Origin of the sequence: Shewanella septentrionalis (genome assembly GCF_025370265.1) — a bacterium.
Classification (GTDB): Bacteria; Pseudomonadota; Gammaproteobacteria; order Enterobacterales; family Shewanellaceae; genus Shewanella; species Shewanella hafniensis.
Genome location: NZ_JAMTCC010000026.1, coordinates 1 through 57,671 on the forward strand (window position 1 = coordinate 1; position 57,671 = coordinate 57,671).

At 46.7% G+C, this 57,671-nt stretch carries 51 protein-coding genes and 1 pseudogene (1 of these 52 running past the window's edge); 33 read left to right on the forward strand and 19 right to left on the reverse strand.

Going from position 1 to position 57,671, the window contains the following annotated elements; translation table 11 throughout:
- From NE536_RS15060 to NE536_RS15095, 8 genes and pseudogenes are all read left to right on the forward strand, one after another.
- Window positions 1-564: pseudogene (locus tag NE536_RS15060) on the forward strand (IS3-like element ISSba3 family transposase); the annotation flags it as partial.
- 370 nt (window positions 565-934) lie between these two features.
- Window positions 935-1,135, forward strand: a complete 201-nt coding sequence (locus NE536_RS15065; RefSeq protein ID WP_006079439.1) for a DUF1656 domain-containing protein — start codon at window positions 935-937, stop codon at window positions 1,133-1,135.
- Between the two features lie 6 nt (window positions 1,136-1,141).
- Window positions 1,142-2,005, forward strand: coding sequence for an efflux RND transporter periplasmic adaptor subunit (locus tag NE536_RS15070; RefSeq protein ID WP_261273186.1), 864 nt, complete (start codon window positions 1,142-1,144; stop codon window positions 2,003-2,005).
- A gap of 5 nt (window positions 2,006-2,010) precedes the next feature.
- Complete coding sequence (locus NE536_RS15075) at window positions 2,011-4,083, forward strand: FUSC family protein (protein ID WP_261273187.1); 2,073 nt, start codon at window positions 2,011-2,013, stop codon at window positions 4,081-4,083.
- 163 nt (window positions 4,084-4,246) lie between these two features.
- A complete protein-coding gene (locus NE536_RS15080; RefSeq protein WP_261273188.1) occupies window positions 4,247-4,423 on the forward strand; it encodes a hypothetical protein in 177 nt (58 codons plus the stop codon).
- Between the two features lie 3 nt (window positions 4,424-4,426).
- Window positions 4,427-5,923, forward strand: a complete 1,497-nt coding sequence (gene putP / locus NE536_RS15085) for a sodium/proline symporter PutP (RefSeq protein WP_261273189.1) — start codon at window positions 4,427-4,429, stop codon at window positions 5,921-5,923.
- A gap of 11 nt (window positions 5,924-5,934) precedes the next feature.
- Entirely contained in the window at window positions 5,935-7,035 is a 1,101-nt protein-coding gene (gene proB, locus NE536_RS15090; RefSeq protein ID WP_261273190.1) for a glutamate 5-kinase, read from the forward strand.
- Window positions 7,036-7,083: 48 nt separating this feature from the next.
- A complete protein-coding gene (locus NE536_RS15095) occupies window positions 7,084-8,331 on the forward strand; it encodes a glutamate-5-semialdehyde dehydrogenase (RefSeq protein WP_261273191.1) in 1,248 nt (415 codons plus the stop codon).
- Between the two features lie 150 nt (window positions 8,332-8,481).
- Here NE536_RS15095 and NE536_RS15100 read toward each other — a convergent pair whose 3' ends face one another.
- A complete protein-coding gene (locus NE536_RS15100; protein ID WP_012588922.1) occupies window positions 8,482-10,014 on the reverse strand; it encodes a DUF3612 domain-containing protein in 1,533 nt (510 codons plus the stop codon).
- Window positions 10,015-10,266: 252 nt separating this feature from the next.
- Here NE536_RS15100 and NE536_RS15105 point away from each other — a divergent pair, with 252 nt between their 5' ends.
- Both NE536_RS15105 and NE536_RS15110 read left to right on the forward strand, forming a co-directional pair.
- Complete coding sequence (locus NE536_RS15105) at window positions 10,267-10,830, forward strand: aldolase/citrate lyase/malate synthase family protein (RefSeq protein ID WP_261273192.1); 564 nt, start codon at window positions 10,267-10,269, stop codon at window positions 10,828-10,830.
- A gap of 286 nt (window positions 10,831-11,116) precedes the next feature.
- Window positions 11,117-12,067, forward strand: coding sequence for a YeiH family protein (locus NE536_RS15110; RefSeq protein ID WP_261273193.1), 951 nt, complete (start codon window positions 11,117-11,119; stop codon window positions 12,065-12,067).
- Window positions 12,068-12,093: 26 nt separating this feature from the next.
- On the opposite strand, the gene NE536_RS15115 is transcribed toward NE536_RS15110, so the two are convergent.
- Window positions 12,094-12,240, reverse strand: coding sequence for a hypothetical protein (locus NE536_RS15115; RefSeq protein ID WP_086014207.1), 147 nt, complete (start codon window positions 12,238-12,240; stop codon window positions 12,094-12,096).
- A 113-nt stretch (window positions 12,241-12,353) separates the two neighbouring features.
- Window positions 12,354-12,899 carry a helix-turn-helix transcriptional regulator gene (locus tag NE536_RS15120; RefSeq protein ID WP_107402977.1) on the reverse strand — a complete coding sequence of 182 codons (546 nt, stop codon included), beginning with the start codon at window positions 12,897-12,899 and terminating at the stop codon, window positions 12,354-12,356.
- A gap of 145 nt (window positions 12,900-13,044) precedes the next feature.
- On the opposite strand from NE536_RS15120, the gene NE536_RS15125 reads away from it, so the two are divergent.
- Genes NE536_RS15125 through NE536_RS15140 form a run of 4 tightly spaced genes read left to right on the forward strand, consistent with a single transcriptional unit; the run spans window position 13,045 to window position 18,650 of the window.
- Window positions 13,045-14,268 (forward strand): metal transporter, encoded by a 1,224-nt coding sequence (locus NE536_RS15125; protein WP_261273194.1) that lies wholly within the window; start codon window positions 13,045-13,047, stop codon window positions 14,266-14,268.
- Window positions 14,265-15,293, forward strand: coding sequence for an efflux RND transporter periplasmic adaptor subunit (locus NE536_RS15130; RefSeq protein ID WP_261273195.1), 1,029 nt, complete (start codon window positions 14,265-14,267; stop codon window positions 15,291-15,293). The genes NE536_RS15125 and NE536_RS15130 overlap by 4 nt, the downstream gene beginning before the upstream one ends.
- A 1-nt stretch (window position 15,294) precedes the next feature.
- Window positions 15,295-18,348 (forward strand): efflux RND transporter permease subunit, encoded by a 3,054-nt coding sequence (locus NE536_RS15135; RefSeq protein ID WP_261273196.1) that lies wholly within the window; start codon window positions 15,295-15,297, stop codon window positions 18,346-18,348.
- Window positions 18,345-18,650: a DUF3240 family protein gene (locus tag NE536_RS15140; protein ID WP_006079422.1), complete on the forward strand. Its 306-nt coding sequence runs from the start codon at window positions 18,345-18,347 to the stop codon at window positions 18,648-18,650. The genes NE536_RS15135 and NE536_RS15140 overlap by 4 nt, the downstream gene beginning before the upstream one ends.
- A gap of 65 nt (window positions 18,651-18,715) precedes the next feature.
- Here the strand turns inward: NE536_RS15140 and NE536_RS15145 are convergent, their stop codons facing one another.
- From NE536_RS15145 to NE536_RS15155, 3 genes are all read right to left on the reverse strand, one after another.
- Window positions 18,716-19,351, reverse strand: a complete 636-nt coding sequence (locus tag NE536_RS15145; RefSeq protein ID WP_012090633.1) for a paraquat-inducible protein A — start codon at window positions 19,349-19,351, stop codon at window positions 18,716-18,718.
- 112 nt (window positions 19,352-19,463) lie between these two features.
- Window positions 19,464-20,654 (reverse strand): HD-GYP domain-containing protein, encoded by a 1,191-nt coding sequence (locus NE536_RS15150; RefSeq protein WP_259573999.1) that lies wholly within the window; start codon window positions 20,652-20,654, stop codon window positions 19,464-19,466.
- Window positions 20,655-20,960: 306 nt separating this feature from the next.
- Window positions 20,961-22,331 carry an ATP-binding cassette domain-containing protein gene (locus tag NE536_RS15155; protein WP_261273197.1) on the reverse strand — a complete coding sequence of 457 codons (1,371 nt, stop codon included), beginning with the start codon at window positions 22,329-22,331 and terminating at the stop codon, window positions 20,961-20,963.
- A gap of 520 nt (window positions 22,332-22,851) precedes the next feature.
- On the opposite strand from NE536_RS15155, the gene NE536_RS15160 reads away from it, so the two are divergent.
- Window positions 22,852-24,210: an isochorismate synthase gene (locus tag NE536_RS15160; protein ID WP_261273198.1), complete on the forward strand. Its 1,359-nt coding sequence runs from the start codon at window positions 22,852-22,854 to the stop codon at window positions 24,208-24,210.
- A 12-nt stretch (window positions 24,211-24,222) separates the two neighbouring features.
- Here the strand turns inward: NE536_RS15160 and NE536_RS15165 are convergent, their stop codons facing one another.
- Window positions 24,223-24,963 carry a substrate-binding periplasmic protein gene (locus NE536_RS15165; protein ID WP_261273199.1) on the reverse strand — a complete coding sequence of 247 codons (741 nt, stop codon included), beginning with the start codon at window positions 24,961-24,963 and terminating at the stop codon, window positions 24,223-24,225.
- 225 nt (window positions 24,964-25,188) lie between these two features.
- On the opposite strand from NE536_RS15165, the gene NE536_RS15170 reads away from it, so the two are divergent.
- Window positions 25,189-25,848, forward strand: a complete 660-nt coding sequence (locus NE536_RS15170; protein ID WP_006079405.1) for a 7-cyano-7-deazaguanine/7-aminomethyl-7-deazaguanine transporter — start codon at window positions 25,189-25,191, stop codon at window positions 25,846-25,848.
- A gap of 94 nt (window positions 25,849-25,942) precedes the next feature.
- A complete protein-coding gene (locus NE536_RS15175; RefSeq protein WP_261273200.1) occupies window positions 25,943-26,401 on the forward strand; it encodes a GNAT family N-acetyltransferase in 459 nt (152 codons plus the stop codon).
- 339 nt (window positions 26,402-26,740) lie between these two features.
- Here the strand turns inward: NE536_RS15175 and NE536_RS15180 are convergent, their stop codons facing one another.
- Both NE536_RS15180 and NE536_RS15185 read right to left on the reverse strand, forming a co-directional pair.
- Window positions 26,741-28,894, reverse strand: coding sequence for a sensor histidine kinase (locus NE536_RS15180; RefSeq protein ID WP_261273201.1), 2,154 nt, complete (start codon window positions 28,892-28,894; stop codon window positions 26,741-26,743).
- A 1-nt stretch (window position 28,895) separates the two neighbouring features.
- Window positions 28,896-30,278 carry a sigma-54-dependent transcriptional regulator gene (locus NE536_RS15185; protein ID WP_006079400.1) on the reverse strand — a complete coding sequence of 461 codons (1,383 nt, stop codon included), beginning with the start codon at window positions 30,276-30,278 and terminating at the stop codon, window positions 28,896-28,898.
- A gap of 284 nt (window positions 30,279-30,562) precedes the next feature.
- Here NE536_RS15185 and NE536_RS15190 point away from each other — a divergent pair, with 284 nt between their 5' ends.
- The 8 genes from NE536_RS15190 to mutM all read left to right on the forward strand — a co-directional run bounded on the left by NE536_RS15190 (window position 30,563) and on the right by mutM (window position 37,621).
- Window positions 30,563-31,387, forward strand: coding sequence for an ABC transporter substrate-binding protein (locus tag NE536_RS15190; protein ID WP_006079399.1), 825 nt, complete (start codon window positions 30,563-30,565; stop codon window positions 31,385-31,387).
- Window positions 31,384-32,091 carry an ABC transporter permease gene (locus NE536_RS15195; RefSeq protein ID WP_107402989.1) on the forward strand — a complete coding sequence of 236 codons (708 nt, stop codon included), beginning with the start codon at window positions 31,384-31,386 and terminating at the stop codon, window positions 32,089-32,091. The genes NE536_RS15190 and NE536_RS15195 overlap by 4 nt, the downstream gene beginning before the upstream one ends.
- A 3-nt stretch (window positions 32,092-32,094) precedes the next feature.
- Window positions 32,095-32,805, forward strand: a complete 711-nt coding sequence (locus NE536_RS15200; RefSeq protein ID WP_115335872.1) for an ABC transporter ATP-binding protein — start codon at window positions 32,095-32,097, stop codon at window positions 32,803-32,805.
- Window positions 32,789-33,379 carry a molybdenum cofactor guanylyltransferase MobA gene (gene mobA / locus NE536_RS15205; RefSeq protein WP_261273202.1) on the forward strand — a complete coding sequence of 197 codons (591 nt, stop codon included), beginning with the start codon at window positions 32,789-32,791 and terminating at the stop codon, window positions 33,377-33,379. The genes NE536_RS15200 and mobA overlap by 17 nt, the downstream gene beginning before the upstream one ends.
- Before the next feature lie 33 nt (window positions 33,380-33,412).
- A complete protein-coding gene (locus tag NE536_RS15210) occupies window positions 33,413-35,224 on the forward strand; it encodes a bifunctional molybdopterin-guanine dinucleotide biosynthesis adaptor protein MobB/molybdopterin molybdotransferase MoeA (protein ID WP_261273203.1) in 1,812 nt (603 codons plus the stop codon).
- 16 nt (window positions 35,225-35,240) lie between these two features.
- A complete protein-coding gene (gene moaA / locus NE536_RS15215) occupies window positions 35,241-36,224 on the forward strand; it encodes a GTP 3',8-cyclase MoaA (RefSeq protein ID WP_261273204.1) in 984 nt (327 codons plus the stop codon).
- Window positions 36,225-36,314: 90 nt separating this feature from the next.
- Window positions 36,315-36,770, forward strand: a complete 456-nt coding sequence (locus NE536_RS15220; protein ID WP_106648854.1) for a hypothetical protein — start codon at window positions 36,315-36,317, stop codon at window positions 36,768-36,770.
- Between the two features lie 35 nt (window positions 36,771-36,805).
- The gene (gene mutM / locus NE536_RS15225) at window positions 36,806-37,621 is read left to right on the forward strand and encodes a bifunctional DNA-formamidopyrimidine glycosylase/DNA-(apurinic or apyrimidinic site) lyase (RefSeq protein ID WP_011845381.1); all 816 of its coding nucleotides are present in this window, start codon (window positions 36,806-36,808) and stop codon (window positions 37,619-37,621) included.
- A 61-nt stretch (window positions 37,622-37,682) separates the two neighbouring features.
- Here mutM and NE536_RS15230 read toward each other — a convergent pair whose 3' ends face one another.
- From NE536_RS15230 to NE536_RS15240, 3 genes are read right to left on the reverse strand one after another with little or no spacing between them, the layout of a single operon-like run.
- Window positions 37,683-39,407 carry an ArnT family glycosyltransferase gene (locus NE536_RS15230; RefSeq protein ID WP_261273205.1) on the reverse strand — a complete coding sequence of 575 codons (1,725 nt, stop codon included), beginning with the start codon at window positions 39,405-39,407 and terminating at the stop codon, window positions 37,683-37,685.
- A gap of 9 nt (window positions 39,408-39,416) precedes the next feature.
- Entirely contained in the window at window positions 39,417-40,082 is a 666-nt protein-coding gene (locus tag NE536_RS15235) for a TVP38/TMEM64 family protein (RefSeq protein WP_261273206.1), read from the reverse strand.
- Window positions 40,083-40,084: 2 nt separating this feature from the next.
- Complete coding sequence (locus NE536_RS15240; protein ID WP_261273207.1) at window positions 40,085-40,816, reverse strand: glycosyltransferase family 2 protein; 732 nt, start codon at window positions 40,814-40,816, stop codon at window positions 40,085-40,087.
- Window positions 40,817-41,051: 235 nt separating this feature from the next.
- On the opposite strand from NE536_RS15240, the gene NE536_RS15245 reads away from it, so the two are divergent.
- A complete protein-coding gene (locus NE536_RS15245; RefSeq protein ID WP_261273208.1) occupies window positions 41,052-42,215 on the forward strand; it encodes a nucleotide sugar dehydrogenase in 1,164 nt (387 codons plus the stop codon).
- A gap of 23 nt (window positions 42,216-42,238) precedes the next feature.
- Entirely contained in the window at window positions 42,239-43,246 is a 1,008-nt protein-coding gene (locus NE536_RS15250) for an NAD-dependent epimerase (protein ID WP_261273209.1), read from the forward strand.
- Window positions 43,247-43,311: 65 nt separating this feature from the next.
- On the opposite strand, the gene NE536_RS15255 is transcribed toward NE536_RS15250, so the two are convergent.
- Window positions 43,312-44,814, reverse strand: coding sequence for a capsule assembly Wzi family protein (locus NE536_RS15255; protein ID WP_261273210.1), 1,503 nt, complete (start codon window positions 44,812-44,814; stop codon window positions 43,312-43,314).
- Between the two features lie 89 nt (window positions 44,815-44,903).
- Window positions 44,904-45,389 (reverse strand): pantetheine-phosphate adenylyltransferase, encoded by a 486-nt coding sequence (coaD, locus tag NE536_RS15260; RefSeq protein WP_226060126.1) that lies wholly within the window; start codon window positions 45,387-45,389, stop codon window positions 44,904-44,906.
- Between the two features lie 286 nt (window positions 45,390-45,675).
- On the opposite strand from coaD, the gene NE536_RS15265 reads away from it, so the two are divergent.
- The gene (locus tag NE536_RS15265; RefSeq protein ID WP_261273211.1) at window positions 45,676-46,746 is read left to right on the forward strand and encodes a glycosyltransferase; all 1,071 of its coding nucleotides are present in this window, start codon (window positions 45,676-45,678) and stop codon (window positions 46,744-46,746) included.
- 355 nt (window positions 46,747-47,101) lie between these two features.
- Complete coding sequence (locus NE536_RS15270) at window positions 47,102-48,274, forward strand: glycosyltransferase family 4 protein (RefSeq protein ID WP_261273212.1); 1,173 nt, start codon at window positions 47,102-47,104, stop codon at window positions 48,272-48,274.
- A gap of 44 nt (window positions 48,275-48,318) precedes the next feature.
- Here NE536_RS15270 and NE536_RS15275 read toward each other — a convergent pair whose 3' ends face one another.
- From NE536_RS15275 to NE536_RS15290, 4 genes are read right to left on the reverse strand one after another with little or no spacing between them, the layout of a single operon-like run.
- Window positions 48,319-49,398, reverse strand: coding sequence for a CDP-glycerol glycerophosphotransferase family protein (locus NE536_RS15275; protein ID WP_261273213.1), 1,080 nt, complete (start codon window positions 49,396-49,398; stop codon window positions 48,319-48,321).
- Between the two features lie 31 nt (window positions 49,399-49,429).
- Window positions 49,430-50,515: a glycosyltransferase gene (locus NE536_RS15280; RefSeq protein ID WP_261273214.1), complete on the reverse strand. Its 1,086-nt coding sequence runs from the start codon at window positions 50,513-50,515 to the stop codon at window positions 49,430-49,432.
- A complete protein-coding gene (locus NE536_RS15285) occupies window positions 50,506-51,597 on the reverse strand; it encodes a hypothetical protein (protein WP_425347536.1) in 1,092 nt (363 codons plus the stop codon). Before NE536_RS15285 ends, NE536_RS15280 begins: the two co-directional genes overlap by 10 nt.
- Window positions 51,598-51,615: 18 nt before the next feature.
- A complete protein-coding gene (locus NE536_RS15290; RefSeq protein WP_261273216.1) occupies window positions 51,616-52,671 on the reverse strand; it encodes a glycosyltransferase family 9 protein in 1,056 nt (351 codons plus the stop codon).
- 98 nt (window positions 52,672-52,769) lie between these two features.
- On the opposite strand from NE536_RS15290, the gene NE536_RS15295 reads away from it, so the two are divergent.
- Window positions 52,770-53,525, forward strand: coding sequence for a 3-deoxy-D-manno-octulosonic acid kinase (locus NE536_RS15295; RefSeq protein WP_261273217.1), 756 nt, complete (start codon window positions 52,770-52,772; stop codon window positions 53,523-53,525).
- A gap of 26 nt (window positions 53,526-53,551) precedes the next feature.
- Here NE536_RS15295 and waaA read toward each other — a convergent pair whose 3' ends face one another.
- Window positions 53,552-54,817, reverse strand: coding sequence for a lipid IV(A) 3-deoxy-D-manno-octulosonic acid transferase (gene waaA, locus NE536_RS15300; protein ID WP_261273218.1), 1,266 nt, complete (start codon window positions 54,815-54,817; stop codon window positions 53,552-53,554).
- Between the two features lie 147 nt (window positions 54,818-54,964).
- Between waaA and NE536_RS15305 the strand changes: the two genes are divergently transcribed.
- The 3 genes from NE536_RS15305 to tdh all read left to right on the forward strand — a co-directional run.
- Window positions 54,965-55,612, forward strand: a complete 648-nt coding sequence (locus tag NE536_RS15305) for a TetR/AcrR family transcriptional regulator (RefSeq protein WP_113940155.1) — start codon at window positions 54,965-54,967, stop codon at window positions 55,610-55,612.
- Window positions 55,613-55,898: 286 nt separating this feature from the next.
- A complete protein-coding gene (locus NE536_RS15310; RefSeq protein WP_261273219.1) occupies window positions 55,899-57,092 on the forward strand; it encodes a glycine C-acetyltransferase in 1,194 nt (397 codons plus the stop codon).
- Between the two features lie 22 nt (window positions 57,093-57,114).
- A protein-coding gene (tdh, locus tag NE536_RS15315) for an L-threonine 3-dehydrogenase (RefSeq protein ID WP_006079369.1) crosses the window boundary here: on the forward strand, window positions 57,115-57,671 show its 5' portion. The gene runs 469 nt beyond the window's last position; only the first 557 of its 1,026 coding nucleotides appear in the window; its start codon is at window positions 57,115-57,117; its stop codon lies off the right edge, out of view.

Sequence of the window (57,671 nt, forward strand, 5' to 3'; positions counted from 1 at the left end):
ACACAGCGAAAACACTCAGATGCAGTGGCAGATAACCTGCTAAACATGAACTTTAACCCCGTATCGGCTAATGAGGTTTGGGCGGGTGACGTGACCTATTTAAAGACGGGTGAGGGCTGGATGTATTTAGCTGTGGTGATGGATTTATATTCACGCCGGATTGTGGGATGGCACATAGACAAACGCATGACCACGGATTTGATATCTAAGGCATTAATAAAAGCCTACAACCTGCGCCAACCGGCCAGAGGGCTGGTATTTCACAGTGACCGAGGCTCGCAATATACCAGTAAGCAATTCGGTAGGCTGCTATTGAGCTATGGTATCCGAGCCAGCATGGGTGATGTGGGAGCGTGTTGGGATAATGCCGTTGTTGAGCGATTCTTTGGCAGCTTAAAACACGATTGGATTTTTAAAGTTAATCAACCAACAAGGGAGTTTATGAAGCAAGATGTGACTGCTTACATGAAATATTACAACTTGGAGCGACTTCATTCTGCTAATGGTGATCTGTCACCTGTAGAGTTTGAAAATTCTCAACTAAAAGTGTCCAGTTTGGGTTGACCAGTACAGTATTCAATGCTATTCCGAGCATTAAAAAATCTGGAAAAGTAATAGGTTTAAAAGACAAAATTTTGGGAAAGTAGCAAAAACACAAGATTTTCTGGAAAAAATAAAATGCCTAACAAAAACAGGCTTTGCAGCATTTTTCCAGACTCTGAGTGTGGTAGTAAGCCAGTACTATGAGGTAAAAGCGATTTTTTGCTTTGATTTCATTATATTTAGGGCCAGCTAATGCTGGCCCTAATTGATCACAGATAGCATAAAATCATTAACTCTCACGCGACTTTCCTATAATCTCGACTGAGTACTTTGCATTTTAAACACATAGCGCGGTTATCGCTGCGCCACTGTCATCGGGATAAATAGCGTAATGCTTAAAGAACTCGCGTTCGATGGTTTGTTATTTAGTCCATTAATTATCTTTATCCCCTTAGCTTTTCTGCTTTCCTGCATCACTCGCTTGGTACTCTATCAAACTGGGCTCTATCACAAGCTGTGGCGCGAAGCTTGGTTCGAAGTTGGGCTGTTTATCTGCTATCTGGCGTTGGTCATTTACTTGCTTGGGAGTTGATTGTTCATGGGAAAAATCTTTCGTATCAGCCTCACCCTCATTGTGGTCGCGGTTGCAGGTATCGCGGGATATTGGATATGGTCACACTACCTTTATTCTCCTTGGACTCGCGACGGCCGAGTTCGCGCCGAAATCATTACCATAGCGCCAGATGTGTCCGGTTGGGTGAATCAACTGAATGTAAAAGACAATCAAGTCGTCAATAAGGGTGATGTGTTGTTCACTGTGGACGATACCCGCTACAAGGCCACCATTGCCGAATTGAATGCCAAAGCGGAAAGTCAAAAATTGGCATGGGAACTGGCAAAGCATAAGTACAAACGCCGTATCGGTTTGACCAATGACAACTTGGTCAGCAAAGAAACCTTCGACGAAGCCTTTATCAATACCGAACTGGCAAGAACCAGTTATGAACTCGCACAGGCGCAATTGAACACCGCCAAAATTGACTTAGCGCGAACGCAAATTCACGCCCCCGAAAACGGCACTCTGATCAATTTAAGTCTGCGTAATGGCAACTATGTCAGCAAAGGCAACTCGGTATTTTCGCTGGTCAAACAAGACTCCCTCTATATCACAGGCTATTTTGAAGAAACCAAAATCCCCTTGGTTCACATAGGTCAAAACGCCGATGTTAGCCTGATGAGTGGCGGCCATGTCTTGCATGGCAAAGTGACCAGCATAGGTAAAGCAATCGCTAACACCAATGTCACTACTAATGGACAGCTATTGCCGCAAATCGGCCAAACCTTTAATTGGGTGAGGTTGTCGCAGCGTATTCCGGTCGATATTGAGCTAGATAGCATTCCTAAGGACATAGAGCTGAGCGTCGGCATGACAGTTTCCATCCAGCTACAGACTGACAAATAGTCATTATGACGCTGTTACTGAAGAGTTTATTCTTTCCAGACCGACGAACCCTCATCTTCGCGATTAAAGGCGTGATTTCGATGGCGCTCGCCTTATATGTGGCCATGTTCTTAAATCTAGAACGGCCATATTGGGCGCTGGTGTCGGCGGTATTCCTGCAAATCCGCCCTGAAAGCGGGCTCGTGATCGAAAAGGGCTTATGCCAAATCGGCGGCACCTTAGTCGGCGCGCTCGCGGGGATTGCCATACTCAACTGGTTTACGCCCTATCCCGAACTCGCCTTAGGATTACTCGCCTGCTGGATAGGGCTAAATTCTGGGTTGTCGGCCATGGTACGCCAGCAAAACTTTGTCTATGCCTTTGCTATGGCGGGCATGACCGCCTGCTTGATAGTACTCATTGTGATGGCGAGCCCGAGCACGGCCGATAGTGCAAAAATATTCGATGTGGCGCAGTCGAGGATCAGCGAGATTGTTGTTGGGGCGATTTGCGCCGTCTTGGTCAGCTCGCTACTTTGGCCGACCAAGGTAAAACATAGTCTGCAATTGCATGCTAAAAACACTATTAATCATACGCTTAACTATCTTGCATTAGAACTAGATTTACAGGGGGAACATGCGAGTCGCCATGAACATATCGACACGATTATGGAGTCAGTATCGGCGCTAAGTGACGACTCCAGCGCGGTGATTTATGAAGGCCCCGAAGGACGCGGGCAGAGCCATGCGGCGAACTTTCTCTGCAATAAAACCCTTTCGCTATTGGCGGCAATCCAAATATTTGGCCGGCTGCAACGTAATCATTCCCATCTTGTTAGCGAACCACTCGCGAAATCCTTAGCCAATATGCGCAGTAGTTTTACCTTGATGGCGCAATCGAGTGATTACCAAGAATGCTACAAAATGGCGCGCACCTTGAGGTATCAACTCCAGCAAAACCTGATGCAATACCGCGACCGCGCGCCGCTAGAGACGCGCTTACTCAAAGTCGCAATGGAATTAAGCGCCGATCTGATCATGGTGCTCAAGAGTTATAACGTGCTAACCAGTCATTCTGCGGTGCAGCTCAACGCGCCGCCGATGGAGTTTCACCGAGACCCATTAATAGGCGTTACCACTGGCCTGCGCAGCATGGCAGTGTTTGTCATTGGGGCTTCATTGTGGATCGGCACAGGGTCGAGCGCGGTCCTCATGATGATCCTGCTGCCCGTGGTCTTTTCCATCATGATGGCGCGCCAACCACTGCCGATGTTAACCACGATTTTGCGCCGTATTCTTGTCGGCATCACTATCGCGGCACCACTCACAGTGTTTTACGCTTTACCTTTGCTGGCAAAGAGTAGCGGCGATTTCGAAATCCTCGTTTTAGTGCTCGCTGGGCCGTTTTTTATCGGCTTACTCGCCTTGGCGAATCGACCGACCTTACCCTATGGGCTCGGCATTTGCGTGCCGTTTGCTGTGTTAGTGCAGCCCAGCAACACCATTTCATTTGCGATAGAAAACACCGTCAGCAATGCCTTAGCGATTTTTGTCGGCGTTACTGTGCTGTATTGGTTGTTTAAATTGATTACCGAACCCAGCCAGCGGTTGATGCAATATCGTCTGCTGCAATCCATCCAAAAAGATCTGGTGCATATCGCGCAGCATGATGATCCTGAGCCTTGGTTTAACGCCCGCATGGGCGATCGACTGCTGCGGATCGCCAGTTACGAAAAAGGCTCGGGCAAGCGTTCGAGGGTATTTACCGATCTGGTTTTTACGGCGCTGAATCTCGGCCATGTGTCGATTCGAATGCGGCGCATGTTACAAGGCATTGCAGATAGGCACTCAGAGTTAGGCTTAGAAAATATACTCAACCATTGGCAACATAATTTAGGTCAGGCATTTATCGCCTGCGCCCACGGCCAAGTCGCAGAAGAGTTTAACATCAGCAGCGAAGCCTTATTACAAGCGCTGGCCCAATGTCCGTTACCCCACGAACAATTCACTATGATTGCTGGGATGTTTGAACGCATCACTTTAACCTTTGAACGCACTGCTCACAGTATCGCCGAGCAGAAAAACACCTCAGAAAAATAGTCAGTTCTCAAACTATTTTTCGCCCCAAAAGCCGCTCTTTTACTGCCACCAAAACCATTTAAATCCAATAGAAGCTTGATATTTGGCCGATAAAATGCCTTAATATAGTTAGATCACTAACTATATTGGTGATATAAATTCAGTTATCAACCAAGGAGCAATTATGTCTACGGAGAACCCAGCAGAGGAAAATCTCATCTCGCAGGCAGCAAGTTTTACCCGATTACACGCCAAGGAAACAATGCAGTTTATGTGTTTATTTGCAATATTAAGCACCTATCTCTTTGTCATTTTGAAACCGAGTATTATTCAAAATAACAAAGCGTTAGGAGATAAATAATCCATGAATTACCTCGCTTATATTTCCTTAGCTGTTTATTTTATTGCTATGCTCGCCATTGGTTTATTCGCTTACAAAAAATCCACCAGCGATGTGTCTGGCTATATTCTGGGTGGCCGCAAGGTAAGTCCACAGGTGACCGCACTTTCAGCGGGGGCGTCTGACATGAGTGGCTGGATGCTCATGGGTCTACCCGGCGCTATGTTTTTGGTTGGCTTCGAAACCATTTACATCGCACTCGGACTATTGATTGGTGCTCTAATCAATTACTTAATCGTCGCACCTAAACTTAGGGTCTATACCGAAGTGGCGGATAACGCCCTCACTATTCCAGAGTTTTTTGCTAAACGCTTTGGTAATGCCAATAGCAGTATACGTATTATTGCCGCGGCGATAATTGTGATCTTCTTTACCTTGTATACCTCAGCGGGTTTAGTGGCTGGCGGTAAGTTATTTGAGTCGGCATTTGGCCTGAACTACGACTTAGGTTTAGTCGTCACCCTCGCTGTTGTGGTTTCTTATACTTTATTGGGCGGTTTCTTGGCTGTGAGCCTCACTGACTTTGTTCAAGGCTGTATCATGTTTATCGCCTTAGTCTTAGTTCCTGTCGTGGCATATCAAGAATTTACCAGCGCTGACACTATGTTGAACTTTGCGTATCAGTCGATTCCACACTTCACCGATGCGATGCAAAACGTCACTATGTTAGGGCTTATCTCAAGCTTATCTTGGGGACTCGGTTACTTTGGCCAACCGCATATTATTGTGCGTTTTATGGCGATTCGTTCAGTAGCTGACATTAAAACCGCCAGACACATAGGTATGGGCTGGATGACAGTGACCATTGTGGGTGCACTGGCAACAGGCCTTGTCGGTATCGCTTACGCCAATAAATTTGGTATGAAGCTGACCGATCCTGAAACCATCTTTATCGTGTTTTCTGAGTTGTTGTTCCATCCGATCATTAGTGGCTTCTTACTGGCCGCCATTCTGGCCGCGATCATGAGCACCATTTCATCGCAGCTATTAGTGTCATCAAGCTCGCTAACGGAAGATATCTATCGCGTGATGTCGAAGAAAGAATCTACCGAAAAAGACATGGTGAAAATGGGTCGCTTTGGCGTAGCAGGCGTGGCAATTGTCGCGAGTCTACTGGCGCTCGACCGCTCTAGCAGTGTGCTGTCACTGGTGAGTAATGCATGGGCAGGATTCGGCGCAGCCTTTGGTCCATTAGTTTTGTTTAGCTTGTATAAAGCTAACTTAACTCACAAAGCCGCGATTGCGGGCATTGTCTCTGGCGCAGCTACCGTTCTATTTTGGATTTATGCACCGGTATTGGCAGATGGAAAAGCCCTAACCACAGTAGTGTATGAAATGATCCCCGGCTTTGCAGTCAGCAGTGTGGTGATTTGGGTAGTCTCGTTACTCGATACTGATCCCTGTGCCAAAACCACTAAATTATTCCACAAAGCTGGCCGTGTTTTAGCCGAAGACAGATGAGGCGCGCAGGTATGACTGACTTACCCTGGAAACGCATTGTCGTTAAGGTAGGTAGTGCCCTGATTGCACCACACAAGCAAGGTTGCAGCAGCCACTACTTACTCGGCATTGCCCAATTTATTACTTATTGTCGTGCCCAAGGGATCCAAGTTGTCTTGGTCTCTTCGGGCTCAGTCGCCGCGGGATGGCATCACTTTGGCGTGGTGGATAAACCGAGCGTCACTGTGAAGAAAGCCATGGCAGCAGCGGGTCAGGCCGATATGATGGCCACATGGAACAAGTTATTTGATTTCCCGACCGCACAGCTACTGTTAACCCACGGCGATTTACGCAACCGAGATCGTTACATCAGTATTAAAGATACGATTTTCAGCCTACTCGAACATGGGCTACTGCCTATCATCAACGAGAACGATGCCGTGACCGCCGACAAGCTCAAAGTTGGCGATAACGATAATCTCTCGGCCATGGTAGCCGCAGCAGCAGATGCCGATACTCTGATAATCTGTTCGGATGTTAATGGGCTTTACACACAAAACCCCCATGAAAATCCCGATGCACAGCTTATCAAGCAGGTGACCGAGATTAATGCCGAGATCTACGCCATGGCAGGCGGCGCCAGCAGCGCCGTCGGCACTGGTGGTATGCGGACTAAGATACAAGCCGCCAAGAAGGCAATTTCCCACGGGATCGAAACCTTTATTATCAATGGTTTTGATGCTGACTCATTCAACCAATTATTGAAGGGCCAAAACCCAGGAACCTTATTTACCCCCGATGAAAAGCCAATGCAAGATCACTTGCACTGGATGACACATACCTCGCAGGCTCAGGGCGAAGTCATTGTTGAAAATGACTTTAATATCTCCCTCGACATCCATAGCGAGCAATTGACCAGCGACGATGTCGTTGCCATCAACGGGGACTTTTCTGCCGGTGACACCATTTTAGTACGCAAAGGTGATGGTACTAAATTGGCCAAGGCCAAATCCAATTACAGCAGTTGTTTACTTAGCTTTATTACGGACCAAGACGATCGCGAGTTTGCCAGTGAATTTCAGCAAAAGACTGGACCGATCATTTCCGAGAAAAACATCGCCATTCTCGAATAAGCATCAGCCGAATAAAACTAAGCGAGTAAACATCTAAGCGGAGTAAATATGACTTTAATCAATAACTTACCTAAAGAAGCTGCTAAAGCGGCTCTTATTCTCGCCCAAGTTGACGAACAGCTTAAAAATACTGTACTCCTCGACATGGCGCGTTCATTACGTGAAAAGTCCTACGAAATCCAAAGCGCTAACTTGATTGACCTACACAGAGCAACAGCCGATAACGTTGCCCCTGCTATGCTCGACCGCTTAACGCTAACACCAGAACGCGTAGAAGCCATGGCAGTAGGGATTGAAACCATCGCTGCCTTGCCCGATCCGATTGGCAACGAACGCTATATTGGTCAACGACCTAACGGCTTATCCATCAGCAAGATGCGCGTGCCATTAGGCGTGGTTTGTATGATTTATGAAGCACGTCCGAATGTTACCGCCGATGCGGGTGCCCTGTGCTTTAAATCCGGCAATGCCGTGATTTTGCGCGGTGGTAAAGAGGCGCTGCATACCAGCAAAATTATCGCCACCATTTTGCAAAGTGTATTGAAACAGTACGGCTTGCCCGAGGCGTTAATCACAGTGGTGCCCGATCCTGACCGTGCCCTGATGTTGGAACTGATGCAGCAACGAGATTATATCGATGTGATCATTCCCCGTGGCGGCGAAGGCTTGATTAACTTTGTATCTGACAACAGTAAAATCCCAGTGATCCAGCATTTTAAAGGCGTGTGTCATTTATACGTCGATAAAGATGCCGATCTGGATATTGCTTTGGACTTACTGCTCAACGGTAAAACCCAGCGCACAGGCGTGTGTAATGCCCTCGAAGCACTCTTAGTGCACCAAGAAATTGCCGCGCAATTTCTGCCTAAAGTGGCCAAAGCGCTGGCCGAGCATAAGGTTAAAATCAATGCTTGTACCCAATCCGGTGGCTACTTCGAAAACTGTACTTATATGGAAGAAGACGATTTCGGCCAAGAGTATTTAGATCTCGAAATCGCCATTCGCCAAGTCGATCACTTCGACCATGCAATCCAACACATTGCCCGTTTTGGTAGCCAGCACACCGAAGTGATTTGCACCGAAAACGAAGTCACAGCCGCACGCTTCCAACGTGCAGTCGATGCCTCAGTGGTGATGGTCAATGCCTCTTCGCGCTTCTCCGACGGCAGCGAACTCGGCCTTGGTGCGGAAATCGGCATCGCCACCACTAAGCTACATGCCTATGGCCCAATGGGGCTCGAATCCTTGACCGCTGAGAAGTATTTAGTCTCAGGTACAGGCCAGGTACGGGCGTAATAGTTACCGCCTTAACGACCCAATACGTGAACACAAAAATCGAAAGCCCTGAAGCAAAATACTTCGGGGCTTTTTTATGGCAACAGTGAAATAAGAGTGCTTAATAGCAACCACTCACTAAATCCTTTATAAAACTTCCCGCGACATCCTTTACGCTACTCCATCACACTGTGATTTACCGGCTTGATAGCAACTCGGTTGGCGTGGGCAGACTGCGCCGCGGGAGCAAATCAGGCGGGCGTCGTTTTTGATCCCGCGCTCTATCCAGTTGATATTGAGGATTTTTGCGACGCTGACCAGATCACTTTTAATGTGCTTTGGAATAGTGACTGAACCGCCACTGGCGACACAGGCATCTTTCAAATCGTGGGCGATAGACAGAGCATCTTTGCCTTGGGCTTCAATCGCCGGATTTAAATCAATACCGGCGCAGAGGACATGCGGGTTACCCGCCGAATCTTCGACTTTAATCGACTCGCAGCAGTAAATGCGTGGTTCGTTGCCGACGTTTAAAATCGAAATCTGTGCCGAAGTACCAACCGTTGGCTCGCTGATCATCCTAAAGACGGCCCAATGCTGGCAGGGATCTTCCACTAGTCGCATATTGCCCCAAGGCAATGGGATCCCGTTACCGCGATAAACCGCCTTGAGCTTGCCCGGTGCGTAAGCGTCGAAATAATGCCAATGAGGATAAGGAGAGACGACTGTCATGCGCCGCATAGCGACTGAGGCTGACACTTGAAGTTGCTTGTGTACTTCAATCTCATAACCGTGGCGGTCGAGTAATTGGCGATAAGGCACTTTAGGGCACAGCAGCGCACCGGCGAAGAAGCTCGATTCAAAATCGCGCCACGCATGCAAAATGTCCTGCGCGTTCAAAGTATTGGACTGCATACCCGCTTCTTCGTCGACTTCCTCTTTACGGCCTGAGGTCATCACACTCTTGAGGCCGTCTTTGTTGTGCAGCACACAATGACCTATGTGCACGGCTAAGTCATATTTGAGTCTATTAGGACGATTTTTGAGGATTTTATTCACATAAATCGTGCTCGGCGGCTCAAAAAATGAGGTGACTAACTGGCGTGAACTCACGCCCATATCGTCGATCACTTCCTGCGGCGTGCTATCTATCCATTTGATTTTTAATCCCATGCCCTTGGCAATATCCATCATATCGTCCAGAGATAAGGGCATGCGCTTGAGGCCGACTTCTTCGGCGGCACGCTCAAGATCGGGGAAATGATTTTGATGGTGTTCTTGATGGGCGCGGATCAATAAATGGGCAAACTGCCGACCAGAGATCCCCGTCTGCGACAGCATTTCTGGTATCGCGATTTGCAAAATATCATTGGAAAACAAAAAGCTGGGTTCGAGCGCCATACCGCTTATGCCACCACGGCGGCCCTTGTCTGGCGTAATAGCGCTTTCTTCAGGCACATCGTCGAGAAACCAATCGGCGTCTTTTTGAAAAACCGCAGCGATGACTGCCAGCATTCCGGCACTCGGCACACGTTTTCCACGCTCGATCATCGACAAATATGACACAGAGGGCGCACTTCCGGCGTCGACTCGAATGCAGCGTGCCGACAAATCTTCCATGGTTAAGTTATTACGTTTCCGTAGGTTACGTATTTTTGTGCCTAGGAAGTGTGATTTTCTCATCAAGCTCTGGTCATTGCGCATTTTGTAAAATTCACAGTGTAAAATTTTTATTGTGAAATTGTAGTAAAAAAAAGACTAGACTACAAATTAAGCAATCAAGAAACGACTCAAGCGAACCAGTGGAGTCAGCCCATTCAAGAAATGCTTAACCACTAACATCTAAAGCAGGCAAGCACTTAAAGCGGACAAGCCAAGTTGAAAACAAACTTTGATAAGCCAAAAGTTAAATCAAAACCCTGAATTTTTAAATTGAAAGAGTGAGAGGAACGAGCGATGAATATGTCAATTATCAAGAGCAACCAGATCCAACCGAATCTAAACAGCCTCATCGCAGAAGAAGTGCTAGCCGTGGCCCAAGTGAATGTCGCCGAGCACGAGAAGATCGCCAATGCGAAACAATTCCTCGACCGCCTCTTTCCACTCAACTCTGGTTCACACCAAGATGTGAGCAGCTATGTGGTTTACTACCAACACCTGCTGGCTTTTTTTGCCGACGGCAGCCACAGCGGTTTACGTCAGCCAAAACAGTTTGTGGCTTTTAACGGCACTAAAGATGCGCCTTGCGCCATAGTGTTGCAGGACCTAGGTTGCCACGTTGAACTCAGTTTCGACCGCAATGGCATGATAGGTGCGAGAGACGTTGCCAATCTGGAAGATATCCAAATCGAAACGTCATTAAACATGGTCGTCGGAACACAAGAGTCACGTTCAGCCGCATCGCGCCATTGGCTCAGCCTATTACATGCGGGTATGTCTAGCGCTAACGACACCCAAGATAAGTTGTTTACCGCAAAGGATGGCAGCGATTACAGCTTGAAAAGTATCGTAAATTTATAATTTTACGCTCTGTAACCTCACCATTTATTATCTAGCTAAGAAGATGAACTGAGCACAGTTCATCTTCTTCGATTTACCCTCCTGCTTTGCCAAACCTTCTGAGAGTCAATAAAACTGATTAACTAGTTAAGTTTAATTGATTTTATTGAGGATCATACACACAGCTATAATGCCCTCTTGCATCTGTCTCCATGATCAATCCAATTGATCGCCATTTTGTATCCGTCGCTTAATGTGAAGATCTGTGGTTGGAACGATAAACCGAATCGCTCGAGCCTAAGGCGTTATGAATTCTTCATCAACATCACAGCAAGATAATAAGACTCACCGCATCGTTTTCATCTGTGCGGGCTTGTTATGCCTCGCGCCTTTTATCTCATCGCCCATGGCGCTAGTGTTAGGTTTTACCTTAGCCAGTCTTGGCTGGGTGCCAGTGCAATGGAATATCGCCGCGCTCACCAAAAAACTCCTGTCTTATTCGATCATTGGCTTAGGGTTTGGGATTAACTTAAACGCGGCGATAGAGGCGAGCACCCACAACTTCGGCCTGATTGTTGGCTCAATCTTTTTCACCCTGAGCTTAGGGTTTGTGCTTACCCGCGCCCTGAAATTTGATCATGTCACGGGCCATTTGATTGCTTCTGGTACTGCTATTTGTGGTGGCAGCGCCATTGCCGCAGTCGCTCCGGCCATCAATGCGCGTAACGATCAAACCGCCACTGCGTTAGCCTGCGTATTTGTGCTCAATTCAGTCGCACTGTTTTTATTCCCCGCACTCGGTCACTTGCTCAATATGAGCCAATACGATTTTGGCGTGTGGAGTGCCATCGCCATCCACGATACTTCATCGGTTGTCGGCGCCGCTTCGGCCTATGGCGATGAAGCCTTAAAAACCGCTACCACCATAAAACTCGCCCGCGCCCTGTGGATTATCCCGATCGCATTGGTCAGCGCAGTGCTGTTTGGTGGCGATAAGCGCAAACTTAACCTACCGTATTTTATCGGTTTTTATTGTCTAGCTATTGCCGTGGCCCATTGGTTACCACAATTCCACGCTGTTTATGACACCTTGTTTATGATGTCGAAACGGGCATTAGTCCTGTGTTTGTTTTTGATTGGTGCAGGAATTACAGTGCAGAAAATGCGGGCGAGTGGCCCCAAACCTTTGTTGCTTGGGATCATGCTGTGGGCAGCGATTGGTATCACGTCTTTAGTGTATATTCTTTATTTTCAATAGCTAAGATTTAGCTAAAAAAAGCCTGCCTACTCTGCCGTCGGCTTCATTCGCCAAGCCCAGCAGAGGACGCCTACAAAGGCGGAGAATTCGATAAGTGAACGCACGAGTCCTGTGGTTTGCGTCGAAGCGACCAAGGCAATCAGGCAAAACACGATAATCAGCCAGTTTTTCAATTGCATCTTCCTGCAAACTTAGGGGATGCTCATTATTGTTTAGAACTAAAAACTCAGCAAATATCGATTTTCAATAACAAATAGCTATAACAGCTAAGCCAATCCAGCGCAGATTAAGCCGCCTTAGAACTTGATGCCGCTTCATTCGCAGCAAGATCTTGATTATGTTCTTGAATAAAGTCTTCCATAAACCAAGCACAGAAAGTGTGCCGTCCATCCACTGCCGCTTTGCTATAAATGGTCGATGCCTGTTGTCTGACGGTTTTTTCTTTAGTCTGGCGAACTTCGGCAATTTCTTTAAAACTTAAGCCTTTAAGTAATAAAAATGCCACTTGCTGCTCACTCTTAGTAAAGCCCCAAGTCTCGAATTGCTGCGATACAGCTTGGCTGTATTCTTGTCTGGCAGAGCGCATTTGCGTCGACATATTGTCGATTTTTTTATCCGCATGCTCCAACCGTTTAGCCAACGCTTTCACTTCGCGGGAGCGACGAATAAGGTCATAACTTAAGTACATGGCACCAATCACAGTGAGCACTAATAACATGGCTTCCTGGGCAATATGCCATTGGGGAATGCCCAATTGAATGTCGGATGAGATGTCAAAAAGCTTAAAGCATATGATCAAGGCCAACAGACCAATAATGACAAGATCCTTCATCGAAAAACTCCTAAATAAAAGCAAAATCAACCAATTAATTTATGGGACATATGTACCATAGACGGTTTTATGATACATGTCCCCCACGACTTTCGCCCACCAATCCCTACACTGACAGCACACTTTATTACCATAGAATCGTCCTATGTCTGTCAGTACGTCTTGTATCAAGTTATGTCTGTTGGCGACCTTAGTCAGCAGCAGTTTCCTGTGCCACGCCGCGAATTCCGAGCTATCTCAAGCACTCTCCACCAGCCAAGCTAGATTACATTCTCTATCTCAATCGGGCGGCCAGTTACCGCAATCACAAATAAGCTTGAGCAGCTCAGCTTGGCTCAATGGCCTGCCGAGCATTAGCCTGAGTCACTTAGGTAGCCTAGATAATGGTAACAGCTACGAGCAGGAACTCTCACTCAATTTGCCAATAAAATCCCCTGCTTTGCACAGCAGCGACAAGCTGATTAAACAACTCACCCAAAGCATTCAGGCGCAACAAGTCGCGCTGCAAGGCCTGTATTTATCGGGATTATTGCGACAAAGCCTGTGGGAACATCGTCTTGCTACAGTGAAACTGGCCCAACTAGATCGCAAGAGCCAATTACTCGACAAGCTCCATAGTCAGCAGAAGCAACTCACAGATGCGGGCGAACTGCCGATTGCCCACATACTCTTGTTAGAACGCGAACTGGTGGATATTGCACTGGAACGGGTCGATCTTAATCAGCAACAGGCTGAGGCGCTTGCCCTCTATCAACAGCTGACAGGACAAGATCAAATACCGCAGGACATAGCCGAAACTGCGCGGCCACTGTCAGCCAGCAGCCAACCCAATGACATTCTCGCGCAGCATCCATTATGGCAATTATTGAGCCTGCAGAAGCAGCAACAGCGACTGATCATCCAGAGCCAGCAAGCGGGAGATAAAGACCCTTGGACAGTGTCACTCACGGCCAAAAATACCGCCGATAACCAAGTTGATGATCAACAGCTTGGCATCGCAGTTTCTGTGCCACTGACTTTGGGTTCTGCCCTATCGCAAACCGAATTATCCCAATGGCAACAAGCCAATACCGAGCATACGCTCAACCTCGACCGTACCTATATCGAACTGAAAACCCAGCTTAAAAAGCTAGAGCAACAGCAACAAAACTTACTCGACCAACAGACATTGCTAACCCAAGCCTTACACCTTAGCCGCATCATTACTGAAGAGCTGGCCAAGGTCAAAGACCAAAATCAAGTTAGCTACGAAGTCTGGCTGCGCCGCTATATGGATGCACTCGATACCGAATCCCGCTTGGCACTGAACCAAGTCGCGCAGCAACAACTGCACTCCCAACAACTGCAAGCCTTAGGAATTTCATTATGATGGCCAAGTACGGCGCATGCCTTTTCTGTTTATCCGCCAGTGTAGCCACGTTAGCGCAGGCTGAATCCCTAACAATTAGTTCCCTCGGTAATTTAGACCTGAGTTATGTGCAACCACAGAAAGTCGCCAGCTATGAGGGCAGCCCATTGCCCGCGCAGGTTGAAATCCTCCCCGGTAATGATTACTGGATCAGCACGCCGGAGAATATCCAGCAGATCAGCTTCCTCGTCGGCCAAGGCCAGCTCGTTACTAAGGGCCAGGCGATAGTCAAACTGACAGGGCCAGAAGTGTTCCACTACCTTGCCCAAGTCGAAGCCGCTGGCAGCTTATATCAACTGGCAAAAAGCCGTTATGAGCGTAATAAACCCTTATTAAACAATGGCAGTATCAGCGCCGAAAAGTGGCGCGAGATCAGCCAAGACTACTTCAGCACTCACCTCGAATACGAGCACATGCAGCATTTTATGGAGATAGTCAAAAGCACAGATGCCACCACAGACTCCCTAGTGGTGGGCACACCAGTGGCGGGAATCGTTAAACTCAACCAAGTGAATGGACCTTATATGGCGGGTTCACAGCTATTTTCACTGGTGCCTAGCGACAGTATTCGCGTCAAAGTCAGCGTGCCTATGAGCCAGTCACATTCGCTCTCGGCGGTGAACATCAATCAGTGCCATATCGCCATTGAGTCCGTGTCGGCCATCGCCGAAGGTGCCTTCGTTACTGCTTGGTCATCACCCGTGCCGCAGGAATGTAACTTACTGTTAGGACAACAGATCACTGTGATACCCGAGTATCAAAAGGCGGTGTATTTATTGCCTAAAAATAGTGTTTTTAGTTGGGAGCAAGATAGCCAAGTCTTCACTAAAACCGCCGACACGCTCACCTCAATTACGATCGATATTCTCGGTTCAACCCCTGAGCAATATATCGTTGAAAGCGATCAAGATCTGAGCCAAATCCAAGTGTTATCCCAGTCGGTTGCCGCAGTTAAAGGCATAATGCTTGGCCTAGGAGGCGAATAAGATGTTGACCTCAGTCATCCGCTTTTCGCTTACGCAGCGCCTATTTGTGCTGATTGTGGCGCTGATTATTATGTTAGCGGGAGCGCGAGCCTGGTTTTCCATTCCCTTGGATGCCTTTCCCGATATTTCGCCCACCCAAGTGAAGATCATCCTCAAGGCGCCCGGCATGACGCCGGAGGAAATTGAAGCGCAAATAACCGTGCCGATTGAAACCGAACTGTTAGGCATTCCCCATCAATCGATTCTGCGCTCGACCACTAAATACGCCATAAGCGATATCACCCTCGATTTCGACGAAGGCACAGATATCTATTGGGCGCGCCAACAGGTGAGCGAGCGCATCGCCGCCGTGTGGGACAGTTTCCCTGAAGGTGTGACGGGGGGCGTAGCGCCAATGAGTACACCGCTCAGCGAAATATTTATGTTTTCACTCGAAAATCCCAATCTTTCGCTGATGGAAAGACGGCAGTTGCTCGAATGGGAAATCCGTCCGCTACTACGAACCGTTGCGGGTGTCGCCGATGTGAATATCCTAGGTGGCTATGCCAAAAGCTTGAGTGTGACCCCCAAACCTGCGGCCATGGCGGCCGCGGGCGTAAGTTTTGCGGCGCTGCAACAGGCGATAGTTGAGAATAATCACAACGAAGGTGCAGGTAAGCTCACCATTGGCACAGACACCATCATAGTGCGCGCCGAAGGTCGCATCGATGATATCGACGAACTCAAACAATTAGTGATCAAGGCCGATGATGCCAGAGTGTATCGACTGCAGGATTTGGCCGATATTCAAATTGGCCACTTAGCCCGCTATGGCGCAGTCACGAAAGACGGTAACGAAACCGCCGAAGCCTTAATCATCGCCCTGAAAGACGCCAATACAGCACAAGTGGTCAAAAATATTAAGGAAAAGCTCGATCAAATCAGCCTAACCTTGCCAGATGGGAGTCAGATAAACACCTTTTACGACCGCGCGAATCTGATCAATACCGCGATTGATACCATCTCCAATGCCTTATTCGAAGCCGTAGTGCTAGTGATCATCTTGCTGGCGTTGTTTTTAGGCAACGTGCGCGCCGCATTAGTCGTGTCACTCTCGCTGCCACTCGCCGCGCTGATGACATTTTTGATGATGGATTACTTCAATCTTTCTGCGAACTTAATGAGTCTAGGCGGGCTCGTTATCGCCATAGGCATGTTAGTGGATTCATCTGTGGTCGTAGTCGAAAACATGGTGAATCTCATCGCGACTAAGCAGAGATTACCCCGACTGCATTTGATTTTTCGCGCGACCAAGGACGTTGCCATTCCCGTGGTGTCGGGCACAGTGATCGTCATGATAGTGTTCTCGCCCTTGCTGACCTTGAGCGGGCTCGAAGGCAAACTCTTTACCCCAGTTGCGGTCACTATCGTGTTTGCCATGCTATCGGCGCTGGTGTTGTCGTTAACTGTTATTCCGGTTATCGCCTCTTACCTCGTCAACGAAAAAGCCGCCAAGGAACCTAAGGCGATTGAAAAGCTTAAACAGCTTTATCTGGGCAGCCTCAAGAGCACGTTTAGCCATCAAAAACGCTTTATAGTGATCGCCTTTAGTTTGCTTATTGTCAGCTTAGGCTTGTTCGGGTTAGTGGGAAAAACCTTTATGCCGACCTTAGATGAGGGCGACATTATTCTGCAGTTGGAGAAGTCTCCGTCGATTTCACTCGAGGCTTCGATTGCCATCGACAAGCAGATTCAGCAAACTTTGCTGGCTAAAGTTCCTGAAATCAAACAGATGGTGGCGCGTACTGGCGCGGATGAAATCGGCTTAGATCCCATGGGACTCAATGAAACCGATGTGTTCTTAGAACTTCTGCCCCGCAGCGAATGGCGCTTTGCAAATAAAGAAGCGCTTATCGATGCGATCCGCACTGTGTTATTGGACTATCCCGGCGTTAATTTTAACTTCACTCAACCGATACAAATGCGCGTGTCCGAAATGCTCACCGGCAGCATTGGCGACGTGGCGATCAAGGTCTTTGGTAACGATATCGACACCTTAGGTCAGCTCACGAGCCAAATCCAACAGCTGGTTAATGCCACCAGCGGCAGCGTCGATGTGAAAATGGCGATGATCGAAGGCAGTCCTTTTATCAACCTCACCTTAGATAACGAGCTCGCTCGAGGCTTTGGCATGAGCACCATGGAGTTTGCCCGCTACCTGAAAAGCCAGCTCGAAGGCGTAATCGTGACCGAAGTGCTACAAGGTAAAAAGCGCACCCCCGTGCTGATTGCTAACAATCAGAGCCACTTAAGTAGCATTAATGAGCTTAAAAATCAGTTACTGGTGATGCCAGATCACTCCTTAAAACGCCTAAGTGATGTCGCCACCTTAAGCTATAAGCAAGGCCCCATCCTTATCGAGCGTGAGCAAGGGAATCGCTTTTCAGTGATCACCACTAACGTGCAAGGTCGCGATATCGTGAGTTTTGTAGAAGAGCTCAACGCTAAAATTGCGCAGGAAATCAAACTCCCGAGCGGTTATAGCGTGAGTTTTGGTGGCGAGTTTGAAAACCAACAGCGGGCCACCAGCAATTTACTACTAGTGATACCCATTGCTATCGCACTGATCACTTTGATTTTATTCACGACATTTAGCTCGCTTGCCAAAGCGGGCTTAATTCTCGCCAACGTTCCCTTCGCTATGATGGGCGGCATAGTTAGCCTGTATTTGTCAGGGGAATATTTGTCAGTGCCCGCTTCGGTTGGCTTTATCGCCCTGCTCGGCGTCGCTGTGCTCAATGGCGTGGTGATGGTCAGCTATTACGAACAAACCAAGCACAAGTTCAGCAACCTGCGCGAACGGGTGGAACAAGGTGCGGCGCGGCGTTTACGTCCCATTTTGATGACGGCGACAACGGCCATGTTTGGTCTTATGCCGCTGGTATTTGCCTCGGGCCCTGGGGCTGAAATTCAAAAACCTTTAGCGATTGTGGTGATTGGCGGTCTGCTCACTTCAACCATTACTACACTGTATTTACTGCCAATTCTGTATTTTTGGCTGGAGAAACGTAAATGAGCACAGAACAACTGTTAGTACTGATCGCCCAAAATGATATTAAGGACGACATAGTCGATACCTTGATAGAGTTGGAATTTCTGTCGGGTTTTAGCCTAGGGAATATTTGTGGTTTTAGCCGTGAACACAGCCATTTTAATATCAAGGAACAAGTGGAAGGTTATCGGGAGTTTTGTAAATTCGAAATCATGCACCCCGCTGCGCAACAAGCGGCGCTGCTCGCTGCACTGGCTTTGGTCTGCAAACATAATCCCTGCCGCTATTGGATTATGCCCATTTATCAAAATGGCACTTTGTCCTAACTCACTGCGCGGTTAAATCTAGGCATCCGACCTTATCGCTAAGGTCGGGATGCCTTATAAAATAGCTACAAAATTGGCGTTGGACGCCGCACTAAAAAACCACTCAAAATCGATAAAATGCAGTAAGCGGTAAAGAAGTAAAAACCGTTTTCAAATTGCGCCTGTGTTTTTAGCATTTCCCCCATGCCACCTGAGGCGTTCCCCGCCATAAAGGTGATGATCAGCGCCACCACAAACACATCGGCCATCGACCACTTAGCGAGTGCGTTGACGACGGCATTAATCCTCAGTTTCAGACCAATCGAACTCACACATTGCTGTGCCAGCATTAAACTCAACTTCAAGGCAGGCACCACCACGCTGAATAACATCACTAATCCTGCGACGAGCCCGTTCCCAGAGTGATAAAGTTCGGTCACCGTTCCCCAAATACTGCGGGTTTTCTGCAACACTTCGACTTCGCCCTTAAGGCTACTCAGCCCCAGCAAACCACTGACCATACTCAGCATACCGCGAGCGCTGTCGCGCCCCGAGTCTTCATCGAAACGTTGAGCAACTTGCTCTATGCCCTGCTCGGTCAGCTTGGCCTTATCGATAGTGCCGCTGATACTCAAAATAGGTTGAGTCACCCCAGGGATTAATAAAGCCAAAGATAAGAGAATGATAAAAATAGGAAATAAAGATTTCATAGCACTGTTCATCCCATTGCCAGACTGGAGAAGACATTCAGTTTACGGTTTTTAGCGCAGGCTCTGCAATCGTTCACACCAGCCATCGATACAGATGACCGGCGTTAGAGGCAGAATTTGAAAATTAATAGAAAGGCGTTGGATCGATATCCAATGAACTCGGTGACACGCCGCGCTCGATATACAGCTCAGATTTTAATAAATCCACCATAGCGACATCTGTGTAACGTTTTACTTTTAAAGAATAAAAACATTTTACGATTGGATGCAGTGCGTCTCTGTCCTTCGAAGCCCAGACAATACCAATTCGGCCGTCCGATAATTCAACTAAGGAACCCACAGGGTAAACACCAATACAACGAATAAACTCATAGACCAATTGTTGATCTAAGTGAAATGGCGTCAGACTGAGTAAAATTTTAAAAGCTGCGGCAGGGCTCATGGCCTCTTTGTAACAGCGCGTCGCGGTTAACGCATCGAAGATATCGACGATACAACTCATACGGCCATGGCGGGGGATTTCATCACCTTTCAAACCCCTTGGATAACCACGGCCATCTAACTTTTCGTGGTGCATCAAGCAGATATCTTTACTGATCTGCGACAGACCAGTCGTTTCGTTCATAATTTCAAGCGCATACACTTGATGCAGCTTCATATGTTCGAACTCTTCTGGTGTCAGTTTACCCGGCTTGTGCAGCACTTTATTATCGACTTTAATCTTGCCAATATCGTGCAAAATCCCACCGACCGCCATTTGCCGCAGCATATCGCGATCCAGCTGTAGATATTTACCAAAGGTTACCAGCAGAAAGGCGACATTCACTGAATGTTCGAGTAGATAGGCATCTTTTGAACGGAGCGCAGACATACATTTAAGTGCATCAGCATCTAACATAACAGACTCAATCATGGTATCGGCTAACGCTTCGAAGGGCGCAACTTCGATGGCTTTACCTTCGAAGGTTTCGGATAACACTTTACGAATAAGATCTTTCGCTTCGGTCAGCATAACCTTAGCTTGAGCTTGTTGCTTATCGCGACTCACTGGCGCTTTTCGATTGTCGGTTTGACTATCGTTGGTAGCTTTTTTCTTTAAACCGCAATGTTCTGCCGAACGCTCGGCGTCTACCCAAACAAATTTAATACCGCTTTTGGCCAGTTTTAAAATCGCATCCTTGTGCTTAATTTGTCCAGCATTTGCAATAGCAAGTTGACCTTTATCATTTTTGTCTATGGCACTGACAAACATACCTAATGTCAATTGCGACACAGGTAATTTGATAAGCTCAACTGATTCTGCCGACTCACTCATATCTACAACCCCAAGGATGATGTGCCCGAATAAAATATCAACTTAACCATACGACATAAAAGCGACCTACGCTCAAATGTTCTGTTGTTATTCTTGATTATTATAGAACAGGCGTGAGGGGCATTCTAAGCCGCGCATTAGAAAATCACCATAGACTTTCTTAGTAAACAAAATGCCCTAAACAGTATGCGATGGAATAAGGGCTCAAGGCTTAGGCAAGACCCGTTTCACACTCTCACTTTTTCAATAAATGCCTTAGAGCTAGGCATTCAAAACCGGCGACCATCACGCGCGAAAAGCTCACAACTACCCCACATAACGCTCAGCCATTTCAGTTGACTCTTCCACCAATAAACCATTACGTAAACTCAGTTGCCGTGATACAGCGCTGTGTTCAATACTTCTGTGACTGCTGAGCAAAATAGCGCAACCTTGAGAGCTTAACCGCTTCAGCAAGTACCACACTTTGCCGTAGTAATGCTTATCCATTCCCGCCAATGGATCGTCTAAAAGCAATACTTTAGGACGTAAACAAGCGAGTGACACTAAGGCAATCAAGTGCTGTTGGCCGTAGGATAATTTGTGGGGCGACAGCTGAGCTAAGCTAAATAAATCCAATTCATCCAACATCTGCGCCGCGCGTTCTTTGGGAAGTTCAAAACGCCTAAGGCTAAACTGCATTTCGGCGAGCACGCTGGTCTCGAATAATTGTCGACTCGGCCTTTGCATCAGCAGTCCCAGCTCAGCGCCATAAATCCCTAGCCTAGGTCTTCGCCCTAGCACTTTAAGGGGAAGACGCTGCCTTGAACTGAGTACGCCAGCTATGATTTTCAACAAACTCGTTTTACCTGAGCCGTTATCTCCCACTAAGGTCACTATCTCACCCGCCTGTAATTGGAACCCGTGCGGACATGCAAATAACGTGGGACAAGCATCGAAACCAAACTCAAAGGCTTCAGCGCTGACTAAGACTTTACCCAAATGCTCAAACTTAGGCTGATTTAGCCACGCAGGCGCCTCAACTTGCGGCGCATCGCTCACGGTATAGATGCCTTCGGACAACTTACCAGCCTCTAACTGCCAATAATGCTGAATAATCTCGGCGAATGCCGAGGCGTTATGCTCAACTAATACTAGCGCCATACCATCTTGAATAAGATTGCGAAGCACGACCAGCAGCTCACTCACACCGTGATCATCGAGTTGTGCCCAAGGTTCATCGAGCAACAGTAAATGCGGCTCTGACACTAGTTGGGCGGCGATCATTAAGCGATATTTTTGACCGAGGGAAAGCGTGCTGACTTGGGTATCGAGGCGCAGATACAAGCCCACGCGCCGTAGTGCTAATTGCACTTTAGGTAGCATTTGCTCGGCGGGAATACCGAGGTTTTCTAAGGCGAAAGCCACCTCGGCACCAACGGTTTGACTTAGTAGCTGAGTTTGTGGGTCTTGCATTACCAGACCCGTAACCAATTGAGGATAACGCCAGATGTCACCTTCATGCGGGCGATTTAACACGCCCGCCAGTAGGTTTAGCAGACTCGATTTTCCTGAGCCCGTAGGACCGCTCACGCAATGGCATTGGCCTGTACCAATCGCCAAGTTAATTTCCTGTAATACCGTCGGTAACTGGCTGCCATAGTTGAAGCTAACGCCTTCGAGATCTAAGAGTTTCATGCTATATCTGCCTATAAAGATCTAACGAACAGCCTATGACAAGGCTTCACCCTAGTCGTCTTTTCATTCCCACGGCGAGTCATACGTTAATAGACATCTAACTTGTCACGTAGAAAATTTAAGATGTGCCAGCTATTGTGGACCGCGATTATTCTGTCTCAACCGAAAAACGTTTAAAAACCAACCTAGATCGACTAATTACGACAAAGGGAAAGTACATTTAGCGACTAAGAGACAAAATGTCCACCGAGGGTGACTTGCCCGACAAAAAGACCCACTCAAGTCACATTTTTTATCAGCGAAAAATGAGACTATGGCGAAAGTCACACGATAGGGCCTTACATCTTGACACACTCGACCGTGGCCTTTAATTTGAGCGAAAGATTCTTATTTACAGGCTGAATCAACTAAAGGTAAATGACTGGAAAAAGAGTACATTAACCTGAGTCGAATTCATTGACGCTGACAGAGTGATCTTCAGCTTTCGCCTTCATCCCTTATCTTTGCTTTGGAGTTCTATTTGCCCGTTCATGCCCTGTCTGAAGACCTTAAGTCTCTCATCGACAAACTCATTCAATTAAAGCAAGTTCCGCCGACGGAGCCGATAGTACAGTTGTCGCTTAGTACTGTCGCTATGCCTTTAATTTCATGGTTGGCATCGCAGACGCAATTTCCGCGTATCTACTGGCATGGGCGCGACAGAATCGAAGAAGTCGCGGCGATTGGGGCGTGTAAAGACTTCAGATTTGAAACCGGGATTAACGATCAACAACTGGCCATGGCCTACCAAGAGCAGCGAGCCTTATCGACGAATCAAAATATTCGTTACTACGGCGGCGTTGCCTTCGATCGCACCATAGAATCTTGGCCAGAGTTCGGTAATAGTCGCTTTATCCTGCCGCGCATTGAATTTAGACGCAGCGGTAGCAAGTTTAGTCTGTTGGTGAATCTTAATTTTGCCGAGAATGATCACCATAGCGAAATCGACAAGGCCATTGCCGCTATCGAAGCTGTGATGCCCGCGAAACCACTCTCGCCGCCGAAGAAAATCGTTCCTCTTGGCCGTAGTGACAAGCCCGATTTTGAACGCTGGAAGACCTTAGTGGAGCAAGTGGTCGAGCCAAAGTTCAATCAAGACACCCCAAAAGTGGTGTTATCCCGCTTAACTCAGCTTGAAGTGAACGAACCTATCGATCCTTGGATGGTACTGGCGTGCTGGCAGGGACGTAATCCCAACAGCTTCCAATTTGGCTTTCAATTCAGCCCAGAACGCACTTTTATCTCTTGCTCACCGGAGCGTTTATTCCGCCGCCGTCAGCAAGAATTATTCACTGAGGCGCTAGCAGGCACAACGGTACGCGGTCTGAGCCAAGAAGAAGATATTGCGCTGGCGAATGCCTTGTTAGAAGACAACAAGAATAGCGTTGAGAACCAACTCGTTCGTAGCCACATAGTAAATATGCTCACGCCGCTGAGCAATTATGTCGGCGCCGATGAATTAGCGACCATCTTTAAACTGAATCATATTCAACATTTGCACCGCGCGATTCGAGCCGAATTAAAGCCGGGCGTAAATGATTTTCAACTGTTGCAAGCTCTGCATCCAACCCCTGCTGTGGGTGGCTTACCGCGGCATTCGGCATTGAACTTTATTCGTCAGCGTGAAGGTTATACTCGCGGTTGGTACGCTGGTGCCTGCGGTTACTTCAATAAGTATGAGAGTGAGTTTTCGGTGGCTATCCGCAGTGCGTTGATCGAACCGGGTCGGATTAATCTATTTGCGGGGGCGGGAATTATTGCGGGTTCTGAGTCCGAAGCTGAGTGGCAAGAGCTTGAAAATAAACTCGCGACTATCATGTCGATTCTGTTCGAAATGTAATAAGTCTAAGACCTATTTTTCACCATCAACCCTGCGTTTTTCAAGCGTTTCAAGGTAAAGCCTGTCCTGTTCACCCGAATCAATTAAACGTTTATGTGCAAGGTCAAAATGGTGTTTCAGCATCTGACCTTTTTCAGTATTCGCGAAGGCGAAATAGGTTTCGGCCTTGAGTACACCTTGAATAATCACAAAATTTTGTGACGCCTTCAGCTTAGGCACATACATAAGCAGATTAGATTTATAATCCAGCACGGCATCTATGCGCCCTGCATTTAAGCTATTGAGCATAGTAAGCATATCGCTGCTTTCTTCGTAGTACATGGGCACGGGAGTCAACATATTGTATCGATAGGCCAACATGGCCTGAACCCTCTTATGGGATAGACTCTCAAGTCCTGTCCAAGTCGCCGCTAACTCGGCGGTCACCGCTACATCGATAGAATCCACTTCAACCGTATTCTCAGTTAACAGCGCCTTTTTAGTATCTCCCTTATAAACGCTGAGGGTGATATCGGTACGATTATGCTCAACCAGATAAAGGCTGCGGGCAAAGGGCATAAACTGCACTTTGAGTTGCCATTCTGGCTCAGGGAAAACCCGCTGAAGTAACTCGAAGTAATAGCCCGTTTCATCACGATTGGCAAAATCATCCCACGATGCCGTCGCTACATTGACGACAATCGGCTGGGCGGCGCAAATGGATACAGGTAACATGGCTAAAAGTAAGCAAAAAATAGCAAAGAATCGTCTCATGGTTATCCTCCTTCGACGTACTCAAAGTGTAGAAGAGTTTTCATTCTATGCGTACATTTAAACAGCAGGCTTGCATCTTAAAACTCGGCCACTATAATGGCGACCCGATTTCGCCTCGCTGCGATCGGTAATGTTCGGTAATGTTCGGTGATATTGTCGTAAACATAATAAATTGAAAATTAGCGGGTTCCCTCACCCCGCCCTACACAACTAAAAAGGCCACATATGTTAATGTTAACCACAGCGCAGCTTCGCCGCGCCTTATTCCTATTAGTAGGATTCCACATACTGATTATTTGCGTCAGCAACTACTTAGTACAATTGCCATTTCAGCTATTTGGTTACCACACAACTTGGGGCGCATTTAGCTTTCCATTCGTGTACTTAGCCACAGATCTCACTGTCCGTATTTTTGGCCAACAAGCCGCACGTAGCATCATACTCAAAGCTATGGTTCCCGCTTTGATGATTTCCTACGTGATGGGTGTCGTGTTCCATCAAGGTAGCTTCCAAGGCGCTGACTCACTTGCAGAGTGGAATACCTTTGTGTTCCGAATCGCCTTCGCCAGCTTTGCTGCTTATTTGATTGGTCAGTTAATGGATATTAAGGTTTTTGCCCGTCTTCGAATGAGCCGCTCTTGGTGGGTCGCGCCTGCAGCATCGACCTTAGTGGGTAATCTGGTCGATACCTTAGTGTTTTTCAGTATCGCCTTTTACGCCTCTTCCGATAGCTTTATGGCGGCCAATTGGCCCGAAATCGCCACTGTCGATTACGGTTTTAAGCTGATCGTGAGCTTAGGTCTTTTCCTGCCTGCCTACGGGGTTTTGCTAAAAGTCTTACAAGACAAGATTTTGCGCACCAATCCGCAAGAATCAATTTCCTGATTAACTCAACTGGCCAGACCTGTTATAATTTGACCAGTTAATAGCTCAGCCCTGCTAACGCGCGAGTGGGGCTGATTTTTTATGAGAGCAAGCAATGTATTCTATCGAAATTAAAGCAGAGTCAGGTTTGACTCCCGAGTCAGCCACTCAGCTTATCCAACTTAGTCAACAAATCCCTGAACTCGATCGCCCCCTCACCAGCGAAGTGTTAAATCAGCGCTTACAGGGCAAGCAGTGTTTGATCTTAGTCGCGTATGTGGAAGGTGAATTGGCAGGGTTTAAACTAGGTTACGAGCAAGAAAATGCCATCTTTTATAGCTGGTTAGGTGGCGTTGCCTCAGATTTTAGACGTTTAGGCTTAGCGCAGAGTCTACTCGAATATCAAGAAACTTGGGCACGCCGTCAAGGCTATAACCATATTCAGGTGAAAACGATGAACCGTTTCCCTGCGATGCTTAATTTGTTGATCAGTAATCAATATTTAATTACCGAGCTCAAGGCCGATCCAAAAAACTTAGTCGATCATAAACTGCATCTACGTAAGTCGATCTAAACAGTTAATAGATAAGAGCGAAACGATATTTGTAAAGATGCGCACTTTTTTCAATAAATAGCTTGCAAACACAATTGAGAATGATTATCGTTAACGTGCGTTCCAAAACTCATCTTTAACAACGATGACTGGTAATCGACGTTGTTACGGAGCTCCTGAGTTTGCAAGCACGACATTGCTCACACACACTCTTTGTGGCCGGATTCATCATCCGGCTTTTTTTTGCCTAAAATTCGGTGATGCAAAGTCACATAAAGCAGAACTAACAACTGCTTAATGACACTAATCAATCGAATACAACAAACAGCCATATCTCACTCGGTAAAACTCATCGGCAAGCTAATCGGCAGACATGTCGCTGTAGTTGCCCGCAATATGTAAGCCCTCGTAGGGATTATTTTGCTGATCTTCCTTCGCCTCATGGTACAAGCCTATGGTAAATAATGTGCCTTTACCTAAGGTTGAGCTCACTTCTATCGTGCCGCCAATCCGTTTAATAATGCCGTAACTGAGCGAAAGCCCTAAACCAGTGCCATCCTTACGCGTGGTGTAAAAGGGGTCGAAAATCCGCCCTAGCTGCTCTGGTGCAATTCCAGAACCTTCATCTTCCACTTCGATTTTAACGCCAATCGGCATATCTTGCTGCACCCAGTCATAGGTTCGCACCCAGATACGTCCTTTACCGTCCATCGCATGCGCCGCGTTTACTACCAGATTAATCAAGACTTGCAGCAACTGCGGTCGATTAACCTGCACTGGACAACTGGCGTTTAACTCAGTGATCAATACCACTTCTTGTTTCTGAATCGAATGCCGCACTAACACCAACATTTCTTCAATAATGGGGGTAATCGGATGCATTTCTAACGGGGCGTTAAATTCACCCGGACGACTGTACTGCAACAGGCTGCGGATAATGGTGCTGATCCGTCCCACCTGTTGAATAACGAGATCAATTTCTTCTTTTACTACTTCCGCATTATCGCCAAGCTCGTAGCGCAGTAACTCCATGTTGCCGAGGATAACGGCGGTCGGATTATTGATTTCATGGGCAATACCCGCGGTCAATTCACCGAGTGCGGTGAGCTTCTCGTTGGTGACGAGCTGTTGACGTGTTTCATTCAGTAACGCCACGTTACGTTGCAGTTCTAAGGTTTTGTCCTGCAAGCTGCGGGTACGCTCTTCGACCTTCATTTCAAGCTGCTCTGCTGCCGCTTGGATCTGGGCATTTCGGCGCTGCAGCAGATCGAGCATACTGTCGAACTGCTCGGCCAAGTTCGATAACTCGTTATCCCTATCTAACCCTAACGCGCCAATACGAATATTGCGCCCCGACTGTACTGCTTGCACAACATGGTGGATACGCTCGATCGGCTGCAACAAGCTATAGGCGCCGCGATAAACCAGCAAGCCCGACACCAGCAGCACCAACATTAGAATCGTGCCTAGCTCTATGATATTTAATAAATAATTATGGATAAAAGGCGACTCAGAAAAACCCGTATAGATCATGCCAACACGCTGGCCGCGAATATCTTCCAAGGGAGCATAAGCGGATATAAACCAATCATTAAACACAAAAGCGCGGTCGACCCATTGCTCGCCTTGGGTTAACACTTTTTCCTTAACTTCCTCCGACACTAAACTGCCCAGCGCGCGACCTTGCGTCTCGTTGCCCGTGGGATAAAAGTGCAATGGTACGTTAGTGGAAATACGGATGTTGTCTAAGAAGATGGTCACAGTGCCAATGGAGCGCTCGGGTAAGGTGCCCTTGTCATACACCAAATCACGAATGTGATCGACAATCCGCGTGTCACGATTAAACAGAATGCCACCATCCAGATACCAAGCCACTTTACCTTGCATATCAGGCACGGGTAGCAGACTACGGCTTAATAAACCGCGTTCTTCAACGGTTTTAGTCGGGCTCTGTGCCCGCAAGGTCGCGACAATCGGGATGCTCGCAGTGATCGCCAATTCGGGGTCTATGCGCGCTAAACGCTCTGGCGGTAGCACCATCAAGCCGGAATAAGGTAATAAACCGTTTATCTTTGGGAGGATCTGCCGTAAATCAGGGTCAGCGGCCGCTTCGGCGACAGTGACGAGACGCAGATAATCGAGGTTAAGTTGTTTTTTCTGTTCGAGGAGAAATGCGTCGAGACTGGCCCTGTGGATGACTTCACCAGTTAATTCTTTACCACTAAAAAGTGGCCTAAAATCATTTTGAAAGGTCCAAGACGTTACCACACGTTCGAGTTGCTTTTCTTGCCGTACTTGCACTTGCTGCAAGGTATTTTCGGCAACAGATAAGTCAGCTTTAACTTTCATAAACAGCTGCTTACCTGTGTAGCTGATATTCCAGTAAATAGTGATAAACACTAAACTCACCAGTGTCAGCAGAATAGGTAGTAATGTCAGGATTAATATGCGATAGCGCACCTTGGCCTGCATTTGCTGCCAACTGACACCAAAAAAGTGAGTAAAGAATGACACCCTATGACTCCTGATCGCCGCTGAAATCAAACCACTCTTTATACTTACGATCTAAAGTTTTACGCGAAACGCCTAAATCCCTCGCTGCGGCAGACTTATTGCCAGAATGTAAGTCCACAACGCTAGTCACATGGTGTTTTTCGACTTCTTTTAAGGGCCAATCCAATGGATAACCCGATGTAGATAAAGACTCACTCTTCAGCTGTTGTTTCCAATATTCCGCAGGCGGCTTGCCCAGCAAAATACAGCGCTCAATCATATTGCGCAGCTCACGAATATTGCCCGGCCACTCGTGTTGTTGCAACTTCACCATGTCCTCATGGCTCCACACTACTTCTCTAACCCCTAATTCGGCGGCGAGTTGACGGGTGAAGTGATGGGTTAACTCGACCACATCTTCGGGTCTGTCACGTAATGGCGGGATTAAAATATCGAGCACATTCAGTCGATAATATAAGTCACGGCGGAAATTCCCCGCATCCACTTCATCAATCAGAGTGCGGTTGGTGGCCGCGATCACTCGCACATCTATGTTCACTTCTTTCTCGCTGCCCACAGGGCGAATCGCTTTTTGCTCTAATACTCTGAGTAATGCCGTTTGCATTTTCAGTGGCATTTCGCCAATTTCATCGAGGAAAATCGTCCCGCCCGAGGCAAAACTGAATAAACCTTCACGATTACCTTTGGCACCCGTAAATGCGCCTGCGGTATGACCAAACAGTTCACTTTCGAGCAATTCAGGAGCGATAGAGCCACAATTGACTGGGACAAAAGGTCCCTGACGTCCACTGAGCAAATGCAATTGGCGTGCAACTAATTCCTTACCCGTGCCCGACTCACCTTGGATCAACACCACGGCATTGGTCGGCGCCACACGTTCGATAATGTGTTTCACCGACTTCATGGCCTCACTGCTGCCAATAATGGTCGATGAGTAACCAATTGAAACCTCACGGCGCAGCATCAAGTTTTCGCGTTTGAGCAGGCGGCGTTCGATACAACGATCGACCGCTGTCATCATCTGCTCAAGGTGGAAAGGTTTCATGATGAAGTCAGACGCACCCGCGCGCAGCGCAGTAATCGCCACTTCCATGTCGGCATAGCCGGTCATAAAAATGATGTCCGAACGACGACCCTGCTCATCTAGCGCTTCGTGCCATTCGATACCCGAGCGGCCTGGCAGTCGAATGTCGACGATAAGCAGATCGAAATGGCAGCGGCTACGGAGCTGCTCCGCATCTTCGATACTGCCTGCTGTTTCGACTAAGGCGAATTTCTTCGAGAGTGCCTTATTTAAAAAACTGCGCATTCCGGGTTCATCATCAACAATCAGTACCGATACTGCCGATGGAAGAGGCTTGAGGTTATTATCTATCTGGCTCATATTGTCTGCTTCTGGACATTTTGACTCATTTGCGACCAATTCTAGCACTGAAAATAGATGAATAGGTCACTATGAACCACAGGAAGTAGGTGCTGAGACAATTTGTCTGTAGAGTATTTGTTAAGCTTGGGATCAAGCTCACAAATTAGGTTAAGCTGTGAAGAAAATGACCGCATTCTCAGCTTGGCATCTAATTTGCTTTCAACCGAACGTATTACAATTTACGAGACCTTCCACTCAGTAGGCATTTGAGTTGGAATCCTATTTTTCGCCAAGGAGTACCCATGCTAAACATGAAATCTCATATTAAGTCACTACTGGGCCTGGTTGTTGCAGCCAGTATGTTCACCGTTTTACCCGCTCACTCGACTGAAGTTATCAAGTTAGCCACGACCACCAGCACTGAAAACTCAGGCCTATTAAAAGAACTGTTACCTAAGTTTGAAAGTGAATCTGGCTACAAGGTTCAAGTTATCGCCACTGGTACAGGCAAAGCCCTGAAACTGGGTGAGCAAGGTGACGTGGATTTAGTTATGACTCATGCTCCAAGTGCCGAAGCTAAATTCGTCGCCGACGGTTTTGGTGTTGAACCCCGCGGCATCATGGAAAATGATTTCGTAGTACTGGGCCCTAAAAATGACCCAGCAAAAATCCGTGACAGCAAAAATGCCGAAGAAGCTTTCGCGAAAATAGCCAAATCAGGCGTACCTTTTATCTCTCGTGGTGACAATTCAGGCACTCACATCAAAGAGTTAGAAGTATGGAAAGCGGCAAGTGTGACACCCGATTTCAAAGGTTACACGTCAGTAGGTCAAGGCATGGGCAAAACCCTGCTAATGGCAAATGAAATGCAAGGTTATACTCTGTCTGACCGTGGTACTTTTGTAGCTTACAAAACTAAGCTAGATCTTGGTGTTGATTTCGATGGCGGCAAAACCTTAGCCAACCCATACCAAGTTATCCTGATCAACTCTGCTAAGTACCCAGATCTAAACCACAAAGGCGCTAAAGCGTTCAGTGACTGGTTGATCAGCAAAGAAGGTCAAAGCATGATCAATAACTTCAAAGTTGATGGCGAGCAATTGTTCAAGGCAACTTATAGCGAATGAGCGACGGCTGGCTAGCACTATTACAGCAGGCGTTAAGCCTGCTGTTTTCTTTAGACCCCGACGTTTGGTCCATCATTTCGATCTCGTTTTCGGTATCTTTCGCGGCGCTGCTCATCACGCTGGTGCCTTCTATGGTACTCGGCTTTGTGCTGGCGTTTGCGCCATTTCGCGGTAAATGGATAGTCACTAACTTAGTTCAAACTCTGCAATCAATCCCCACTGTGGTTATCGGTCTGCTGGTCTATTTACTGCTCACCCGCAATGGTCCTCTTGGCGATCTAAAATGGTTATTCACCCAAGAAGGTATGATCCTCGGGCAAATGTTGATCTGCGCGCCGGTACTGATTGCGATGAGCCAAGCCGCCTTTACTAGCGTTGACCGTAGAGCATGGGAAACCTCACGTACTTTAGGTGCCTCTTGGTGCAGCGCCGTATGGACAGTCTGCCGCGAGCTACGTATGCCCTTACTGCTGGCAATTGTCGCGGCGTTTAGTCGTATTCTGACCGAAGTGGGTTGTTCTATGATGGTCGGCGGTAATATTTTAAACGTAACCCGTAACATACCCACAGCTATCGCACTCGAAACCAGCAAAGGCGACTTCGCCCAAGCTATCGCCCTCGGGCTAGTGCTGCTAATCTTGGCCTTGATCCTCAACTTTGCCCTCGGTGGTTTACGCGGCAAAGCCATGCCAAGGAGCCATTAAGCAATGACGAAAGTCAAACTGATCGCCCGTGACTTAGAGATGTCCTTTGGTGCGCGCCTGTTATTCAAAGCGGACGCATTAGCGCTCTGCCAAGGGGATGTGATTTATCTGCAAGGCGACAACGGCACGGGTAAATCGACCTTGATGAAAATTCTTGCGGGCTTGATGGCGCCAACGAAAGGCAAAATTGAGACTGTGGGTTTTGCCCAAAATGCTTGGTGGCGACGCAATCCCTTATTAGGTAAAGCAGTTTATTTGCACCAACATCCTTATTTGTTCGACGGCACAGTGGAATATAATCTCACCTATGGGCTGAATTTCAGTTCAGAAACAAAAGCCAAGGCGAAACAACGTATTACTCAAGCGATTGAGATGGCGCAGCTAGGGTCGCTGCTACACGCCAGAGCTAGTAATCTCTCTGGCGGCGAAAGACAACGGCTCGCCATTGCGCGCGCTTGGATCCTACAACCTAAACTGTTAATGCTCGACGAACCGACCTCCAATATGGACAAGGATTCCCAAGAGCTCGTATTAAAAATGATCCAACAACTCAAACACGAAGGCACAGGTATGTTGTTGAGTAGTCATCAGAATTGCGCGTTAACCTCCATCTGCGAACAGCAGTGGCATATAGAAGGCGAACGAGTGACGACCTCTTATCAACACCCTGAATCTTTGCCAGCACAGGAGTCTTTATATGTCATCGCAAATTGATGCCGTTATTCTCGCCGGTGGCATGGCGCGTCGCATGGGCGGCGACGATAAAGGTCTCGTCGAATTAAACGGCGAAGCTATGATTAAGCACACAATAGACAGAATAAAACCTCAGGTTAAGGAGATCCTGATCAACGCAAATCGCAACCAAACACGTTATGCTGAGTTCGGTTTTAAGGTGATAAGCGATGAACATACTGGTTTCCTCGGCCCTTTGGCGGGAATGATCACCGCAATGGGGCAAACGGATGCAGACTACTTATTGGTGGTGCCCTGCGACTGCCCACTGCTGCCAACCGACCTTGTGCCGCGTATGCTGGCAGCGATTAAGGCTGAAGATGCGGAGATCGCCGTCGCCAGTGACGGTGAATATGAGCAACCCGTCGTCTTACTGTTAAAACCCAGCTTACGTAACTCGATGAAAGCGTTTCTTGAGGCGGGTGAGCGTAAAGTGGACTTTTGGTATGCCAAGCATCACTTTGTTGTGGAGTCTTTCTCCGACCAGCCCAATGCCTTTGTAAATGTGAATACGCCAGAACAAAAACAACGACTGGCCATGGAAATTACCAAATAGCTAAGGCTCCAATAACCCAAATTAGAGGTGCAAATGAGTAACCCCTTCGTCAATCCGCTCGCTATTCCCGTTCTCGGATTTTGTGCCTACAGTGGCACGGGGAAAACCACCTTACTCAAGCAATTGATCCCCGAACTAAATCAACGTGGTCTGCGCTTAGCCGTGATCAAACATGCGCACCATAATTTCGACGTGGATATTCCCGGCAAAGACAGTTACGAAATGCGTAAAGCCGGTGCGCGGCAAATGCTGGTCGCCTCCCACGTGCGCTGGGCGCTGATGACAGAAGATGCACGCGATGGCGATCCTGAGTTAGTCCATTTGCTCAAGCAAATCGAAGCCGACAAAATCGATATCGTCCTTGTCGAAGGCTTTAAAAAACTCGCTTTACCTAAAATTGAATTGCACCGCGCCGCCCACGGTAAACCTTTTATCTACACCCAAGATGAAAATATCCTCGCCATCGCCTGTTGCGATGATACTCAGCTGCCAAGCGACGCACTTCCAAGTGAGCTGCGCCGACTCGATCTCAACAATGTCAGCCAAATTGCCGACTTTGTCATTGAGTATGCCCAAAACTGGGAAGCGCCACTCCAATACCCGATTTCAGCCGTGGATGCCTGCGCCATAGGCGACAATAAAAACCTCACCGTCAGCCAAGGTTTAGCGCAAATTTTATCCCATGTTTCACCCGTGGCAGAAGTCGAAGAGATTGACTTAGACGCCTTAGATAACCGCGTACTGGCTAGCGACAGTATTTCTCCCGTCAACGTGCCGCAACAAACCAATTCGGCGATGGATGGCTACGCCTTTGTCTATCAAGACCCCATGCCTACTACCTTAAAACGGGTGGGTGAGGTCCTTGCCGGTCATCAATATTCGGGCACGCTTAACGTCGGCGAAACTGTGCGAATCATGACGGGCGCGACTGTGCCCGTGGGTGCCGATACTGTGCAGCCCCGTGAACTAGCCAAGGAAGTCGACGGCAATGTTAGCTTCGACGGCCGTATTCTGGCGGGTCAACACGTTCGCCTCGCGGGGGAAGATATCGCCCAAGGCCAAGTCGCCCTCGCCAAAGCCACTCGCCTAAGCGCCGCCGAACAAGGTTTACTGGCTTCACTCGGGCTCAATCGCCTGAGTGTCTATCGCCGCCCAACCGTTGCCGTGTTCTCCACCGGCGATGAAGTGAGCCAACCTGGCGAAGCACTCAAAGCCAACTGCATCTATGACTCAAACCGCTTTACCATCAAAGCGATGGCGAAACGTCTTGGTTGTGATGTTATCGATTTAGGCATTATCGAAGATTCTGAAACCGCGCTCGAAGCGACGCTCGCTAAAGCCGCTACCCTTGCCGATGTCGTCATTAGCTCTGGCGGCGTGTCAGTCGGTGATGCGGATTACATTAAAACCGTACTGGCCCGCTTAGGCAAAATCGATTTTTGGCGGATTAGCATGCGTCCGGGTCGGCCCCTCGCCTTCGGCAAAATCGGTGATAGCTTATTCTTCGGATTACCGGGCAACCCTGTAGCGGTAATGGTCACTTTCCTGCAATTTGTGCAGCCCGCTTTACGTAAATTAGCGGGTGAAGTGAACTGGCAAGCGCAGCTATTCCCCGCAATAAGTGATGAAACACTGCGAAGCCGCCAAGGCCGTACCGAATTTATTCGCGGGATTTATCAACTTGGCAAAGATGGACGCCTGCACGTGAGCAGCACGGGTAACCAAGGTTCCGGAATGTTAAGTTCAATGGTCAAAGGGAATTGTCTCATCATCATAGGCGATGATGCAGAAGCCGTGAATGCAGGTGAAACTGTGTTTATTCAACCCTTTGCGGATCTGCTTTAAGATCCAGTGAGTTTTTATGAGTCTAATGGTGGATTCCTTTGGCCGTAAGGTCGAATATTTACGGCTCTCGGTCACCGACCGCTGCGACTTTCGCTGTGTCTATTGCATGACGGAAGATCCCTGTTTTCTGCCAAAGGACCACGTACTCCACCTCGAAGAGTTAGCTTGGATTGCCCAAGCTTTTACCGAGCTTGGTGTGACTAAAATTCGCCTGACTGGCGGCGAACCCTTAGTTCGCAACGATTGCGATCAGCTAGTGAGCCTGCTTGGCAAACTGCCTGGGCTGACAGATTTGTCCATGACCACTAATGGTTCAAGGCTGAAAAAATTCGCTAAGCCCATGTTTGCAGCAGGATTAAAGCGCCTCAATATCAGCCTAGATACTTTAAACCCCACATTGTTTACCCAGTTAACACGTAACGGCAAATTAGTCAGAGTCATCGACGGTATCGATACCGCCATTGCGGCGGGCTTTGAACGTATCAAGATTAATGCAGTGATTTTAAAGCAGCAGAATGATAATGAAGTCATTGATTTAGTTGATTTCTGCCGTGGTCGCCGTTTAGACATCGCCTTTATCGAAGAAATGTCGCTTGGCGAAATAGATGAGCGTAAACGCGCCCGTCATTGCAGCAGTGATGAAGTCAAAGCCATCATAGAAAGTCGCTATCCGCTGCAGCTATCGAGCAAACGCACTGGCGGTCCAGCGCGGTATTACACTATGGCCGACAGCCCAATCCATATCGGCTTTATCTCGCCTCACAGTCACAACTTCTGCCACGAATGTAATCGAGTGCGCGTCACAGTCGAAGGCCAATTATTGCTGTGTTTGGGCAATGAGCATGCCGTTGATCTCAAAAGCATAGTCAGGGAATTTCCCGCAGATATTGAGAGACTTAAAGCCGCTATTCTCGCGGGCATTAACCTCAAGCCTAAGCAACACGACTTTGGCAATAATCAGGTACAAATTCTACGCTTTATGAACGCCACTGGCGGTTAAGTATCAACCCTCAATCGCTTAAGGGCTAGCATCTCAATTTGGCCGTGATAAACTCGAAGCATCACCCCATACTTAGCGTCACACATTTCTATGGCCTTAACTCGTAAGCAATGGAATAACGTCATTATTGTCGCCTGCGTCTTTATGGTCGCCGTGCTGACTTATATGGATAACAAGACCAATAATGTTCCGAGTGATGCTCAGCTGTTATTTGACGATAATGCGCCGCTTTCACAGCTGCAACTCGATGGAATGTGGCTGCACAAGCAAGCATCACAATGGGAGTGCGACACTAAAGTTCTCAACTGTGATGAATGGGCAAAGGCGTGGCAAACCATACGGGTGTCTCCCTTAACGGCGGCACCAGAAACCACAGATAATCCACAAGAATTAGTCATCCAGATTGCAGATATCCGCGATGCTCAGCTGTGGATCTATTTCCCCAATGAAGGCGCGTTAAAGTCACCCGCTGGCAATTGGTATTTAGTGCCTCCGAGTTTACGAGCTAAACTACAACCGATCCTCGATGCGAAACCCGCAGCTTAATGCCGCCCCATTTTACTTAAGATAAGAAAGAATCCATGCCGGAATTACCAGAAGTTGAAGTCACCCGTCAGGGTATTGCCCCCTTCCTTGTCGAACAAACCGTGGTTGATCTTGTGATCCGCAATGGTTCGTTGCGCTGGCCAGTGCCTGACATCGCCAAACAAATTATCGGCCAAGTCATACGCCAAGTGCGACGCCGTGCTAAGTATCTATTAATCGACACTGACGCGGGCACTAGCATAGTGCATTTAGGCATGTCGGGGAGTTTACGGATTTTGCCCCACGATACCCCAGTAGAAAAGCATGACCATATCGACTTAGTGCTCGCCAACGGCCGCATTTTACGTTTTAACGATCCCAGACGTTTCGGCGCTTGGTTGTGGTGTGAACTCCCAGAAGAAGCCCATCCATTACTCGCCAAACTGGGACCAGAGCCACTGACCCAGGCTTTTAATGTCGCACAATTAGCGGCAGCTTTAGCGGGCAAGAAAAAAGCCATCAAGCTCTGCCTAATGGACAATCATATCGTGGTGGGAGTGGGCAACATTTACGCTAATGAAGCCTTGTTTGCGGCGGGCATTCATCCTGAAGCCGAGGCAGGTAAGATCGATATCGAGCGTTTAACCGTTTTAGTTGCCGAAGTGAAGCAAATCTTAGCCCACGCCATTAAGCAAGGTGGCACCACACTGAAAGACTTCACCAATGCCGATGGCAAGCCCGGCTACTTCGCCCAAAAACTGCATGTCTATGGTCGCGGCGGTGAAACCTGCACCAGCTGCGGTAACCTATTGAGTGAAATCCGTTTAGGCCAACGCACCACAGTATTCTGTGGCATTTGCCAGACACGCTAATCTCACCGATAAAAATGCCTGCAATCGCAGGCATTTTTAGCTTCTTAGATATGACTTTTGATTACTCTTTTAACCAACGACCTGGATGATCGGTAAAGTAACGATATTCGCGTTTGGGCTTTTCGCACTGCGATTTAAGCTCAGTGGTCGATAACAAAATCCACTCATCACGATGGGCCATTCCCATGCTCTTGCCGCCTTTGATATCGAAACAGCTCAGCTCAGCCCCGCTCGGCACTAATAAATAACGCTGTTTATTTTCCTGCATCCATTGCCATGCATTACGCTCTTGTTCCTCAACTGAAGCAAGATAACTAAAGTGCGTCACACTCATGGGAGAGAACAAAATAAACTGCTCTTTAAAGTTCACTAAGCCTAGCTCGGCGTCCTCGCCAATTACCTCTGCCGTATGCAGCATCAAGCTTCTAGGAGTGCGCATTTCATCGAGCATAGAATACCCCCAAGTACTGATCAGCAACCAGCCTAAGGCAGAGACAATCCCCATCTTAACGAGAGCAAACTGTTTACGGGCGAGCCAAAGCAGCAGGAACCAGAGCAGACCAAGCAGGATAAATAGGTAGCCAATACCCGTTAAATCGTCGGTATAGTCGGCAAGGGCTTTGACTAATGCGGGATGATGAATAAGCGCAAGCACACCCGCCAGCAAGACCACTACACCTAAAAACCACAGTAATCCACTGACAAGTTTTTCAAACCACATTTTAGGCGCAACATCCGTTAACACCGCTGAGGCCGCCAGCGCCAACATAGGCAAAGCAGGCAGAATATACACATTACGCTTACCCGGACTGATGCTGAAAAACAACACTACCAGTGCCACCCAAATCAACAGAATTGCAATAGTAGGATCGGTCCTCACCTTCTGCACCCATTGTTTCCAGTAAGCAACCACCAGCAGCGAAATAGGGAACCACATCCACGGAATGACACTTAAGACAAAGAAATACCAAGGCTTAATATGATGCCAAGCGTTGACATAACGCTCACCAGTTTGCTTAAACAAGATATTATTTTGATAGGCAATAAGTTCGGGCGTGCCATGGGCTTGCACTGTCAGCACCATGGGCGCCAACCAGCAGGCAATCACGGCAAGCATAGCCAAAGGCCCAGCAAGACATAGCCAAGTTAAACGACCTTGAAAACGGCTTTTGTCTTTAACGGCATAAATACCAATAGGGATCAGCATTAATAAAGGCAAAAAGCCGACGCCCTTAGTGATCACCCCTAGCCCCATAAATGCCCAGCCAGCAAAATACCAGCGCCAATGGGGACCGAGCAAAAAGTGGCGGATCAAGCCGTAGCATCCCACTGTGATCCAACACATCACCATAGCATCGATCTGGGCATTTTTAGCCTGCATTAAAAACTGCGGCACAATCAACAGTAACAGGGCGGCATTGCGGCCAACACGTACATTCCACAATCTGGCGCCAAGATCGTAAACCAGGAACACTGTCAGAAGTCCGCACAACGCGTTAGGGAGGAGGAAAGCGAGCTTAAGAGAATCCGTCATCTGGTAAAATAGCGCGATAGCCCACATGAATACCGGCGGTTTATCAGGGTAGTACTCGCCACCACGGGTAGGAAATAACCATTGTCCCGAAGACACCATTTCCCGTGCGACTTCCACAAAACGCGGCTCATCTGCAGGCCAAGGGGATCGAAATCCTACCCCCACCAGCAAAATTAGCAAGCTTATCAATAGCAAAGGCCAGAGTACTTGGTAGTAATCCTGACTATTGAAACGGCGAGTAAGAGCTTCCATCCTGAATCCTTATGCTTCGGTTTCCAATTCATCGACCTGTTTACGCAGGCTGGAACGGTACAAATACGCGCCAATCACGCTTGATAGGATAAATAATCCGATACTGATCCCTAGCTGATGATGATCCGATAAACCTATACCCGCCCCCGCAAAGCTAAAAATCAACATCTGCGGTAAATAGCCTAATACGCTGCCCAGCATAAAGCCACGCGCAGGAACATGAGTTGCACCAGCAAATAGATTGGTGAGTAAATTACTGCCGACGGGCAGTAAGCGTATCATCAGCACTTTCAACCAGGTTTTGTCGCTGATAAGAGCTTCAAACTTTTGCAACCTAAGGCCAAAGCGGCGCTGTAAACTGCTGCGGATAGTTAATCTCGCTACATAAAAAGCCAATACGCAGCCGACCAAGGCGGCTAGCGTTGAAAATAGCCCCCCATAAATCCCACCCAAGGCAAAACCAAAGACAAAAGCGATAACTTGTCTTGGGCCACCAGCAGCGGTAAATAGCGCACCAACAGCCAACAATACTAAGAGTGCAAACGAGCCTTGTTCTGCAATAAAATGCGCGACCCAGTTGCTATCGGTCAAATGCTCAAACATCCCCTGTTGGACGGAAAACATCAACGCCAGCAGAATGAAAACGATAAACACCGCATTATAGAATCGCTTCATTATCAGTCACGCCAACTTGCTTGACTGCGAATAACCTTGGCTATTTTCGCCCGCCGCCCAAGCCAGATCACCCCCATAATATCAACGATACCAACCCAGACACGATTCCAAGCCGTGTACTTAGAGATGCCCACTTGACGATTCCTATGATTCACCACCGAAATAAGAATCTCCCCGCCTATACGACGCACTAAGGCAGGAATGTATCTGTGCATATGGTCGAAATAGGGTAAACGAAGGAAGGTTTCACGGGGAAATAACTTTAGGCCACAGCCCGTATCAGGCACGCCATCGTGCAGAAACGCATCGCGAACCTTATTCGCAAAGCGGGACTGGAATCGCTTCCAAGCGGTGTCTTTACGATTTTTACGGTACCCCGCAATACAGAAATGCTCGGCATGGATCTGCGGCAACTGGGCCAGCATGGCCGGAATATCGGCGGGATCATTCTGGCCATCGGCATCTAAGGTCACAATATATTTGCCGCGTGCGTGCAAAACGCCGGTCGATATCGCAGTACTTTGCCCCGTGCTTCGTTCATGGCGAATCGCTTTAGCATCACATTGCTGTTCAGCTGCGGTGCGCATCACTTCACCAAAGGTATCATCTTCACTGCCATCATCGACAACAAGGATTTCAAACTCAGTCAAACCTTGAAGAGCTTGGCAAATCTCTTTCATTAAAGGGCTAATGTTGCCCACCTCATCTTTAGCGGGGATCACAATAGAGATCAATTTAACACTCCACAACTTTATGACCACAAATACGGTATCACACAATTATTGCAAAATTAAAATCTGGATAAATAGGTAATATGACTTAAACAGAATGCTAGTGTGGAATTGTAAACTAGTAAAAAGACAAGAAAGAGCTCTTAATTTGGAACTGTCGTTTTCAATGAATTACGCCTTTTCCCGATGGAATTATGTTATTTTATCTAAGCATATCGATATAACATCCGAGCCATTTATGAAAATTGTTGTTGTGGGTATGGGCTATGTGGGCCTATCAAATGCCGTCTTATTGGCGCAGCAAAACCAAGTCACTGCAATTGATTTAGTCCCTGAACGTGTCAAGCAAGTTAACGAACGCACATCCACTGTGGTTGATGAATTAATCGAAGACTACCTGCAAAACAGATCGTTGAATTTAACTGCAACAACGGAAAATGTAGCCTTTCAATCGGCTGACTTTGTGATTATTGCGACTCCAACAGACTACGATCCTCAGACTAATTATTTTAATACCCATTCGGTTGAAAGCGTCATTCGTGATGTACTCGCTGTTAATCCTGATACGACGATGATCATCAAATCGACTGTCCCCGTCGGTTATACAGCAGCATTAAGGCACAAGTTTAAGAGCGACAACATACTCTTTTCTCCAGAGTTCTTACGCGAAGGGAAAGCCTTGTATGACAATCTTCATCCCTCACGGATTGTCGTCGGTGAACGCTCGGCGCGTGCCCAAGTCTTTGCTGACCTTTTAGCTAAGGCGGCAATCAAGCAAGATATTCCTATTTTGCTGACCGATAGCACCGAAGCCGAAGCGATTAAGTTATTTGCTAATACATTTCTTGCCATGCGGGTCGCCTACTTTAACGAGCTAGATACCTATGCAGAGAGTCGAGGATTAAATACTCGCCAGATTATTGAGGGGGTTAGCCTCGATCCGCGTATTGGTGATTATTACAACAATCCTTCTTTTGGCTATGGCGGGTACTGTCTTCCGAAAGACACTAAGCAATTACTGGCTAACTACAATGATGTCCCAAACAATCTAATCAGTGCCATTGTCGACTCAAACACCACACGCAAAGACTTTATCGCCGACGCTATTATCCGTAAGCAGCCAAAATGTGTAGGAATTTATCGTTTGATCATGAAAGCCGATTCAGACAATTTCCGCGCCTCAGCAGTGCAAGGCGTGATGAAGCGCATTAAAGCGAAAGGCATTGAAGTCGTCGTGTTTGAGCCTGTACTTAAAGAAGATTACTTTTTCAAATCTCGCGTGATGAGAGACTTAACTGAATTTAAGTCAATGTGTGATGTGATCGTCTCCAACCGTATGGTTGATGAACTCAATGATGTTGCGGATAAAGTCTATACCCGAGATCTATTTCACCATGATTAATACACTTTAAATAAAGGTCATAAATGAAATACTTAGTCACAGGCGCTGCGGGTTTTATCGGCGCCAAAGTCAGTGAACGCCTTTGCTTACTTGGCCATGAAGTTATCGGCATTGATAACCTCAATGACTATTACGACGTCAATCTCAAATTGGCACGTTTAGACCTTTTACAAACTTTAGATAATTTCCATTTTATTAAACTCGATCTCGCAAACAGGGAAGGTATTGCTGCGCTTTTTGCCCAGCATGCATTTCAACGCGTTATTCATCTGGCAGCTCAAGCGGGGGTGCGTTACTCGCTAGATAACCCCCTTGCCTACGCAGATAGCAATTTAGTCGGACATCTCACGATATTAGAGGGCTGTCGCCATCATAAAATTGAACACCTAGTGTATGCTTCCTCATCCTCAATTTATGGCTTGAATCAAAAGATGCCCTTCTCCACTGAAGACAGCATAGATCATCCCATTTCGCTCTATGCCGCCACGAAGAAAGCCAATGAATTGATGTCGCACACTTACTCACATTTATATCAATTACCGACGACAGGTCTGCGCTTTTTTACCGTCTACGGCCCTTGGGGCCGTCCCGATATGGCTTTATTTAAATTCACCAAAGCCATACTCGCAGGTGAAGTAATCGATGTGTATAACCATGGCGACCTCAGTCGAGACTTTACCTATATTGATGATATTGTTGAGGGAATCATTCGGGTACAAGCCAAACCACCTCGCCCAAATACGGACTGGACAGTAGAGGCTGGCACGCCGGCCACCAGCAGCGCGCCATATCGCGTCTTTAATATTGGCAATGGTAGCCCAGTGCAGTTACTCGACTTTATTACAGCGCTAGAAGATGCCTTAGGCATTAAAACGAACAAGAACTTCCTACCGATGCAACCGGGCGATGTGCATTCGACATGGGCCGACACAAGTGACCTATTTGATGCCGTTGGCTATAAGCCATTAATGGATATTAATACTGGGGTCGCACAATTTGTGGACTGGTATCGCCAGTTCTATAACAAATAATTTTGTGTCAAAAAGCCAAACAAAAAGACCTGCAAGAATGCAGGCCTTTGCTTTAATCATGAATGTTAGAATCGATACTCAAAACTGCTAAAGAGCGTGGCATTAGTATCGTTTTCTTGAACATCAAATTCCGATCTCGATACTGTTCCGCCCAAATTTAACATACCTTGCCACAGTGGCATGCGGTAAGAAAACTCTAACATCAACAAATCTTCCTTCGGTGGTTGCGGCGCCCAAGTGTTGGCCACATTTGAACCATCTTTATTCAGCTGGGCATAACGCAATAAAGAAGTAAAACCACGGCTGTTACTAAACTGACCCACAAGACCTACGACATATACTTTAGCGTCACTATCATAAGTTGAGCCTAGGGCTCGATTATAATATCGAGAACCACTCAAGTAAGTTGAATGCTCATAAAAACAATTGAATTCATTAGGATCTAGACCACATGCAACCACAGTATCTGTATATTCAAAAAACAACTTATATTGTTGATCTGTAAATGCAAAACGCGTATCAGCGCCAAATAAGTATGCACAATCAGCTAAATCCCATGGGTTAGAGCCGCTAGAATCCTCACAGGTTCGTTCAAGATAAAGCCCGACAGGCACCTTAAACCAAGTATCCGCATATCGGATATCAAACCCAGCCAATTGATTACCAATTTTAGTATTGGAGGCTGGATCGCATGTTGCACTTCCATCCGCACATTCAGTGCCACCAGTTATCGCTTTAAAAAAGCTTTTAACACCGCAATCCTGTCCTTCACCACAGAACTGTGTTGTCCAAGAAACGCCCATTTCAACCGATTTTATTGGCCTAATACTCGATCTAAAATTCCATAATGCTGCATTGGCAACTGCCCGATTGTTTTCAAATAGACTAAAGCCGGCGGTTAAGGTCCAAGGGCCAATCCAAGACAACCACGGCGTTTCAAACGCTGCCGCATTATTACGACTTAGCATCACTGAAGGCATTGGCCTCGCGTTATTCGACTTATGCAACGAAGAGTCAAACCCTGGTCCCCACCACTGCTCAAGAGTCCCTGCCGTAATAATCCAGTTATCAATAATCATTGATATATAAGAGTCGTCTAAACGAAATTGGTCTTCAGTAGCATCATAATTGGCACTTCCAGAAGCTTTAAAGGCAAAACGTTCTCCAACGTATTCATGGGAAATATTTAATTCACCTTGCTCACGGTAGTCTGAACCAAAATGCTGAAACCGTGCGGCATCAGTACCGGCGGTTACTTTAACGCTGGTATTTCCACGATTTCCAATTGCGCTACTATAGTAAAAATTAACCCTTGCGAAAGACTGAACTAAACTTGGGCTCAGTTTTTCTGGCTCGACCTTCGCTAGATCAGCACCAATACCGGCCCACATTAAGGGATAGGTATTCACAGGCACAGTAATCACACCCGCATCGGCAAGTGCTTGAATATCGGCTCGAAGATAAATATCTGAAGCATCAACCCAAGGTGCAGCAGTAAGCATTGAAGAAAATAACAAGCCAGAGGCAACGCTAGTAGCAAGGATAGCGGGGATTAAAAAAGCCTTCATAACATCCTTTTAAGTATCATCGCGAGGTCACAATGCCTCAAAGTTAACACAAAATTCCCACGTAAAAATCATTAGTCCGTGGGCAAAATCTAGTTTTTGACGAGCTTAGCCGCAAGAGCCATAGCCACTTCTGAGTGAACAAATTGGCTCACATCGCCACCATGCAAAGCGACTTCCTTTACTAATGTTGAAGAGATAAAGGAGTTTTCCTCGGCAGGTGTTAAAAAAACACTTTCCAGATCTGGACTCAATCGGCGATTCATATTTGCTAGCTGGAATTCATATTCGAAGTCAGATACCGCACGTAAGCCACGCACTAGCACACTGGCTTTTTGTTCCTTAGCAAAATCCACTAACAGGCCAGAAAATCCAACCACTTCAACGTTATCCAAATGGGCTGTGACACGGTTTACCAGTTCAACCCGCTCTTCTAAGGTGAATCTTGGCTGCTTAGAAGGATTAGCAGCAATGCCAATGATCACATGTTTGAATAACTTAGCGGCACGCTCAATCAAGTCGGCATGGCCATTGGTAATGGGATCAAACGTCCCAGGATAAATCGCTCTTGTGTGCACTTTACTGACTCAACTCACATTGGATGCCAAAAATCATTGTTCGTCAGTCTACTCGTTTTAGCCAAGCGAGTGAATAATCGCAGCTAAATCGGCTTTAAATAGCCATAAGAAGCCTCAAATTTGACAAGAATCCAAGTGAGTAAGCCCCTATAAAGGCGCCAACTGATATAATGTTTCACCTAATTGAAACCGACCAAATACGATGTCGCTTACCCATTCGACGCTATCACGATAAGTCAAAGCTAGGTTGAAACCGCGACGTTTAAAGACACGCATAAGAGCATATATGAAGAAAATCGCGATTTTTTGCTATAACTTTTTCTCCAACGGCACGGTAAAAATAGCCTTATCGCAGGCAGAAGTGTTGCAGGAAGCAGGTCAAGATGTGCATTTATTTGTGTTTCACAAGGAAGGCGATTTTATGCCGCCACAAAATGTAACCATTCATTATCTGTTTGAAGCAGGTCAAAAACCTTCGCTTCAGGAGCAGAGACAACAACTTATAACGAAAGTGAGCGAAGCAGAAAAAACGGGGGGATTCTCACTTTTTTTAAGCAATTCAACCGACTGCGACGTTGTTGTTTCCGGCTGTCATTTCGATCCTTGCTACTACTTCTGTCATTGTGCATTAAAGCAAGAATTATTGATGGAGTTAAAACGCGGTCCAGTGCACTTCTGGCGCAGATGGAAAAAAGCCAAAGCTCTGATCGGCAAAAAAATTATCACAGTTTCAAATGGGATTGCCGACGAACTAAGAGCCACATCGTGGTTAAAACCACAGAGCGTGCAAACCATCTACAACCCTTTTCGCCTCGAAGAAATAAAAAATAAAGCTCAAGAAGTCATTGCCGAAATTCCCAATGAACCTTACATGATCCATGTGGGTAGAGTGACTCGTCAAAAACGCCATGACATTCTCTTTAAAGCATTGAGGGAGATGCCGACAGCGCCTAAGCTAGTTCTTCTCTGTAATCGGCCAAATAAGGCGCGTAAATTAGCCCAAAAATACGGCGTAGAGCACCGAATCATCACACCTGGTTTTCAACATAATCCCTATGCTTGGATTGCTAAAGCAGAATTGATGCTGCTGAGCTCCGACTTTGAGGGCTTGCCCACTGTGGTCATTGAATCATTAGCCTGCGGCACGCCAGTTGTCAGCACAGACTGTCCTCACGGCCCAAATGAAATCCTTACAGGGCACTTAGCAAAATACTTAGTCCCTGTTCGTCAACCAGCACTGCTGGCACAGAAGGCTCTGGAATGTCTGGCATCGCCTCCATCGCTTGAAGACCTTGCTATTCTTAAAGCCGTAGATAGTCAAAATATTGCAAAGCAATATTTGAACTTAGCCGAATAAATATCTTTATACGGTAAAAAGTAGAAACTCTATTGAATATAAGTAGAGTTTCTACTTAACCTCCAACACCTGTTACACTCTGATACAGCATGAAAGCTCGTTTTAATTGGATTAAAAAACACAAGACGTTAACAAATGCATCAAACAAAGAGTAATAACACACAGAAATACAATACATTTAGCCTGTATAATTACTATTATTGAACATCGATAAAACAGTTTATTATAAGGTTAACCATTCTGTATTTATGAATAAATAATTTCATTGATAGTCTATTTGAAAAATATCAAAATACTCCCATCAAATAATTCTGCCTAAGTAGAATTAGCAATAAATGATTTTTTTGGGGTAGTAATGAGTAAGTTTAAAGTGGCTTTATTAGTTGATGAGTACTTTGGGGGTACAGGTACAGTGTACGGTGGGTACGGTTTTCTAGCGCGCTACTTAATTGCCAAACACTTACCCAATGAGAATATTGAAGTAGAAGTGCTCATAAAAAAAGACTGCAGCAAGCAAAGATTAATACCTCGTCGCTATATGATCGATGGCATTAAAGTTTATCGTTTAGCAGCTAAGTTTATGGATTTTATTAATATTAGATTTTTAAAAAAGAAAAATTACGATATATTTTTGTCAATAGAAATGACAACCCATTCCTACCGTATTCTTAAAACTATCCCTAATATTGATAAAAAACTTCTATTTTGGGTACAAGATCCAAGACCTGATTATGAATGGGATGAAATTAATACCGTCAAACTTTTCCCAGAGAAAAGTTATTGGGACAGTAATATTAATCAGTTTGTTCATGACCTTTGGGCAGCAGGGAAAGTCTCATTTATTTCTCAAGCACGCTTTTTAGATCGTAAAGCCAGAGATCTCTATAATCTCGATAATAAAACTGAACTCAAATATTTACCCAACCCTATTGAGATAGATCACAGTTTCGATGTAGAAGCTCACCCGAAGAAAAATCACATTATCTTTCTGGGACGAATTGAGTCAGTCAAACGTGGTTGGTTATTTTGCGAGATAGCTAAACTGATGCCTGAATATGAATTTTTCATGCTAGGTCAATCATTTAGGCAATCAAAGAAAAATCAGTCCATCATGAATGACTACCTAAATATTCCCAACCTACATTTTGTAGGGCATGTAGAAGGCGATCGAAAAAACCAGCTAATCAAAGATGCTAAAATTTTAGTCAACACTTCAATTCACGAAGCTCTACCAATTTCTTTCTTAGAAGCGTTATCTTATGGCACCCTTCTCGTCAGTTGCCGTGACCCCGACGAGCTGACGAGTCAATTTGGCGTATTTACAGGTACAGTGCTCGGAGATGGTTTTGATAAAGTCGATTTATTTGTCGATGGTATACGCCATCTGATGGAAAACGAACAACTAAGACAAGAACTCGCGGTTAAGGCAGTTGACTACATCAAAGCAAACCACAGTATTGAAGATTTCCAGAAAAATATGCAAGAAATCATCTTTAAACTGGTTGAAGAAACGAAACTGCAAGGCTAACAAAATGGGCCGATATTTCAATATCGGCCCATAAGTAACGACTGCTAACTAAAAAACTTCAAATAACCTAGCTTGCGACGCATCTTAAAATGGCGTAGCAAGTTCAATGGTTTAGGCTTAAGCCAATCGGTGCCTTTATCAATCAAAGCATCTGTTGCGGCTAAAACTCGCTGGCTAGATTGGCCATCCCCCGTAGGGTGAATTTGATTACAATAAGCATGGATGTGCGCCATCAAATCATCAGGACGACTCAGTGCTCGCGTTAATGCAGATTCAATATCCTCAACCTGACAGATATCGATTAAATGATCTTTAGGTGACTGATTTTTAAAGGTCACCACTGGCTTACGCTGCATTAAAAACATCAATAAAATCGATGAAGTATCGCAGAGCATCACATCACCCGCCTGCAGAAGCGGGATCACGTTATCGGTTTCCACAAACTGGAGATTCTCATTTTCGAGAGTCTTGTATTGCTCAACAATACTTGGCTTCATCTTAGGATGGAATTGTACTAACCAGCGCCACTGGCCCTTTTGCGACAGGATTTTGATCTGCTCAAATACCACAGGTGCGCAGGTCAAACTAGGTGAAAATGTCGAGCAAAAGAGTACCACAGGTCTTGGGTCATCCGCTTTGATATAGGGATTATCTTTATTCTCAATAAATAGGGGGTCGAGCGCAGGCCATCCCGTCTCAGCCACTGTAAAAGTGCCGAACTTTTTCTCGAGTTCAAGGAAAGGTAAAGTTGTCGCCGGGCCTTGAGTACAATACAAATCAAAGCAATCACGGATTTCGAAGTGATCTTCGCGACCCTTATGGTTCATTTTACCCGCATTAAAGCCATGAAATACCCCGACTTTAACCCCAGGAATAAAACGAGGGACAACATTCCCAGGAACAAATACCGCATCGGGTTTCCACGCCTTAACGGCATCAACGCTCAACAAACGCGGCTCATCAGCCTTTAGAAACTTAGCGTCGACTTCATTTCCCTCTAAAAACCAGCAAACCTCATCGCCTCTAGCCCAAATGGCTTGTTGAAGCGGCCTTAACATCGCATAGGAATAGTTTTGCGCTATGTAAAATAAGTAACGTCTTTTGGCTTGTTTGACTTCTTCCACAAGTATTCCCCCAACAACTCAAACAATTTAATTATTTTGCCAACGCTAAATATTGCTCGGCTATTATCGTAGCATCCACTTTTGCCAAAATGTCCACCTGTTCAAGAGATGGCGGCAGGCTAACAACCTCATCTATCATGTTTGCTAGCGCAGCAGGATCACGACGCGGCACAAGATACGGCACTAAATTCCCCGTTAAAATCTCACTAGGTCCATGGGGGCAATCAGTGCTCACCACAGGCGTCCCACACGCTAATGACTCAATCAAGACTGTCGGCAAACCTTCAAAATCGGAACTAAGCACTAATGCCTTAGCCTGCTTAATCCAAGGGAAAGGATTGCTTTGGAAACCGGGAATAATTAAGCGTTTCTCAATACCGAACTTTTTCGCCGCTTTTATCGCTTTCTTGTGGTTGTGGCACAAGAGCACCACGGGAAGTTGATTTTGCGTTAGCTTGAGGGCTTGAAACAGTACATCATGGCGTTTTTGCTTAGCAAAGCGACCGACATGAATAAGATAATCACCCTGAGGAATTTGCGGATTGTCTTGCTGTGATTGAGATGTGATTTCATTAAACTCAAATGGATTATAGATAGTCTGCATCGATGCTGGATGCAAACGACCTCGATCTTTAATCTCCTTTGCTATGCCATTTGAGACGGTAATCAAATGCTGGCCATTGAGCGCTTTTTTGGCTCTCAGCTTTTTTAAATAGGCGAAGGGGCCGAGTTTAAACTGACGGCTCAACTCTTCTTCCACAGAGGAATGGACTATGACATAAAGCGGTGAAACACCTGTTTTGGTCATCATCAAATTGGTTTTATCTAAGTTAGATAAAAACAAATCGAACTTGCCCACTTGAGATTCAATTTCCGCAATTTTTGTGATGAGTTTGTGAACCGAAGCATTCAATCGCCCAAAATGGTCGAAATCTTTATCCTTAGGCGCAAAACATTGATGAACGGGTAAGTCCTCAGGGGTTTCATAATAGCGATTATCTTCCATGACTAAAAAATGCGGCTCATGTCCTAAGCGAATAAATTGCTTGGCTAAGGTAATCATGACCTTTTCGGCTCCGCCACCCGCTAAACTATCAATGGCAATGGCTATCCGCATGATTTATCTCCTAAACGATCATATACATTGTGAATCTCACGAATTGCGACATTTAAACCATTTAAATCACTGGCCTTACATTGCAATTCATATCCATCATTATTTTCTACTTTTTTTATTAGCGCTTTAACCGCATCTTGTATTTCGCTCGATTCAGCCGTACATGCCATAACTAACTGTTTTAATTTGCAAGCAGCAATCCTATTGGACTGATCTTTTGAAATGGGTACGGCTAATATTGCTTTGTGCAGCGCAATCGCTTGTAAAAGCGTATCGCCCCCCCCCAATACAGCAGCCATAGAGGCTGCGAGAAGATTTATAAACTGTTGATTATCAAGTTGCGAGATCAAAATAATGCCAGCTAAATTAGGCAATGATTTGGGATAATTCGGGCCGAAAACCATGACACTTGTTATGCCTGATGCTTTATAGCTTTCATGAGCGGCCTGTGCAAAAATATCTGCGGCTAATTCGCCATTAACCTTGTGCCCACCAGAACCCGCATTAAATAATACAAACTCATTATTTGTTAACTGATATTGCGCTAATAACGCCGCTTGAGTGCTTGCATCGGGTTGGGTAAAGACTGGACCTATATTCAAAGGCGCGGGTTTATTAATGAGTTTCAGCTTCAGGCGATCTAACCAACTGATAGGACCGATCACAAATTCTGGTTGCACGACCCAATGACAATCCGTCACTAAAGCGCGGCCAATTTTCATTCCACGGCTACGCTTACGCTTGTGCTGGCTGAGAAATATGACCTTAGCGCCGAGTTTATGGGCATGGACTAACTGTGATTTACGCCCAGAAGCATCGAACAATACTATATCGGGCAGGTAATCAGACATGATTTGATTCACCGCTTTGACTTGTTTAGTCGGCGTATCTTCAAGTAGCACTGCCGGATAAGGGCATTGAGCCGCATAGGGTGCCTGTTGACTCAAAATAAATTTAATCTCAGCGCTCGGCCACAGTCGTTTAACCTCATCGGCGATGATCATTGATCTCATGTATTCGCCAATGCCCTCAGCCGACGATACGGGAATAAATAAAAATTTAGTGGCCGTTTTGACTGTCATAAATATCCTTTAATACACTCAAATTCCATTTGATACATGACTATCATTCACCACTAACTCAAACTTCTCAATCACGGCTTCAACACTGATCAAAGCCATCAAATGCTCGCCTTTGGCGCGAGTTCCCCACGTAATTTGTCCACTATGTTGCGATCTCATTGCCTCATCATAGGCACTCACCACATATTGTTGCGATAGGTAAGGACCTGTGCGCCCAGGATTCGAATGGGCATATAAACCGATCACCGGAGTACCTTGGGTCACCGCCATATGCGCAGGGCCCGTATCAGGCGCTAACACTAAACTGGCGCGTTTTAGCAGGGCCAATAATTGCGTCAGACTGGTTTTGCCCACTAAATTATCGATTTTAGAGGGACAAGCCTGCAAAATTTGCTCTGCTAAATCCTTCTCAAGTTGAGTTGGGCCACCGCAAAGCATGACTCTAAATCCTTTCGCAATCGCATGGCTCGCAACGGCGGCATAGCGCTCTGGTAACCAGTTACGTTCTGCCTTACTGGCTGCAGCGCAAATGATAAAGACTTTTTCATTGTCTTTAATCTGCGTCTGGGCAAATTCAGTATCCGCAATGGGTACAGGAATATGCCATTGAGGAGTGAGATCGTTAACGCCAATCGCCTTAGCGAATCCCATAAATCCTTCGAGCACATGGGGCTTGGCCAAGGGCTCCACCCTGTGATTTGTCACTAGCCACTGACCTTCTTTAGCGCGGGCACGATCAAAACCTATGCGCACCTTTGCCGAAATGGCTAATGAAGCCAAAGTGGCACGTAGCGCAACCTGCATATGCAGCAGCACGTCAAAACGTCGGCCTTTTAAGGCCTTACGCAAATTAAAATAGCTGCGCCATCCTTGAGATTTATCGAAAATAACAAACTCAATGCCGGGTAAATGCTTCAACAATTGATATTCGAGTTTACCGATCACCCATGTGATTTTGAGCTCGGGGTATTGCCGCTGAATCGCCTGCACCATTGCCACGGCATGACAGACGTCACCGATAGCGGATAAGCGCAGCAAACAAAGAGAATTCATGGTATTGGGATTTAAACTCATTGGGATTGAAGCTAAAAGCTCTTAAGGTTATTTGGCGCAAGCTAAGGATCTTAATGTAGAATGGCCCTAGGTGCCACGCTTAAGTCAACAAATCTCCGATGAATGCTCAGATACAGCTCATAAAAACCGCCCAAGGTCACATGGCAGTTTGCCAAGATACGCCAACAGATATCGATCCCGCGTGGTTCTCGGTGGATTTTTGGCGGGCTAAAAATGCTGTCGTCGGTTCATCCAAAGGCCGCTACACCACTTGGTTTGTGGCATTTGAGCACAGTCATTGGGTATTGCGTCATTATTGGCGTGGCGGCTTAATGGAGAAATTCAGCAAAGATGCTTACGTTTATACTGGCCTCGAAAATACCCGCGCCATGGGTGAGTTACGCTTATTAGACATTTTGTATCGCGAAGATTTTGCTGTACCTAAACCGATTGCCGCCAACATAGTGCGCGATGGATTATTTTACCGCGCCGATATCATTATCGAACGGGTCGAAGGCGCCGAAGATTTAGTCGCTAAACTCGGCAAAGGGGTCATGAGCACTGAGCAATGGCAAGCATTGGGAGCAACTATCGCCCAATTCCACCAGCGTGGTGTGTACCACGCCGACCTTAATGCCAAGAATATTCTGTTCCAGCCCGCGCAAACTGAACCCTTAACGCCAGAACGGTTTTATCTTATCGATTTCGACCGCGGCGAGTTAAAAACACCGAGCCCGCAATGGCAGCAATCGAATCTAGACAGACTTTTACGTTCCTTCAATAAAGAACAAGGCAAGTTACCAAACCTTGCCTTCACCGCTGATAACTGGTCATCACTGATGCAGGGCTATCAAGCGGCGATGCAAAACGCCTGAACCACTAAAAAAATTATCCAGTTAAATTAAGCGGTTATTAAATATTGTGCGAGAAGAAATTGTCGCTGTAAGGCACCACGATTAGCCTCAACCACAGCCAATCCCGCGTTCACCGCCTGCAGGCGTAACTCAGGTTTAGCAAAATACTCAATCAAGTTAGCGGCAAGTTCATCCGCCGATGCGACAACCTTTAACCCACCAGCATCCGCCAACATCTGCGTAATTTGAGCAAAATCCCAATGGTTCGGTCCCACCATAACAGGCACGCCCATAGCAACAGGCTCCAAGGGATTATGGCCACCATTATTGATCAGCGTGCCACCGACAAAAGCTTGATCAGCGGCACCATAAAAGGTCAGAAGTTCACCCATGGTATCGCCGACCAGCACTTGAGTCGTTGCCGTCACAGGAAGATTACTGCTGCGACGAATTAATTCAAAACCTTGGCTGGCAACAAACTCAGCAACTGCAGAAAACTGCTCAGGATGACGCGGCGCAATAATCAGCAAGGCATCGGGCCACTGAGCCAATAATTGCCTATGGGCGGTGAGCATGGCGTCAAATTCTCCAGGATGCACACTGCCTGCGACCCAAATCGGCGAGGTTTTACGCCCCCAAGTCTGACGCAACAGCTTGGCATTGGCTAAACGCTCAGGCGTAATACTGAGATCAAACTTCAAGCTACCGCATACTGTCACTCTGTCCTGCGATACACCTAACTCGATAAAACGCTGCGCTTCTACTTGAGTCTGCACCGCAATAACATCGAGTCGTTGCAACATAGGTCGACTGAGTTTAGGACGCTTAGCATATTGCGCCGCCGACTTGGCCGACAGACGTGCATTGGCCAACATCAAGCGCACACCTCGCTTGGCCGCTATGGCAACCAAGTTAGGCCACAGTTCAGTTTCCATAATGATGCAAGATTTAGGTGAGACTTGGCGCAAGAAACGCCCTACACACCAAGGTAAGTCAAAGGGTAAATAACAATGTTGCACTGAGTCACCAAAGGCTTTACGCACCTGCGCAGACCCTGTTGGGCTGGTTGTGGTAACCGTAATGCTTAATTCAGGGTGTGATTGCATAATCAAACGGATCAATGGGATTGCCGCAAGCGTTTCACCCATAGACACAGAATGGACCAGTAAATCCGTCGATTTAAGTCGAGTTAATCCAAAACGCTCCCCCCAACGACCGCGGTAATCAGGGCTTTTAATAGCACGAAATGCTAAATAGACGACTAGCAAAGGGGATAATAAATATAAGATCGTGGAATAGAGAAAACGATTCATTAAAAACGTGCTTATGAGTTTTGCCTGATGAATAGCGGCAATGTTAGCATATGCACCAAATTAGGGATAATTTACCAGCAGTTCGGCGGTCGTTGGTTAGCTTTCTTTGATCAATTATGTGGCGTTCACTAGCAATTTGGATAACTTATGAAAACCCGCGACAAAATAATCTATGCCAGTCTTGAACTGTTCAACGAGCATGGCGAAAGAAACATCACCACCAATCACATTGCCGCTCACTTAAATATGAGTCCCGGGAATCTTTATTACCATTTTCGCAATAAAGAAGACATTATCCGCTGTATTTTCAGTCTATATGAGAATCATCTCGAATCGGGTTTCCAACCCTATGAAGATAAGCAAGTGGATGTAGAACTGTTAATCGGCTACTTCGATGCTATGTTCTATACCTTGTGGCAATTCCGCTTTATGTACGCCAATCTTGCGGATATTCTCGCCCGCGATGAAGAACTAAAAAAACGCTATTTGCACGCACAGCAGCAAGTCTTAACGCGTTCAAGCCATGTGCTGCATAAACTCACACAAGATGGATTTCTGTGTGTCGATGCTGACAAAATCACGCCACTGGCGGATACCATTAAGATGATCGTCAGCTTTTGGATTGGTTATCAACTCACACAATCCAGCACGTCCACCATTACTAAAGCGACACTTTATGAAGGCGTTTTAAGGGTGCTGATGATTTTCAAAGCCTATGCAACCCCGACTTCCGTTGCGACTTTTACTCGCCTAGAGCAACATTACCACGCGCTAGCGAGTCAAGAATCCCTATAACATCATCCCAAACGCCTATATTGGGAACTCGCATTCGGAACTAAACTCAAAGCAATTATAGTACTGAGTGCGAACCCGTTTTCGCTCTACAACGCTTAAAAGAATACTCAGTCAAACAGTGGCAAACTTATGTTGCACATTAGTTTTTATAATGTAAAAACCACTTTAGCCCTAAACTAGTTTATCTTGCGAACCTGCATGAAAAAAAGGCTGTAGGCCGATTAGGTTTAGAGTTAGAATGCCGCCACTCCCAAAATCAGAATAAAGTTAACTAAGGAGATATCAGGTGGCCTCTACCTCATTCTACGCACAGATTAATCAACAGCTTGCAGACATCAAAGCCGAAGGCTTATATAAAAGCGAGCGTGTTATTGCCTCACCACAACAGACTGCCATTCAAGTTAATCACCAAGAAGTTGTTAACTTTTGCGCGAATAATTACCTAGGCCTAGCGAATCACCCAGAGCTAATCAAAGCCGCCCAACAGGGCTTAGACAGCCACGGCTTTGGTATGGCGTCGGTACGCTTTATTTGCGGCACCCAAGACATACATAAAAAGCTAGAAGCTAGCCTAAGCGAATTCCTCGGCACTGAAGACACCATTCTTTACTCTTCATGTTTTGATGCAAACGCAGGTCTGTTCGAGACCTTGTTAGATGCAGAAGACGCCATCATTTCCGATGCGTTAAACCATGCTTCTATCATCGACGGTGTGCGTTTATGTAAAGCGAAGCGTTTCCGCTATGCCAACAACGACATGGCCGATTTAGAAACTCAGTTGATCGCCGCGAAAGAAACAGGCGCCCGTAACATCTTGATCGCCACCGATGGCGTATTCTCGATGGACGGCGTGATTGCTAACCTGCAAGGCGTATGTGATTTAGCCGATAAATACGGCGCACTGGTGATGGTCGATGACTCTCACGCTGTGGGCTTTATCGGCGCAAACGGCCGTGGCACGCACGAATATTGCAATGTGATGGACAGAGTCGACATCATCACTGGCACCTTAGGCAAAGCCTTAGGCGGCGCATCGGGTGGTTTCACTTCGGGTAAAAAAGAAGTCATCGACTGGTTACGTCAGCGTTCACGTCCTTACCTGTTCTCTAACTCATTAGCGCCATCAATCGTGACTGCATCTATCCATGTGTTAGAAATGCTCAAATCAGGCCAAGCCCTGCGCGAAGCCGTATGGGAAAACAGCCGTTATTTCCGTGAGCAAATGTCAGCAGCAGGCTTTACTTTGGGCGGCGCCGACCACGCGATTATCCCTGTAATGATTGGTGATGCGAAACTGGCGGGCGACTTTGCTAACCGCTTATTAGCAGAACATATTTATGTTATTGGCTTCTCGTTCCCAGTAGTTCCTAAGGGACAAGCCCGTATCCGTACGCAAATGTCAGCGGCACATACCCGTGAGCAACTCGACAAAGCGATCGCCGCCTTTACCCGTATTGCCAAAGAAATGGGCATTATTTAACCCCTATTTAGGACTTGAGACAATGAAAGCACTAAGCAAGTTAAAAGCCGAAAAAGGTATTTGGTTAGTCGATGCGCCTAAGCCAGTGATGGGCCACAACGATCTGCTGATCAAAATTAAAAAAACTGCGATTTGTGGCACCGACATGCACATCTACAACTGGGACGAATGGTCACAAAAAACCATTCCAGTCCCCATGGTTGTTGGTCATGAATATGTAGGCGAAGTGGTTGATATCGGTCAAGAAGTTCGTGGTTTTAAGATTGGAGACCGCGTTTCTGGTGAAGGCCATATCACCTGCGGCCACTGCCGTAACTGCCGCGCTGGCCGCACCCATTTATGCCGCAACACCTCTGGTGTCGGTGTAAACCGTGAAGGTTCATTCGCGGAATACTTAGTGATCCCTGCCTTTAACGCCTTTAAAATCCCTGATGACATCAGCGATGATTTAGCATCAATTTTCGACCCATTCGGTAACGCCGTTCACACAGCGTTGTCCTTCGATTTAGTCGGCGAAGACGTGTTGATCACAGGCGCAGGCCCAATCGGCATTATGGCTGCGGCCGTATGTCGTCACGT

Bases quoted from the DNA above. Each gene is read 5' to 3' on its own strand.
- NE536_RS15065 (WP_006079439.1), top strand. From the start codon at position 935: ATGCTTAAAGAACTCGCGTTCGATGGTTTGTTATTTAGTCCATTAATT.
- NE536_RS15070 (WP_261273186.1), top strand. From the start codon at position 1,142: ATGGGAAAAATCTTTCGTATCAGCCTCACCCTCATTGTGGTCGCGGTT.
- NE536_RS15075 (WP_261273187.1), top strand. From the start codon at position 2,011: ATGACGCTGTTACTGAAGAGTTTATTCTTTCCAGACCGACGAACCCTC.
- NE536_RS15080 (WP_261273188.1), top strand. From the start codon at position 4,247: ATGTCTACGGAGAACCCAGCAGAGGAAAATCTCATCTCGCAGGCAGCA.
- putP (WP_261273189.1), top strand. From the start codon at position 4,427: ATGAATTACCTCGCTTATATTTCCTTAGCTGTTTATTTTATTGCTATG.
- proB (WP_261273190.1), top strand. From the start codon at position 5,935: ATGACTGACTTACCCTGGAAACGCATTGTCGTTAAGGTAGGTAGTGCC.
- NE536_RS15095 (WP_261273191.1), top strand. From the start codon at position 7,084: ATGACTTTAATCAATAACTTACCTAAAGAAGCTGCTAAAGCGGCTCTT.
- NE536_RS15100 (WP_012588922.1), bottom strand. From the start codon at position 10,014: ATGCGCAATGACCAGAGCTTGATGAGAAAATCACACTTCCTAGGCACA.
- NE536_RS15105 (WP_261273192.1), top strand. From the start codon at position 10,267: ATGAATATGTCAATTATCAAGAGCAACCAGATCCAACCGAATCTAAAC.
- NE536_RS15110 (WP_261273193.1), top strand. From the start codon at position 11,117: ATGAATTCTTCATCAACATCACAGCAAGATAATAAGACTCACCGCATC.
- NE536_RS15120 (WP_107402977.1), bottom strand. From the start codon at position 12,899: ATGAAGGATCTTGTCATTATTGGTCTGTTGGCCTTGATCATATGCTTT.
- NE536_RS15125 (WP_261273194.1), top strand. From the start codon at position 13,045: ATGTCTGTCAGTACGTCTTGTATCAAGTTATGTCTGTTGGCGACCTTA.
- NE536_RS15130 (WP_261273195.1), top strand. From the start codon at position 14,265: ATGATGGCCAAGTACGGCGCATGCCTTTTCTGTTTATCCGCCAGTGTA.
- NE536_RS15135 (WP_261273196.1), top strand. From the start codon at position 15,295: ATGTTGACCTCAGTCATCCGCTTTTCGCTTACGCAGCGCCTATTTGTG.
- NE536_RS15140 (WP_006079422.1), top strand. From the start codon at position 18,345: ATGAGCACAGAACAACTGTTAGTACTGATCGCCCAAAATGATATTAAG.
- NE536_RS15145 (WP_012090633.1), bottom strand. From the start codon at position 19,351: ATGAACAGTGCTATGAAATCTTTATTTCCTATTTTTATCATTCTCTTA.
- NE536_RS15150 (WP_259573999.1), bottom strand. From the start codon at position 20,654: ATGAGTGAGTCGGCAGAATCAGTTGAGCTTATCAAATTACCTGTGTCG.
- NE536_RS15155 (WP_261273197.1), bottom strand. From the start codon at position 22,331: ATGAAACTCTTAGATCTCGAAGGCGTTAGCTTCAACTATGGCAGCCAG.
- NE536_RS15165 (WP_261273199.1), bottom strand. From the start codon at position 24,963: ATGAGACGATTCTTTGCTATTTTTTGCTTACTTTTAGCCATGTTACCT.
- NE536_RS15170 (WP_006079405.1), top strand. From the start codon at position 25,189: ATGTTAATGTTAACCACAGCGCAGCTTCGCCGCGCCTTATTCCTATTA.
- NE536_RS15175 (WP_261273200.1), top strand. From the start codon at position 25,943: ATGTATTCTATCGAAATTAAAGCAGAGTCAGGTTTGACTCCCGAGTCA.
- NE536_RS15185 (WP_006079400.1), bottom strand. From the start codon at position 30,278: ATGAGCCAGATAGATAATAACCTCAAGCCTCTTCCATCGGCAGTATCG.
- NE536_RS15190 (WP_006079399.1), top strand. From the start codon at position 30,563: ATGCTAAACATGAAATCTCATATTAAGTCACTACTGGGCCTGGTTGTT.
- NE536_RS15195 (WP_107402989.1), top strand. From the start codon at position 31,384: ATGAGCGACGGCTGGCTAGCACTATTACAGCAGGCGTTAAGCCTGCTG.
- NE536_RS15200 (WP_115335872.1), top strand. From the start codon at position 32,095: ATGACGAAAGTCAAACTGATCGCCCGTGACTTAGAGATGTCCTTTGGT.
- mobA (WP_261273202.1), top strand. From the start codon at position 32,789: ATGTCATCGCAAATTGATGCCGTTATTCTCGCCGGTGGCATGGCGCGT.
- NE536_RS15210 (WP_261273203.1), top strand. From the start codon at position 33,413: ATGAGTAACCCCTTCGTCAATCCGCTCGCTATTCCCGTTCTCGGATTT.
- moaA (WP_261273204.1), top strand. From the start codon at position 35,241: ATGAGTCTAATGGTGGATTCCTTTGGCCGTAAGGTCGAATATTTACGG.
- NE536_RS15220 (WP_106648854.1), top strand. From the start codon at position 36,315: ATGGCCTTAACTCGTAAGCAATGGAATAACGTCATTATTGTCGCCTGC.
- mutM (WP_011845381.1), top strand. From the start codon at position 36,806: ATGCCGGAATTACCAGAAGTTGAAGTCACCCGTCAGGGTATTGCCCCC.
- NE536_RS15230 (WP_261273205.1), bottom strand. From the start codon at position 39,407: ATGGAAGCTCTTACTCGCCGTTTCAATAGTCAGGATTACTACCAAGTA.
- NE536_RS15235 (WP_261273206.1), bottom strand. From the start codon at position 40,082: ATGAAGCGATTCTATAATGCGGTGTTTATCGTTTTCATTCTGCTGGCG.
- NE536_RS15245 (WP_261273208.1), top strand. From the start codon at position 41,052: ATGAAAATTGTTGTTGTGGGTATGGGCTATGTGGGCCTATCAAATGCC.
- NE536_RS15250 (WP_261273209.1), top strand. From the start codon at position 42,239: ATGAAATACTTAGTCACAGGCGCTGCGGGTTTTATCGGCGCCAAAGTC.
- NE536_RS15255 (WP_261273210.1), bottom strand. From the start codon at position 44,814: ATGAAGGCTTTTTTAATCCCCGCTATCCTTGCTACTAGCGTTGCCTCT.
- NE536_RS15265 (WP_261273211.1), top strand. From the start codon at position 45,676: ATGAAGAAAATCGCGATTTTTTGCTATAACTTTTTCTCCAACGGCACG.
- NE536_RS15270 (WP_261273212.1), top strand. From the start codon at position 47,102: ATGAGTAAGTTTAAAGTGGCTTTATTAGTTGATGAGTACTTTGGGGGT.
- NE536_RS15280 (WP_261273214.1), bottom strand. From the start codon at position 50,515: ATGCGGATAGCCATTGCCATTGATAGTTTAGCGGGTGGCGGAGCCGAA.
- NE536_RS15285 (WP_425347536.1), bottom strand. From the start codon at position 51,597: ATGACAGTCAAAACGGCCACTAAATTTTTATTTATTCCCGTATCGTCG.
- NE536_RS15290 (WP_261273216.1), bottom strand. From the start codon at position 52,671: ATGAGTTTAAATCCCAATACCATGAATTCTCTTTGTTTGCTGCGCTTA.
- NE536_RS15295 (WP_261273217.1), top strand. From the start codon at position 52,770: ATGAATGCTCAGATACAGCTCATAAAAACCGCCCAAGGTCACATGGCA.
- waaA (WP_261273218.1), bottom strand. From the start codon at position 54,817: ATGAATCGTTTTCTCTATTCCACGATCTTATATTTATTATCCCCTTTG.
- NE536_RS15305 (WP_113940155.1), top strand. From the start codon at position 54,965: ATGAAAACCCGCGACAAAATAATCTATGCCAGTCTTGAACTGTTCAAC.